Source organism: Patescibacteria group bacterium (assembly GCA_040390045.1).
In the GTDB taxonomy this organism is placed as follows: Bacteria; Patescibacteriota; Minisyncoccia; order Phycocordibacterales; family SIBU01; genus SIBU01.
Genome location: JAZJZC010000003.1, coordinates 1 through 57671, shown reverse-complemented (window position 1 = coordinate 57671; position 57671 = coordinate 1). Strand labels below are relative to the sequence as shown.

The 57671-nt window shown below is 43.1% G+C and carries 49 protein-coding genes (1 of these 49 running past the window's edge); 13 read left to right on the top strand and 36 right to left on the bottom strand.

The window, feature by feature from the left end; all coding sequences use genetic code 11:
• Both V4467_03095 and ruvB read left to right on the top strand, forming a co-directional pair.
• Positions 1-189, top strand: the 3' end of a protein-coding gene (locus tag V4467_03095) for a type II/IV secretion system protein (GenBank protein MES2087956.1). Its footprint begins 1488 nt before the window's first position; 189 of the gene's 1677 nt are visible here — the last part of the coding sequence; its start codon lies off the left edge, out of view; its stop codon occupies positions 187-189.
• A gap of 739 nt (positions 190-928) precedes the next feature.
• Positions 929-2008, top strand: a complete 1080-nt coding sequence (ruvB, locus tag V4467_03090) for a Holliday junction branch migration DNA helicase RuvB (protein ID MES2087955.1) — start codon at positions 929-931, stop codon at positions 2006-2008.
• Positions 2009-2319: 311 nt separating this feature from the next.
• Here the strand turns inward: ruvB and V4467_03085 are convergent, their stop codons facing one another.
• From V4467_03085 to csx15, 6 genes are all read right to left on the bottom strand, one after another.
• Complete coding sequence (locus V4467_03085; GenBank protein ID MES2087954.1) at positions 2320-2631, bottom strand: hypothetical protein; 312 nt, start codon at positions 2629-2631, stop codon at positions 2320-2322.
• The gene (locus V4467_03080; GenBank protein MES2087953.1) at positions 2628-3686 is read right to left on the bottom strand and encodes a hypothetical protein; all 1059 of its coding nucleotides are present in this window, start codon (positions 3684-3686) and stop codon (positions 2628-2630) included. Before V4467_03080 ends, V4467_03085 begins: the two co-directional genes overlap by 4 nt.
• Positions 3687-3950: 264 nt before the next feature.
• Positions 3951-4640, bottom strand: coding sequence for a hypothetical protein (locus tag V4467_03075; GenBank protein ID MES2087952.1), 690 nt, complete (start codon positions 4638-4640; stop codon positions 3951-3953).
• A 350-nt stretch (positions 4641-4990) separates the two neighbouring features.
• On the bottom strand, positions 4991-5458 hold the full coding sequence (locus V4467_03070; GenBank protein ID MES2087951.1) for a hypothetical protein: 468 nt from the start codon (positions 5456-5458) through the stop codon (positions 4991-4993).
• Positions 5459-5588: 130 nt separating this feature from the next.
• Positions 5589-6035 (bottom strand): nucleoside-diphosphate kinase, encoded by a 447-nt coding sequence (locus V4467_03065; protein ID MES2087950.1) that lies wholly within the window; start codon positions 6033-6035, stop codon positions 5589-5591.
• 283 nt (positions 6036-6318) lie between these two features.
• Positions 6319-6660: a CRISPR-associated protein Csx15 gene (gene csx15 / locus V4467_03060; GenBank protein MES2087949.1), complete on the bottom strand. Its 342-nt coding sequence runs from the start codon at positions 6658-6660 to the stop codon at positions 6319-6321.
• An 809-nt stretch (positions 6661-7469) separates the two neighbouring features.
• Here csx15 and V4467_03055 point away from each other — a divergent pair.
• Complete coding sequence (locus tag V4467_03055; GenBank protein ID MES2087948.1) at positions 7470-8264, top strand: helix-turn-helix domain-containing protein; 795 nt, start codon at positions 7470-7472, stop codon at positions 8262-8264.
• Here V4467_03055 and V4467_03050 read toward each other — a convergent pair.
• Entirely contained in the window at positions 8224-10749 is a 2526-nt protein-coding gene (locus V4467_03050) for a GNAT family N-acetyltransferase (GenBank protein MES2087947.1), read from the bottom strand. The genes V4467_03055 and V4467_03050 overlap by 41 nt on opposite strands.
• Positions 10750-10849: 100 nt before the next feature.
• On the opposite strand from V4467_03050, the gene V4467_03045 reads away from it, so the two are divergent.
• The 3 genes from V4467_03045 to V4467_03035 are packed head-to-tail and all read left to right on the top strand — an operon-like array spanning position 10850 to position 12506.
• The gene (locus V4467_03045) at positions 10850-11377 is read left to right on the top strand and encodes a YebC/PmpR family DNA-binding transcriptional regulator (protein MES2087946.1); all 528 of its coding nucleotides are present in this window, start codon (positions 10850-10852) and stop codon (positions 11375-11377) included.
• 27 nt (positions 11378-11404) lie between these two features.
• The gene (gene ruvC, locus V4467_03040) at positions 11405-11899 is read left to right on the top strand and encodes a crossover junction endodeoxyribonuclease RuvC (protein MES2087945.1); all 495 of its coding nucleotides are present in this window, start codon (positions 11405-11407) and stop codon (positions 11897-11899) included.
• Positions 11886-12506, top strand: a complete 621-nt coding sequence (locus tag V4467_03035) for a hypothetical protein (protein MES2087944.1) — start codon at positions 11886-11888, stop codon at positions 12504-12506. Before ruvC ends, V4467_03035 begins: the two co-directional genes overlap by 14 nt.
• A 466-nt stretch (positions 12507-12972) precedes the next feature.
• Here the strand turns inward: V4467_03035 and tyrS are convergent, their stop codons facing one another.
• Entirely contained in the window at positions 12973-14175 is a 1203-nt protein-coding gene (gene tyrS, locus V4467_03030; protein ID MES2087943.1) for a tyrosine--tRNA ligase, read from the bottom strand.
• Positions 14176-14241: 66 nt separating this feature from the next.
• Between tyrS and V4467_03025 the strand changes: the two genes are divergently transcribed.
• A complete protein-coding gene (locus V4467_03025; GenBank protein ID MES2087942.1) occupies positions 14242-16773 on the top strand; it encodes a PBP1A family penicillin-binding protein in 2532 nt (843 codons plus the stop codon).
• Here the strand turns inward: V4467_03025 and V4467_03020 are convergent.
• From V4467_03020 to dnaA, 4 genes are all read right to left on the bottom strand, one after another.
• On the bottom strand, positions 16757-17014 hold the full coding sequence (locus V4467_03020) for a hypothetical protein (GenBank protein MES2087941.1): 258 nt from the start codon (positions 17012-17014) through the stop codon (positions 16757-16759). The genes V4467_03025 and V4467_03020 overlap by 17 nt on opposite strands.
• Before the next feature lie 48 nt (positions 17015-17062).
• Positions 17063-17464 carry a hypothetical protein gene (locus tag V4467_03015; protein MES2087940.1) on the bottom strand — a complete coding sequence of 134 codons (402 nt, stop codon included), beginning with the start codon at positions 17462-17464 and terminating at the stop codon, positions 17063-17065.
• Between the two features lie 130 nt (positions 17465-17594).
• Positions 17595-18695, bottom strand: a complete 1101-nt coding sequence (gene dnaN, locus V4467_03010) for a DNA polymerase III subunit beta (protein ID MES2087939.1) — start codon at positions 18693-18695, stop codon at positions 17595-17597.
• A gap of 213 nt (positions 18696-18908) precedes the next feature.
• Positions 18909-20255 carry a chromosomal replication initiator protein DnaA gene (gene dnaA, locus V4467_03005; GenBank protein MES2087938.1) on the bottom strand — a complete coding sequence of 449 codons (1347 nt, stop codon included), beginning with the start codon at positions 20253-20255 and terminating at the stop codon, positions 18909-18911.
• Positions 20256-20457: 202 nt separating this feature from the next.
• On the opposite strand from dnaA, the gene rpmH reads away from it, so the two are divergent.
• From rpmH to V4467_02985, 4 genes are all read left to right on the top strand, one after another.
• The gene (gene rpmH, locus V4467_03000; GenBank protein ID MES2087937.1) at positions 20458-20592 is read left to right on the top strand and encodes a 50S ribosomal protein L34; all 135 of its coding nucleotides are present in this window, start codon (positions 20458-20460) and stop codon (positions 20590-20592) included.
• An 82-nt stretch (positions 20593-20674) separates the two neighbouring features.
• On the top strand, positions 20675-21013 hold the full coding sequence (gene rnpA, locus V4467_02995) for a ribonuclease P protein component (protein MES2087936.1): 339 nt from the start codon (positions 20675-20677) through the stop codon (positions 21011-21013).
• 58 nt (positions 21014-21071) lie between these two features.
• On the top strand, positions 21072-21821 hold the full coding sequence (locus V4467_02990) for a YidC/Oxa1 family membrane protein insertase (protein MES2087935.1): 750 nt from the start codon (positions 21072-21074) through the stop codon (positions 21819-21821).
• Positions 21822-21911: 90 nt separating this feature from the next.
• Positions 21912-22367 carry a R3H domain-containing nucleic acid-binding protein gene (locus V4467_02985; GenBank protein MES2087934.1) on the top strand — a complete coding sequence of 152 codons (456 nt, stop codon included), beginning with the start codon at positions 21912-21914 and terminating at the stop codon, positions 22365-22367.
• Between the two features lie 141 nt (positions 22368-22508).
• Here V4467_02985 and V4467_02980 read toward each other — a convergent pair whose 3' ends face one another.
• The 13 genes from V4467_02980 to V4467_02920 form a co-directional block, all read right to left on the bottom strand.
• On the bottom strand, positions 22509-23774 hold the full coding sequence (locus V4467_02980; GenBank protein MES2087933.1) for a hypothetical protein: 1266 nt from the start codon (positions 23772-23774) through the stop codon (positions 22509-22511).
• Between the two features lie 2 nt (positions 23775-23776).
• Positions 23777-24763, bottom strand: coding sequence for a hypothetical protein (locus tag V4467_02975; protein MES2087932.1), 987 nt, complete (start codon positions 24761-24763; stop codon positions 23777-23779).
• A 6-nt stretch (positions 24764-24769) separates the two neighbouring features.
• Positions 24770-25786 (bottom strand): hypothetical protein, encoded by a 1017-nt coding sequence (locus tag V4467_02970; protein ID MES2087931.1) that lies wholly within the window; start codon positions 25784-25786, stop codon positions 24770-24772.
• Positions 25787-25830: 44 nt separating this feature from the next.
• A complete protein-coding gene (locus tag V4467_02965) occupies positions 25831-26847 on the bottom strand; it encodes a hypothetical protein (GenBank protein ID MES2087930.1) in 1017 nt (338 codons plus the stop codon).
• Positions 26848-26926: 79 nt separating this feature from the next.
• Positions 26927-28744 (bottom strand): DUF87 domain-containing protein, encoded by a 1818-nt coding sequence (locus V4467_02960; protein ID MES2087929.1) that lies wholly within the window; start codon positions 28742-28744, stop codon positions 26927-26929.
• Positions 28745-28752: 8 nt separating this feature from the next.
• The gene (locus V4467_02955) at positions 28753-29403 is read right to left on the bottom strand and encodes a hypothetical protein (protein MES2087928.1); all 651 of its coding nucleotides are present in this window, start codon (positions 29401-29403) and stop codon (positions 28753-28755) included.
• Between the two features lie 60 nt (positions 29404-29463).
• Positions 29464-29898 carry a GxxExxY protein gene (locus tag V4467_02950; GenBank protein MES2087927.1) on the bottom strand — a complete coding sequence of 145 codons (435 nt, stop codon included), beginning with the start codon at positions 29896-29898 and terminating at the stop codon, positions 29464-29466.
• Between the two features lie 18 nt (positions 29899-29916).
• Positions 29917-30342: a PrgI family protein gene (locus V4467_02945; protein ID MES2087926.1), complete on the bottom strand. Its 426-nt coding sequence runs from the start codon at positions 30340-30342 to the stop codon at positions 29917-29919.
• 10 nt (positions 30343-30352) lie between these two features.
• Positions 30353-30709, bottom strand: a complete 357-nt coding sequence (locus V4467_02940) for a four helix bundle protein (protein MES2087925.1) — start codon at positions 30707-30709, stop codon at positions 30353-30355.
• Positions 30710-30745: 36 nt separating this feature from the next.
• On the bottom strand, positions 30746-32320 hold the full coding sequence (locus V4467_02935) for a hypothetical protein (GenBank protein ID MES2087924.1): 1575 nt from the start codon (positions 32318-32320) through the stop codon (positions 30746-30748).
• 52 nt (positions 32321-32372) lie between these two features.
• A complete protein-coding gene (locus V4467_02930) occupies positions 32373-35621 on the bottom strand; it encodes a hypothetical protein (protein MES2087923.1) in 3249 nt (1082 codons plus the stop codon).
• 15 nt (positions 35622-35636) lie between these two features.
• Positions 35637-38120 carry a hypothetical protein gene (locus V4467_02925; GenBank protein ID MES2087922.1) on the bottom strand — a complete coding sequence of 828 codons (2484 nt, stop codon included), beginning with the start codon at positions 38118-38120 and terminating at the stop codon, positions 35637-35639.
• An 83-nt stretch (positions 38121-38203) separates the two neighbouring features.
• Positions 38204-39175: a hypothetical protein gene (locus V4467_02920; protein ID MES2087921.1), complete on the bottom strand. Its 972-nt coding sequence runs from the start codon at positions 39173-39175 to the stop codon at positions 38204-38206.
• A gap of 104 nt (positions 39176-39279) precedes the next feature.
• Here V4467_02920 and V4467_02915 point away from each other — a divergent pair, with 104 nt between their 5' ends.
• Entirely contained in the window at positions 39280-40344 is a 1065-nt protein-coding gene (locus V4467_02915) for a peptidoglycan-binding domain-containing protein (protein MES2087920.1), read from the top strand.
• A 4-nt stretch (positions 40345-40348) separates the two neighbouring features.
• Here V4467_02915 and rsmA read toward each other — a convergent pair whose 3' ends face one another.
• Positions 40349-41119: a 16S rRNA (adenine(1518)-N(6)/adenine(1519)-N(6))-dimethyltransferase RsmA gene (gene rsmA / locus V4467_02910; protein MES2087919.1), complete on the bottom strand. Its 771-nt coding sequence runs from the start codon at positions 41117-41119 to the stop codon at positions 40349-40351.
• Between the two features lie 120 nt (positions 41120-41239).
• Positions 41240-43216, bottom strand: a complete 1977-nt coding sequence (locus V4467_02905) for a UvrD-helicase domain-containing protein (GenBank protein ID MES2087918.1) — start codon at positions 43214-43216, stop codon at positions 41240-41242.
• A gap of 339 nt (positions 43217-43555) precedes the next feature.
• On the opposite strand from V4467_02905, the gene V4467_02900 reads away from it, so the two are divergent.
• Positions 43556-44572, top strand: coding sequence for a M23 family metallopeptidase (locus V4467_02900; GenBank protein MES2087917.1), 1017 nt, complete (start codon positions 43556-43558; stop codon positions 44570-44572).
• 103 nt (positions 44573-44675) lie between these two features.
• Here V4467_02900 and V4467_02895 read toward each other — a convergent pair whose 3' ends face one another.
• From V4467_02895 to V4467_02855, 9 genes are all read right to left on the bottom strand, one after another.
• Positions 44676-46223: a YifB family Mg chelatase-like AAA ATPase gene (locus V4467_02895; GenBank protein MES2087916.1), complete on the bottom strand. Its 1548-nt coding sequence runs from the start codon at positions 46221-46223 to the stop codon at positions 44676-44678.
• A 121-nt stretch (positions 46224-46344) separates the two neighbouring features.
• Positions 46345-46707, bottom strand: a complete 363-nt coding sequence (locus V4467_02890) for a TraR/DksA C4-type zinc finger protein (protein MES2087915.1) — start codon at positions 46705-46707, stop codon at positions 46345-46347.
• A 114-nt stretch (positions 46708-46821) separates the two neighbouring features.
• On the bottom strand, positions 46822-48543 hold the full coding sequence (locus V4467_02885) for an ATP-binding protein (protein MES2087914.1): 1722 nt from the start codon (positions 48541-48543) through the stop codon (positions 46822-46824).
• 247 nt (positions 48544-48790) lie between these two features.
• The gene (locus V4467_02880) at positions 48791-50299 is read right to left on the bottom strand and encodes a HAMP domain-containing sensor histidine kinase (GenBank protein MES2087913.1); all 1509 of its coding nucleotides are present in this window, start codon (positions 50297-50299) and stop codon (positions 48791-48793) included.
• Positions 50300-50344: 45 nt separating this feature from the next.
• Positions 50345-52201: an aldehyde dehydrogenase family protein gene (locus V4467_02875; protein ID MES2087912.1), complete on the bottom strand. Its 1857-nt coding sequence runs from the start codon at positions 52199-52201 to the stop codon at positions 50345-50347.
• A gap of 14 nt (positions 52202-52215) precedes the next feature.
• The gene (locus tag V4467_02870; GenBank protein ID MES2087911.1) at positions 52216-52566 is read right to left on the bottom strand and encodes a hypothetical protein; all 351 of its coding nucleotides are present in this window, start codon (positions 52564-52566) and stop codon (positions 52216-52218) included.
• 6 nt (positions 52567-52572) lie between these two features.
• The gene (locus V4467_02865) at positions 52573-54072 is read right to left on the bottom strand and encodes a peptidoglycan-binding domain-containing protein (GenBank protein ID MES2087910.1); all 1500 of its coding nucleotides are present in this window, start codon (positions 54070-54072) and stop codon (positions 52573-52575) included.
• A gap of 144 nt (positions 54073-54216) precedes the next feature.
• A complete protein-coding gene (locus V4467_02860; GenBank protein ID MES2087909.1) occupies positions 54217-55116 on the bottom strand; it encodes a hypothetical protein in 900 nt (299 codons plus the stop codon).
• A 176-nt stretch (positions 55117-55292) separates the two neighbouring features.
• Positions 55293-57410 (bottom strand): polyribonucleotide nucleotidyltransferase, encoded by a 2118-nt coding sequence (locus V4467_02855; protein ID MES2087908.1) that lies wholly within the window; start codon positions 57408-57410, stop codon positions 55293-55295.
• Positions 57411-57671: the final 261 nt, after the last annotated feature.

The window sequence follows — 57671 nt, the reverse complement described above, 5'->3', positions numbered from 1 at the left end:
TACGAAGCGATTTTGATGGACGAAGCTATTGAAACAGTCATTCGTGAAAGTCCTTCGGAACGCGAAATCCAAAAAGCTGCCCTGCCTCAAAAAATTCCAACAATGAAACAAGATGGGATCATTAAAATACTGGCGGGAATAACTTCAATTACTGAGCTTGCACGCGTCGTGGACCTAGAAAAAGAGTAAAAAGGCGCTCGGGTAGTTTTGGAAAATACGTGCTTCGACGAAATGAAAATCATAGTCGCCTCATAACGAAAAACTCATAGGTCGCCTTGCTCCTGCGGCCAACTTCGTTTTTCTATCCAGCTCCCTGATTTTCATATCGCCTTTCGCAATATATTTTCCAAAACCACCCTCGCTGGAATACCCAGAATTTCAGAAAATTCTGGGTAGGAAAACGGAAAGTCCCCCGCAACTTCCGAAGTTGCGGGGGACTTTCTTTGAACGGGTCTTGCTTTTTTGTTTTTTCCTGTTGAAAAGTGTGAAAACGATTGCCTTTAGAATTTTCGGGCGGTACTATAGGACTAGAAATGTGGACTTGGGATTTTGGATGCAGTTCGAGAAGCAGCGAGGCTTGCGACTAAAACGTATTCTCATACGTTGCAGGAGCAAACGGAGCTGGCGACAAAGAAATGCGCCAAAATCATAAGTCCTACCTTCCAAAACATAAATCTCTAAGCAATACTTTTAATATGCGTACTAAAAGTTAAATATATCCCCAAGGATAGCACCAGCAAACCACCGAAGTGATAACCAGAACGTCCTCAAAAAAATATTAGTGAAGCCCGGAGGCCTAATTGCTTAGAGATTTATACGTTGGAAGGAAAATATTTCGATCCTTTGTTTACAACAAAAAATACGCGGAGCCGCGTACGTCATTACCTCTATCAACTAACTGACAAGAATTTAGCACACAAACGTTTTTATGTCAAGAAGTTCCGTAAATAAACTTACACAACCTGGCTCGCAGGAAGAGGAAAATAGCCCTAACAATAAGGGTAAAAAGGAAGTTTTAGTGGAAGAAGAAATCTTTCTTGATCAGGCTCTAAGACCGAGTTTGTGGGAAGATTACATTGGGCAAAAAAATATCAAGGAAAACTTGAGGATTTTGCTCACTGCTGCCGCCGAACGGAAGCATCCGCCGGAACATTTGCTCTTTTATGGACCCCCGGGGCTCGGAAAAACCACCCTCGCTCACCTAATCGCTAAAGAAATCGGTGCTCAAATCAAAATTACTTCGGGACCTGCCATTGAAAAGGTGGGCGATCTTGCCTCGGTACTCACCAACCTCGCTCCAGGCGACATTTTGTTCATCGATGAAATTCATCGACTCAATAAAGCTATCGAAGAAGTCCTCTACCCTGCCATGGAGTCGGGTCAGCTCGACATTATTATCGGCAAAGGTCCTTCAGCTCGAACCATTCAGCTTGAACTACCGCCGTTTACCCTCATTGCCGCAACTACACGCATCGCACTTCTCTCTTCACCATTACGTTCACGCTTTGGTGGTGGCGTTTTCCGTTTGGAATTTTATTCAAACGAAGAGATCGAAGAAATCGTGCGCCGGTCTGCCAAAATTTTAGGAGTTGAGGTAGAAAAATTGGCTGGAGCAGAAATTGCCAAACGCAGCCGCTTCACGCCGCGAACCGCCAACTATCTTTTGAAGCGGGCGAGAGATTTTGCGCAAGTGAATAAAGGAAAATTATCTAAAGACATTGTGGACAAAGCACTGGCCCTTCTCGGCATTGACGAACTCGGTCTCGGGCATTCTGATCGCTCTCTTTTAAATACCCTTATCGAAAAATTTGATGGTGGACCAGTGGGACTTAATACCCTCGCCGCCGCGCTCTCCGAAGAACAAGCCACTATCGAGGAAGTCAACGAACCCTACCTGCTTCAGCTCGGCCTTATCGAGCGAACTCCACGCGGCCGGACTGCCACAGCGAAAGCTTACGGACACCTTAAAATTAAAAATAAATCTTCGGCTCAGGAAAAACTTTTGTAAAACAAAACCGCCCCGATCTACATCGGGGCGGTTTTGTTTTGTGTGCGAAGAGAGAAACACACGCTTCGTGAACCCCTTGGGGTACACATCCCACTCTGCAATTTATTCGGGCTTGTGACCGGCATCAATCTCGTAATTTAACCCGCCCAAATGTACCTTTAAAATAATTGGTTACATTTGATACGGACAAGAATATTAGAATGATGGCTGCATTAGAAGTGGAGAATTTTTAACCCTGAAATTTTGCAAGACTCTCCGTGAACTTGCAAACTTGTCGGACAATTAAGGGAGGTCCGCGCTCCGTGATTTGGTCAGACCCGCTGACCGACCCAACGCTTCGCGGCATCAAGTGCCGTTTCAGCGTTGGGAAAAAACTCCCCAGAACCTTTTTCGTTCTGGTAAAGTTCGAGAGGTGATATGGCGTTTTCGAGCGCCTTCATCACCTCTTGTTCTGAGATTCTCTGGCGCATCGGGTGCTTCCCGCGATCAAAAAACCTCTCGTAGCCCCCTTCCGCGCCTTTGATTCCCAGTATCTGGAATGTCCGATCACCGACCTTCCATTCCAGAGCACTGTGATTTCCCTCCACCCAAACGCGGAGGAGGACTAAATCTTGAAGATTCATTTATTTCTGTATTTCTGCGTTTGAAGTTTACCCGCGAGACGAGCGCGATGAAGCGCTTGTCTTTGTTGTTTTGGCGTCAGTCCTTGCCATTCGGCAAAAGAGACACCGATCAAACGGCAAACTTTTTCAGTTTCTACCTGTTGTTTTGCTGTGACTTCCGCCTCGATTTTTGCCTCAGTAATTCGAAGCTGTTCAGATTTCAGCTCGGCCATAATCCGAGCTTCTTCGGCCGCCAGTTTGGTAGCCGCGATTTTCGCGTGGACTAACTCCGCGAGATTTTCTGGCACAGGGCCAGTAGTACCGGCGAGCTCCTCGGCAGCAAGAATATAATTCTCACCCCGAGTTGGGTTGCAACCACACTCAACACAGACAACGACACCGTCAATTTGCCCAGCCTTCGTGGCGGCACAGATGATCTCGGATCGTCGTTCGCTCTCGGCAGTACGCCGAGCATTTTCGGCACGCTCCCATTGCTTGGGGGTCATCCCATGTTCGGTCATGCAAGCTACGGCTCGCTTAAGAAACGAAGCTGTGTGCGGGGACATTTCCGTATTGAACGGCATCATCTCCGACACAAGTCCACACCAGTGAGCTGCGCCGTTGGTGGTATTAAGTCGAGGTCCAGCGAGCCGAACTGACTTTGGTCCGGATTCCCACGCAAACATGGCTGTCCGCCGCGGAGATGCAAGATCGATGATCCAGCATGTCCCCGCTTTGTTCTTACGAATTTCCCCTTTCTCTCCATCTAGGCAGAGCAGGGTCGAATTCGCGTGTGACTTCCAACCGCCTGACGAGGCGATAACGCTCTGAGCTTTTTTAGGCTCGAGAGTTGAAATGCCAAGGATGAGAACACCCTTGACCCCGAGGCCACTAAAAAAGACCTTGTCAGTCTCGGCGGCCGTTTGAGCTCGACAAAGAGCCTCGTGCCTGAATCCCTCTCTGTACGCAGAGTCCTGCGAAACTTTTGAGAGGTGTACGATTTCTTCCATTTTTTCATCGGCGGCTTTTTTGTACTTTGCCGCCAACTCAACCATTGTTTGATTTGGTGTATTCACATTTTTTAATTTTTTTCTGTCATCAGGTTCAGAATACAAAATTCAAAATTTAAATTTTATATTCTGAACCTGATTAGATATTTTTTAAAAAATGGCCACCTCTACGGACGCACGAAATAAATTCGCGAGCCCGATAAAGTCCAACACCACCGACCAAGGCAGTGCTGGAAAATTGTTTTTTTAATGAACGCCGCAACGTTCACGTGTTAACCCTTTCCCACTTTGCGGGTGCAACGCGTTTTGTAATTAAAACGCGCAAAATTTTCAGACGACGGCCGGCGATTGCACCGAACGCTTTTTGGCTGCCTTGATGGCCGCCACAATTGCCTCCGAGCACCAACAACTCTCGGAATGGGTGTAGGCAAGGAGTAACCTTGCAGAAAGATTTGGAGAAGTTCTAACTTCCCCACCTCCCTCCATGTTAACCATAGAAGAGAGCGCTTCCTCCAGTTGCTCCTCCGACAGTCCTGCGACTGTCAGCTCATCGCGAGTGACCGTGAGATCTTCGGGAAGCTCCGCAACCTCCTGCTTTTTGCGGCAAATCGGGCAGGTCCGCTGGAGGCTAATCACCGGCAGTGAGTGCCGAGTGACATCGTCCGCCACCAAAATCCACTCGGTGAGAGTGGACCCGCTATAGACGTTCTCCCAATGAAAACCCTGAGTGGCTGGAGGCGGATGATATATCTTTCGGCCGCTGATGACAGCGACCGGGTTCACCACCGCGTATCCCCCGATGCGGCCAGACCAGTTGCAGGTGCTCTGCAACTGGTTTTCTTTGCTGGAGTGGATTCCCTTCTCCCCCTCCACCGAAGTAGCGGAGGAGATGGAACCAACACCACCCGTCGCGATGTGGAGAAGGGGAATCTTCGAAATGTCGACCGCTTTCAGTGTGTCTCCCGTGAGGCGGTTGTCGAGGTAGAGCTTTCGAGTTGTTGCACCGCATGCGCACGTCATCTCGAACAGTTTTGCCTCGGCCACCGTTGGCTCCGCGGGGATATTTTTATCCCCAGTCCAGAGTTTCCCCGGCGACCCAATCCCCTTTTGCACTTTATAGAACTGATTCATTTTTCGCCCTCCTTTCAAAAGGCATTTTCCACAGATGGTTACGCCTGCGGAGCGCGGTTCGAGATTGCTCTCTACGGATTTACAAAATTAATTGCAAGCCCGATCGAGAGGAGAAACTTTTAACCAAAAGTTTCTCCAAAAACCCGAGCACCAAAAGATATTGGTGCTCGATAAACCCTTGCGACAATTTATCCCGGAGGATTAGGAAGTCACTCTTCCCTTGTAACCTTCAACTTATTTTATTCAGTCTCAAGGAAACCCGCTGCCAAGCGGGCAGACTTGCTGAGATGTTCACGGACAGAGTCGAGAAGTCTCGCCGGCGAGACTTCTTCGTGGAATTGTTCCCACAGCCTAAAGAACTCTTCCGATTCGGCCGGCTCATGTTGCCGGTCGTGCTGTCCTCTGACAGTGACGAGCGCCCTCTTCGTTAGGGTCATCGCCGTCTCCACATGGAGAAGCGGCGCGGGGATGCACAAGCCTTCTCCGTCGGAATGACGGAGAACGAACAGGTCGTAATACGCCTCGTTGACATACAACCCGTCTGAATCTTCAGTCTCAAGTTCCACCCTGAGACTCTGCGCTCCCTCTTTGCCCTTGAATAGGACATCGAGGAGAACGCAAAACACCGCATTGGGCAGGGCATAATTTTGCCCTGCCTCAATTGTTTTCGCCCTATCTGCCAAGGCGAAAAGTTTTTTTATATCCATACTTCCTTTCTAGCGCAACACTGCGCTGAATGGTTTCTTGATTGACCAACGATACTTCCGTACATACGGTTACCGCGAGCCAAATAAAGAGGAGAAGCAAAACCCTTTGCTTCTCCTTTGAAAACCCAAATTATTTTTTTGGAAACCACAGAGCGATTTCTCGCTCGGCGGCCTCCGGAGAGTCCGAGGCGTGGATAAAATTGTCCACGCCAGAAGTGACGAGCTCTATCGCTCGCCACCCGTCTTTTTTATCCTGGAACTTGGCCAGGACGAGCGCCCGAATTTGTCCGGGTGCTGCCTTCCGCGGGTCGGATGGTCCGACAATTCCACGCAAGCGTGCGGTGACGTCGGGCCCCTCGAGGACCAGCGCCATCACTGTCTGACCGTGGTAGTAACCCACGATCTTGCCGAACCACGCCTTTGTGGAGTGTTCGGCGTAATGGGCGGCTATCCGCTCACTTGAAACCGGAACCAATTGCCTTTCAACAATAGTGCCAATCGACTTCAAAGCCCGGAGGATTTCCAGAAGTGAATTCTGGAGCCCCAAAGGTTTTATCAATACAAGTGTTCTTTCCATAAACAGAAGCGCGAAATATTTGCGCCACCATTTCTGGAAAGAACATCTCTGATACCTAAAAGTTCACAAAATAATTTTATGAACTTGATAAGTAGGAGAAGTTTTAACCAAAACTTCTCCAGATAAATTTAACCCTCATGACTATTGTCGACAGTCATCCTGACGGAAGTTCTGCTCCTTCACGACTCTCCATTTTTCCAAGAAAACGGGGACAAACTTTTTACCTCGATTTACACGACCGGATTTTGTCGCAACCAGATTGCTCTGGGATTTTTGTCCGCAACTAGCGAGCGGTCCGTGCGGACTCCCGCACGGAGTTCAAGTCCACCCGGGCCTCGTCGGGCCAAGTGAACCCCTTCTCCCCGCGGACGGCCCACCGGATCGAGGGCCAGTTGCCGAACTGGCCATGCCATTCGGCCAACAAAACGGCCACGGCACTGCCAAGGCCGGGGAGAATTATCTCCGCCTTGGCCCCTTTGAGGAGCTCATCCCGGCCAGGGAGGGCCAAAATGAGTTCCCGAACCGTCTCGGCCAAGGTAGCTGCCTCGAAAGGCAGGTTGGCTCCCACCAAAGGAGCAACGTCGAATCCGGCCACCGGGTGGCCGGAGAAGTTAATTTTAATCATGGTGAATTCACTCATCTCAAAATGAAAATGTTGATACTATCTCCACTTTCCACATCCTGCCTTTTTTCGGCATTTCAGATATGTCTCTAAGAATTTTTCGACAAGCTAGCGGGGGTCTAGACTGTCCCCGCTTGCTTGTCGAACGTGAACGCCACAAAAGGAATTGCATTTGCATTCCCTCTTACCCCACCAACCTCAAGTAAAAACTTTTAATGAGTGGGGCGAAGAGGAACAACATTGCAAAACACATTTCTTGTTTCGCGTTTTCCTGATTCGCTATTTATTTTTCAAACATCTTCCTTACTCTTTCCTTTCACTTCCGCACAACTCTCTTTTTGTGCGGCTTCTTGGCGTAAGGACATTTTGACGCATAAAGCGGGTTAGACTTTTTGCGCCATCGATGTCCTGGCGATTACTCGCCGAACTCCGTGCGATAAGTTTGTCTTAAAGACATAGCTCCTTCATCTAGTAGGGTTTCGAAGCCTGACTATATGTAGAACACTCATCATTCGAAACAAGATATTCAAAAGGCTGTTTCTCTCCCCTTCCTCTCTTCTTTCTACGCTTAGTCCGCTGTGGCGGAAGGCCGTAGTACCTTTCTTTCGAACTAGAGGCGGGGAACAATCTTTTAGCTATCTCCTCAATGACCTAAACTCTCTGCGCAAAATAGTAACAGTTTTAATTTGTTCTGTCAATTAACTATGGCAAATACGGCTATTTAGCTGTAACAGCTTGTTAAATATGGCTTATCCACATATCAATATTGTCATATACTTGTGACAAAAACATATAAATGCTATACTTGTGGCATGGAAAACATTCAATACGAAAAATTTTTAGGAGAACTCGGGCTCAATAAAGAGCAGTCCTTGGTGTATGAATCCTTACTAAAAAACGGCCTTATGCCAGCCCGAGTGGTAGCGCAAAAATCGGGGGTAAAAAGAAGCCTTGCGTACAAAATACTAGAACAGTTGATAGTCTTTGGTTTGGTAGAAAAAAGGGATAACGTTGGAAAGATCACACTCTTCTTCCCTACCCACCCAGGAAAGCTCCGCGATCTTCTGCAAAAACGCGAAGAAGCTATAAAAACCGCAGAGGCGAGTCTTGGCGGAATCATGGGAAAAATGGTTTCTGATTTTAATCTGCTATCGGGAAAACCTAACGTGCAATTTTATGAGGGGATGGATGGTATGAAAAAAGTGTTGGAAGATTCGCTCACCGCTCAATCAGAAATTTATGCCTACTCGGATATTATTTCTATTGAAAAATATATTTCGGAAATAAACAAAGACTACGTCGCCAAGCGAAGAAAATTTAATACCAAGAAAAAAGGGTTGATCTTTGATTCACCGGAAGCACGGAAACTGTTACAAAACTACAATCCGGACATTACTGAAAATAAATTTATTGCCTTCCCTACCGCACCATCGCATACCATCATGCAAATTTATGACAACAAAGTCTCGTACATCACTCTGACCGAAAACCAAAAAATCGGAGTCATCATTGAAGACTCTCGCATTGCAGCACTCCACCGAAATCTTTTCGAGTACCAGTGGAAAATTATTCCTGATGAGAAAACCGTAGCGGCTTCTCGGGAGTAGAAAAGTTATCTAAAGTATCCTGAGTGGTTTTTTCAAACACAAGGTATGCACTCGCATTTTGTTTACTCTGCTTATCTCGAATGTAACGAGTAAGAACAAATTGTGAAGCGCCGTCTGTGGCTTGTTCTTCGAGGAGAGAAAAGTCCTTGGAAGAAAGTTGCCCCAATGGAACTTTGCGGCAAACAAAGTCGGAAGTGGTTTCGCAGGTTTCCATAATCTGCTGCTCTGTGAGGTCTTTTGAACGAAACAAATTTTCCTTGGTATCGTGGCGAATAATATTCATGGAATACACTTCATCCACCTGTTCTGTTTTAGTACCGACAAAACCTCGCTCGATATAGTTTGATGCGATTGGCAAAGTAGCGGTGCAACTAGCCTTGACGATTGCCTCTTTCGCCCGTACGTCGAGAGACTGTCGCATTAAGGCTTCACCGATACCGGAACCAGCGTACTTGGGATTTAAGTTGAAGGCTCCAAAATAAAGCGTGTCTTGCGGCGTTATTTCAAGACGATAAAAACCTTCGATAACTCCCCCATATCGTAAGACATAAAATTGGTTGTCGGGCTCATTCAATACACGGTCAAACCCTTCAATGAGTTTTTTCTGGAATATGGGAGTTTTGGCATAATTTATACGATACAATTCTTTCATCCGCTCTCGATCAGCAGGAGAAAATGTTTCTGGAGAAACCCCTTGCTCAAAGGTGACATCGCCTTTAATTTCAGCCAGATTTAATTTTTCTCCCCGCATCGACAGCTCTTTAAACCCCACAGCGAAAAGCGCGGCGTTTCCACGCAATAGCTCAAGCTCTCTTTCTAGATTAGGGATAGACAATGCTTGCCCAGCTTGACCGGAGGCTTTGACCTGCGCCGAGAACGAAACCAGCATGTCTCTTCCCTTTTTTAAGAGACTTTCTCGAGCGGCTGAAACAAGTTCTGGGGTGACTTGAGACTTGGGAAAATTTTCACGTAAAGCAGTTTCTGCTTCTGTGGTTGCATCGACCAATTCTCCATACTTAGCAAAAATCTTTTCTGCTTCGGCTTTCGGTAATTTTTCTCCGAGTGCAATGATGTCGTCACCAAATTCCGGACCGTATTCAAGAGAAAGGAAGGTTTTGAGACCAGCTGAGCCGAACTCTTTTACAAATTTTTGAAGTTTTTGCACATTCTCAATATCTCGGGTTTCTAAAAACTCCAAAAACATCCGCTGAGTCCACAAATCTGATTGCGACAAATCAAAACCGAAATCATCTTCGATTTTTTTTCGCATATGGAGCTTGCTCAGGTTTTTGTAGTGATACAATTTTTCTTCAGTCAATTCCCCTGCTGGATATAGTTGACGCATAAAATCATCGTAAGAAATTGGCTGGGAAGTGTTTTCTTTTTCTCCTAGGGTGTGCCGGTACTGTTGGTTTCTTGTATAAAAGTCTCCGACTACAACTGGATGTAAATCCGTGTTGGTAATTCTAGAGATGTCATAATAAAAAGTCCTCCCACTTGCCTTCAAGTGTTTATCGAAATCCCAGATGTTTTGGAATAATGGCAGACCATTGGACGGACCTCTCCTGTTGGGGCCTGGGTTGGATCTATTGAATGAATTTATTTCATCATAAATATATTCATCGCTCGGATCATTTTGTGAAATATACTGGCGCTCTTTTTCTTCTATTGAAACCTCACCTTGCTCGCGATACACATCTTCAACTATGCCGTTGCTATATTGAGCATAGTATCCGGGAGAAATGGGAAGGACGGGATGAGCTAGCGGGTAACCTCTATTGATGCCTAATTTCAAAGCGTTTCTATATGACTCCCCAACATGAGAAAACGTATATATCGTTTGATCACTTGCACCGCCAGCTATCCCTGGAAGTGCACCTTTCTTTTTTGAACCTGCTTGTCGCCACGTCTCTAAAATATCCTGAACGTGTTTTTGAATGAGATAATTGCGACAATTTGGAAGTTCCCGCTCAGCCAAATAACAAAAATCTAGAAAAAACCCTCTTCTAGAGTGAAGCTGCTTCGCGCTGTTAAGTTTTTGCCTAAGGGGTGGGTCCTGAACGGTGACGGCCTGTTGGTGGACAAAATCTAGAAACTTGTGAAATGCGAGATTGGCCTCAGGATTAGTGCCTCGAATGTTTTCTTGAATGTACCGCACTGCATCACCAGAAAAAAGATCGGGGTTCATTTCTAAATTCCAAGCTAGTTTTTCATTTACAAAAACAAGTCCCCGTTCTTGCTCAATTTCCCCCAAAAGTTCAAGCGTTGCGAAACTTATTTCATGTTCATCTTGAACCTTCTCAGCCAACGCGACTTCAACCGCCGCGAGCCTATTCTGATCACCAGCAATCCATGCTCGAACGGCCTGCGCAGAATTTTTTTCTCTATTTTTTAAAAGTAAAGCATTCTCTAAAAGGCCAACTGGTACTTCTTCGTGCGCCTTTTTGTCGAGATCACCTTGTCCCAAAAGTATTCGTTCAGACATCCCACCATTATAGAAAATCGTGAGCAAAAAGCCATGAATTGGTTTTTTCTATTTTTTCTCCTATACTACTCACTACGAACTACTAACTAACAACTTCCCCATGTCCGGACATAATAAATGGTCACAAATTAAGAGACAAAAAGGTGTAACCGATGCTCAAAAGAGCAAGACGTTTAGCAAGTACGCCAGGTTAATTACTGCCGAAAGTAAGAAAGCTAAAGGTAACCGAGACGCACCGGGGTTACGAGCCACAATTGAAAAAGCCCGAGCGGAAAATATGCCGAATGAAAATATCGAGCGAGCTATCAAAAAAGCTACGGATAGTTCGGCGATAATGGATTCAATTACCTATGAAGCCTATGGCCCTGGAGGATCGGCGCTCATCATTGAAGCGCTGACCGACAATCGCAACAAAGCTGCCCAAGAAATTAAATTCATCCTTTCCAAACATGGTTTTGAATTGGCTGGCATGGGAAGCGCGACCTGGGCTTTTGCCAAAGAAGGTATGAGTTGGAAACCAACAACCACAATTCCACTTGAAGAATCGGACTTACAACTTTTAGGAAAACTGGTTGAAGAACTCGAAGATAACGACGAAGTGCAGGAAGTCTTCACTAATGCTGAGTAAAAAGTGTAACGCGCAGCATTTTCAATTATGAAAATTTTAGCAGTCGATCCAGGGTACGAAAAAATGGGGGTGGCAGTGGTTGAAAAAATAAATGGAAAAGAAATTCTGATTTTTTCAGAGTGTTTTAAAACCAAACGAAGTGATGCCGTAGAAGTTCGCCTGTGTAATCTTGGAAAAGAAATTGAAAAAATAATTGAAAAATACAAACCGAAAGCTTTGGCTATTGAGAAATTGTTTTTTGCTGACAATCAAAAAACGGCTATGCGTGTCTCTGAAGCTCGGGGGGTGATTATCTATGAATGCACGCGAGGAGATTTGTCTATAAAAGAATACACCCCACTTGAAGTAAAGGTGGCGGTGACTGGCTACGGCAGAAGTGACAAGGCTCAAGTGAAATTTATGGTGGAAAAACTTTTAGTTGTTGGAAAAAAGATCAAAGAGGATGATGAATATGACGCAATCGCCCTGGGACTTACCTACTTTGCGAGGGAAAAAACAAAAATAACTAATGGAAAATTTTAATTTTAAGTTGTTACTATCTTTGCTCACTGGAATTCTAACCATAGTTGGATTTGTTCCTTATGTTCGGGATATTTTTCTTAGAAAAACAAAGCCTCATTTGTACACGTGGTTAATTTGGGTTATTACTCAAATTACTGCAACAGTAGCTTTTCTAAAAGGTGGAGGAGGAAATTATGGAACTTTTAGTCTCATCGTTGGAAATATCCTAGTAGTTTTAGTTTTTTTATTAGCTTTTAAATATGGTACCAAAAACATCACCAAAAGCGACACGTTCGTACTCATCTCTGCCTTAGCGGCCGTAGTAGTGTGGTGGTGGCTAAGAAACCCTTGGCTTTCGGTACTAATGATTTCAATAATTGATGGACTTGGTTACCTGCCAACATTCAGAAAATCCTTTGAAGAACCGTGGAGCGAGACTCTCTCTTACTGGGGAATAATGACCGCAACCAGCATGCTAGCACTAGCAATGAGTAATAAATATAATTTTCTAACTTCCGCATACCTGACAACTCTTGTTGTGGCCAATACCACCGTGTGGAATATTTGTTTCTTCAGAAGAAAAACTATAGCAAAACCACAGACACCTCTGCCTACCGATGTTTCTTAACATCGGTATCTTAGCGAGGGCAGTTTTGGAAATGCATTGCGAAAGGCGACACGGAAATCAAGGAGTTGAGTAGAAAAACGAAGTTGGCCGCAGAAGCGAAGCGACTTATGAGTTTTTCGTTACGAAACGACTATGATTTCCGTGTTGCCGAAGCACGCATTTTCCCAAAACTGCCCGAGCGCCATTTATCCACAGCTTGCGTAGATTTGCAAAAAAATTTATATCTGATAAAACTATGGCACGAGCGATTGTTTCATCGAAAATAAATTTGCTCGAGAGAAAACAATCGATAGAAATTAGTAGTTAATTTTAAACTATGGAAAGCGAAGACGACAACAAGCCACTTGATCCAAATTTAATGGATGATGTAGAAGAAGCTTCTCCGGACATTGATACTGAGGAAGCAGACCTAATCTAAGGTCAAAAGAAAAACTCCCCGCCCAGGGGAGTTTTTCTTTTGACCTTTTTAAATTAAAACTTTTAGAAATCGATGCTTACCGATTTTGAAAACCGCAGATTTTTCAATTTTAAAATTAAAATCAGAAATTTTAGAGATTGCCCCATCAGACGCAATCTCACCAACAGCATTTTCTCCAACAAGTCGGCGCCATTCAGATTTGGAAGCGATCACTCCAGCGGTCAACAGAGAGTCTGAAAGAAAACTGCCAGCCTGAGCTTTAAATTCTGGAACATCGGTCGGTAATTCTCCTCGGCTAAAAGTTTTTTGAAAACTTTCGCGCGCTTGTGCGGCTTTTTTTTCGCCATGATAAATAGCGGCAATCTGTTCTGCTAACATAAGTTTAGCTTCCTTGGGATTTTGGCCAGCGTCGAGTTTAATTTTTATTTCTGCAATTTTGGAAGTGGCAACCTTGGTGCACAATTCAAACGCCGGCAAAATCATGCCGTCAGGCCAACTCATGACCTTGCCGAACATTTCTTCTGGACTTTCATCGAGCGTTACCATGTTACCCTCGCTTTTTCCCATTTTTTTGCCCGTTGGATCAACGAGCAACTTCATGGAAATAACAGAATTTTCCTTGTTTTTCATTTTCCGCATCAGGGTTCTACCGGCGAGCATGTTGAAGGTCTGATCATTACCGCCAATTTGAATATCAACATCCATGGTCACCGCGTCGTATGCCTGGAACAGTGGGTACAAAAATTCGTGGAGGTAAATTTCTTTTCCTTGTTTTATGCGCTCTTGGAACATGTCGCGTTCAAGCACTTGAGCTACCGTAAAATGAGAAGTTAACGCAATGAGGTCAACTGGTTTTAATTTATTACTCCACTTTTCATTATCCAAAAATCTGATGTTGGCTTTTTTCAAATCTAAAATCTTGCCGATCATTTTTTTGTAGGCAAGAGTATTTTTTTTAACCTGTTCAGCGGTTAGTTGCTGGCGCGCCTCCCCTTTCCCCGTCGGATCGCCAATCTGGGCCGTAAACCCGCCGTATAGAATGATTATTTTATGCCCTAAGTCTTGAAATTCGCGTAGTTTAAGTAGATTGACCGCATGACCAATGTGAAGCGCAGGGCCGGTTGGATCAATACCGAAGTAGATCGAGAGTTTTTCTCCCTTCAAAAGCCGGTCACGTAAAAATTCTTTGGTTGGGTAAACCTTTTCCACTCCTCGGGTCAAAAGCTCTTCAATTTTTTCTTGATTTTCCATGGCGTTTATTTTAACACAACCTCCCTCTAAAAATCCCCTCGCGCTCGTGGTATTATGTAAACCTGCATGCGAAGAAAAAAAATAAAATTACGCAAACATCACGTCAAAGAAATCATCCTTGCCTCCCTAGTATTCGGACTTTTTGTTGGGGGTGGACTATTTTTTTGGGTTTCGACCTTCAAAATTCCCGACCTCTCTTCGTTTAACGAACGGAAGGTGAGCGAATCGACAAAAATTTACGACCGGACCGGCGAGGTTCTTTTGTATGATTTAAATCAAGGTATCAAGCGAAGCGTGGTGCCCGACAGCGAAATTTCTTTGAATATTAAAAATGCCACGGTGGCCATCGAGGATAGCGAATTTTACGAACACAATGGTATTAAGCCCTTGTCTTTCTTGCGCGCGGTGTGGGTTAACCTCAAAGACGGAAAACTTTCCCAAGGAGGTTCAACCATAACCCAACAGGTCGTCAAAAATTCTCTGCTCACTACTGAAAAAACCATTTCCAGAAAACTAAAAGAGTGGGTTTTGGCGGTTAAACTTGAGCGAGTGCTTTCGAAAACTGAAATTTTGGATATTTATTTAAATGAAGTTCCCTACGGTGGAACCGTGTACGGAATTGAGGAAGCGAGCGAAACTTATTTTGGCAAAAAAGCTGCCGATCTTAGCATCGCTGAAGCGGCGTACCTCGCGTCGCTTCCAAATGCTCCGACTTTTTACTCACCGTACGGCAACAATACGCAACGATTGGAAGATCGAAAAAATTTGGTTTTATCAAAAATGTTGGAAAAAAATTTCATCAATGAAGATGAGTACGCCAAAGCCAAACTTGAGAAGGTCACCTGGAAAGAGCAGGAAAGTATTGGCATAAAGGCGCCGCACTTTGTGATGTATGTCAGACAGTACCTTGAAGAAACCTACGGTAGAGACATGGTTGAACAGGGTGGGCTCAAAGTTATCACTACACTCGACTACAACCTAGAAAAAACTGCTGAGGAACTTGCTAAAAAATATGCACTAGAGAATAAGAAAAAATTTAACGCAGAAAATCTTTCTCTGGTTGCCATCGACCCTAAAACTGGGCAAATTTTAACCATGGTCGGTTCGCGCGACTACTTTGACAAAGATATTGATGGTAACTTTAACGTCGCCCTCGCTCACCGTCAGCCAGGTTCATCCTTTAAACCGATTGTGTATTCGGAAGCCTTCAACAAAGGCTACACTCCAGACACCGCAGTCTTTGATATACCAACTGAATTTGACACTGAGTGTAATCCTGACGGTACGCCAATACTGGCGGGTAATGAGGATAAGTGTTACATGCCAGTAAACTTTGACGGTAAATATTTAGGTCCAATTAGTTTCCGTGATGCGCTGGCACAATCAAGAAATATTCCCGCTATCCAAGTCCTTTATCTTGCTGGACTTAAAGATTCACTACACTTGGCGAAAGATATGGGTATCGAAAGTCTGACCAACGTCGGGCAATACGGACTCACCTTGGTTTTGGGAGGTGGAGAGGTTTCGCTCCTTGATATGACAAGCGCGTATTCGGTCTTCGCTGACAACGGCACTCGAAACCCATATGCCAGTATTTTAAAAGTTGAAGATAAATCGGGAACAGTTTTAGAAGAATTTGAACCTCACCCCGTTCAAGTGTTACCTGAACAAACCGCGCTACTTATGAATGACGTTTTAAGTGACAATGCGGCGCGTGCGCCAGAATTCGGTGAGCATTCGGCACTCTACATTGAGAGCCGGCCTGTAGCAGTCAAAACGGGTACTACAAATGATTACAAAGACGCATGGATACTTGGGTACACCCCAAACCTTGTGATCGGTGCGTGGGCAGGTAACAACAATAACAGCCCGATGGAGAAAAAAATTGCCGGTTTCATTGTGGCGCCATTTTGGAACGCGGTAACGCAAGCGGCATTAAAAAATTACCCAGTAGAAACATTCAAAAAACCCGCACCAATCGACAAGACCACCCTAAAGCCCGCGCTTGCTGGCTTCTGGCAAGGAAATCAATCGTACTTCGTCAACAAACCGACAGGCGAACTAGCGACGGAATTTACTCCGCCAGAAATGAAGGAAGAACGGGTGGTTAAAAATTTGCATTCAATTTTGTATTGGGTGGATAAAAATAATCCAACCGGTCCTGCACCTACGAACCCCGGAGACGACCCTCAATTTAAATCGTGGGAATACGCAGTCCAAAAATGGGGAGCGGAAAATGGATTCCAGAATGAAAATAGTTCAGTTATTCCACTCGGCAGTGACTCAATGCATGCACCTGGATTAGCGCCACAAATTTACGTCTCAAGCCCCAGCGCTGGAGTTTCGTACCCTAAAAATCAACCAATTGCAGTTAGTGTAAACATTTTAGGAAGATTCCCGATATCAAAAGTTGATTATTTCATTAACGGCAACTTTGTTGGGTCAGCGGCGCGCGCGCCGTGGAGTTTTGTGTTCACTCCATCATCGATTGAAAATCTGAAACCGGAAAATGAATTGCGCGTTGTTGCCTACGACACTGAGCTTAATCGAGGAGAAACTAAAATAACCTTTAGCGTTAACACTAGCGTAGGCCAGTAATCTTGACCGAGCCCAAAACTTTTGAGAGTTCGTCGATAACGAGCTGTTTTTTCATATACAACTCGCTCTTCAAAACCGGGTGAGCTTTGACGTAGATAACGCCGTCTCTCAAAGACACATCGTCTTTGTTGAGTTTAATATTCAGAACTTTTTCGACTTGTTCTGCAAACAATCTTTTAGTGAGAATATCTCCGAGCCCGAGCGTTTTGAATTTTTCTAAGAAGAAGGAAATTTTTTCCATAGAAATGGAACACTAAATATACAGATGATAATTTAATGTACTAATTTTTTAAGATTGAACAGGTTTTTTTACCAATCTTGCGAGACGCTTCCATGTTTTCTCCGCTGTAACTGCTTCCTGATCTTCTTGTGATTTAGATCGGTTCTTTTGTAATATGGTAGGTATTTCACGCGTCGAATTATGGGCACGCGCATGTCCCATTGCCTCAGCAACTAGTTCATCAACGTCTCCATTTGCGGCCTTCTCTAACCTGGACGCTTCTTTTAAAAGATCTTGCTTCCCCCACTCTCCCAGAGATACTATGTTTTGACGAACAAGTTGAGCTCTATACTTACAAATTTCTTTGAATTTTTCGACAGTTTGAAGATTTCCAGACCCCATTGTTTGATCAAAATCTTCAACGACTCTTTGCAATTCAACTCCTTCCGGATTCTTTTCTAGCTTTTCCATAAATAGTAAATTATTTTAAGATTTTATTAAGATTAAGTCTAAGTATTGGGTTACAAATAATGGGTGTTAACTCTGCTCTTTTTTGTTGGTAGTTATTAGTGGTGTTAGTTTGATTAGTAGCTTGCTATATTTATTTATTCATCGGCATCACGAGATAGGTAAAACTCTTATCAGAGACGCCCCGGATGACCACAGGACGGCTTGGACCAGCAAACGAGAGGGAAAGGCTGTCTGAGTCGATTGATTGCAAGCAGTCGTTGATATAACGAAAATTAAAGTTAGCTTCGGCAGGGTCGCCGGAAAGCGCGGCGTCGAGTTTGGTGCTGTTTTCTCCCAAAGAAACGTTTTTGGTGGTCAGTTGAAATTTTTTGGCTTCTGGATCAAGCGCTACATTCACCTGATTAAAGGAGTCAGAAAAAATCGTACTGACTTTGAGCGACTGGACGAGATCCTCTTTCAAAAGCACCGCTTCGGTTTTAAATTCCTTAGGAATAATTTGATGGTAATCAGGAAAACTACCATCGATAACTCGAGAAGTGAGGTAGGTTCCGTTAAACACGAAGGCGATTTGATGTTTGCTGAATCGAATTTCCATACTGCCTTCTGCTTTTTCTAAAGTTCGAATAATTTCAGAAATATTTTTAAATGGAATCAAGACTTTTTCAAAATCTTTAGTAATTTTAGTTTTCACTTTTTTTTCAGCGAGTCGGAATGAGTCAGTGGCCACAAAAATTAAGCTTCCGTCCTCCGAATAAATACAAACACTTGAAAGTTCTGGTTTGATACTGGAAACCGACGAGCTGTACCAAACAGCCTTCAAGCCTTTTACGAAGTCTGCCGCTGGCATTTCGCAGTATTGAGTTTTTTCCAACATGGGTATGGTTGGAAAATCTTCAGTTGGCATGCATTTGATAGTACTTTTACTTTTGTTGGTGGTAATCGTAAGGTTTAATTCAGTATTTTCAAATTTAACACTTTTTTCATTTGGAATACTGGCAATAGTGGAGTTCAACACAGCAGCTGGAACAGCAAGAACGCCTTCGGCGTCGATTTTTGCAGGTACTACAGCTTCAAACCCTAAATCAAGATTGGTGGAGCGAATCGTGAGCTGACCTTTTTTAGCTTCAAGAAGAACACAGGAAAGAACAGGGAGATTTAAATTTCTTCCAGCAATTTTTTCAGCTTGTTGTAACACTTGCTGCAATTTGTTTTGTGCACACTCTATTTTCATATGTCTATATTAAATATATTACTACTACTAACCTTGGGGATAACATTGTTTTGGCGGCTTGTGTTGCTGGGTAAGGGTTTTTATTGAATTCTTAAAAGTATAAGGTGTGCGAAACTGACTTGTGGTTGTGAAGAATTTTTTCGTTTTAATTTTTTCATAAACTTTTCCCCAGACTGTTCCCGACTTTTCCCCTTCTTATCCCCCTAAAAATTTTTAAAGCAGTGTTCGGATCTGATCAATCTCTTGAATTAAGGCCGGATTTGATTTTAACTCCTCTTTTATTTTCTCACAGGAGTGAATGACGGTTGTGTGATCGCGTCCACCGAGCTTCTGCCCGATTAAAGGATAAGAAATTCGAAAATCTTCTCGTAAAATGTACATAACTAACTGACGCGGCTTCACCACTTCCTTCCTGCGGGTTTTTTCGTAGATGTCTGATTCTTCAATATTAAAAAAGCTGGCCACGGCTTTGGTTACTTCTTTTACAGAAATAGCCTTTTTAGGTTTCGAGCTATTTTTTATGAGATTTCTCACTTCACTTAAGCCAAGTTCCTTACCTTTCAGTTGTGATTGACAGACCAAAACATTTAGCATTCCCTCAAGCTCGCGAATGTTTCCCTCGATAGCAGTGGCTAGGTGTTCTAAAACGTCGTCAGCGATATGAACGGATGATAGAAGAGCTTTCGTTTTAAGAATAGCTAAACGCGATTCCCTATCAGGCGTCGGAATGTCAATAATCATGCCGGCGGAAAAACGAGATTTTAAACGGTCCTCAAGGTTTGGTATAAAGTTTGGGTGTTTATCAGAAGAAAATATAATTTGTTTGTTGTTTTCGTGGAGATTATTAAACAAATGGAAAAGTTCCTCTTGAGTTTTTTCTTTATTTGAGAAAAATTGAATGTCGTCCATGATAAGGACGTCATATTTTCGGTATTTTTCCTTAAAAAGATTTACTTTGTTTACTTGAACGGCGTTTACGTAATCAATTGCAAATTTTTCTGAGGTGACATAAAAAATTTTTTTGCCGGCGTTTTGGTTTTTTATGAAATTTCCTACCGCTTGGATGAGGTGAGTTTTTCCGTGGCCGGTGTTGCCGTAGATAAACAAAGGGTTGTAGGCGCTACCAGGTTTTTTAGCAACCGCCTGAGCCGCTGCGTGCGCAAGTTCGTTGAAAGGTCCAACAACAAAGGATTCGAAGGTGTATTTTGGGTTTAAGTTGTTATCTTTGTCGATGTAAAAATCTTGAAGTGGTAATTGTGCAGCGGGGCTTGCACTCGGGCTTCTCACCGGCTCAACCTCTCTTCGTTTGCCATCATCTTTGGCTATAACGTACTCAAGAGCTCGAACATTTTCCGCCAGGGTCCGTAGGGACTTCAAAACAGTCTTATGGTATTTGTTAAAAAGCCAGTCTTTTGCGAAAGCGTTAGGCACAGAAATAAACACTACCCCCTCCTCCTGTTTTAGGATGCGAGTGTCTTTAAACCACGTATTAAAGTTGGCTTTAGAAACAGCCAATTCAATTTCTAGCAAAACATTGTTCCAAAGCTGTTCGTTTTCCATTATTTTTAAAAGTTTTTAGTGGGTTCATTATATACCTAATTAATTTTTGGGTAGCTTGTGGAAAGGGCCCGGATATGTTTATAATGTGTGCATAAGATGTTAATAACACGCAACACGTAACATACAGCATGGAGCATAAGAAAAACAGAGTGTGTTTTCTTCAGGTGTTCCATGTTCTGTGATACATGTTCTATGAACCCATATGTCATTCACCTACAAACCAAAAAAGAAAAAGAGAGCTAGAACTCACGGTTTTTTGGCTCGCCAAAGAAAGCACGGAGGTAAAAAGGTTTTGAGTAGCCGACGACAGAAGGGCCGCAAAAAGCTCTCGGTTTAAGGAAATACGAAATACAAATCAGTACAAAGGTACAAATGAGAGAATTTGTATATTCGTATCCATTAGTATTTTGTATTTAACTATGATTCCTTCTAATAGAAAAGTGGGCACTCGCCTCTTCAAGGATATTTTAGAAAAAGGCAAAAGCTTTCACTCGGAGAGCTTTTCATTGCGAACGGTGTCCTTAGGTAGCCAGCCAGCTCGGTTTTCAGTGGTTGTTTCTAAAAAAATCGAGAAACGTGCAGTTCAAAGAAATTTTATGAAAAGGAGAATGTATGCTCTGATACGCCCGTACCTTTCCAAAGCAAAGTCAGGATTGCAAGCAGTTTTCTTTTTAAAGAAGAAGATTGCGAAGGATCCTATAGAAAAATTAAAAACCGAGATTGAGGCTGTTTTTAAAAAAGCAGCAATCACAGGTTAAGTACTAGGCAGGTCTCTTTTGTTGGCGCGCGGGTCCAAAATACGCTATAGTATTCAAAATGATAACTCATATTTTCACCCTCATTGTCTACCAACCTTTATACAACGGCTTGGTTTTTCTTATGGATATTTTGCCGTGGGCTGACGCTGGCATCGCGGTGGTTATTTTGACCTTTCTCGTCAAGCTCGCCCTCTTCCCTCTTTCCCAAAAAGCCACGGTTACTCAGATAAAGATGAAAACCTTGGAAGGAGAAATCGCACGTCTCAAAGAGTTGCATAAAGATGATCGCGAGGCTCATACTCGAGCGACGCTTGCTTTGTACAAAGAAAAAAACGTTAATCCCTTTACGACTTTCTTTTTGACTATTATCCAAATTCCGATAATTTTAACCTTATACTATATTTTTTATAAAGGTGGTTTGCCAGCCATTCGCACTGAACTGCTCTACCCGTTTGTTTCGAGCCCGCTGGTTAATATGCATTTTTTGGGCATTATCGATATTACCAAAGGCAGCCTGATTTTAGCTATTTTAGTTTCCGCTAGCCAGTATTTTCAAGTCCGCTTTGCTATGCCGGCAGTGCCTAAATTGAAAACCCCCTCCGGAGCTTCTATGAAAGACGACTTCGCTCGAACTCTCAATTTACAAATGCGATACTTTCTCCCTGTGTTTGTAGGATTTATTTCTTATAGCATTTCGGGTGCGGTATCTTTGTATTGGATTACCAGCAACCTCTTTGCTATCGGTCAGGAGCTATATGTTCGCCGAAATATGGCAAAAATGACACCCGAAGAACAAGTAAAAGCCTAAAATTGTCCACAATTCTCAGTATTTTTTGAAAAATTGCCCATTCTTGGGTGTTTTTTTAAAAATATATAGTATAGTAATACCATCATGGAAATGGATATAGAAGCAGTCTTAAAAGAGTTTTTAACCTTTATGAATGTGGGTTTTGAGAAAATTGAGCGTATCGAAAACTCACAATCAAAGCACGTTCGTTTTTTAATACACACAAAAGATTCTTCGGTTTTAATTGGGCCACAAGGAGAGCATCTCGGTGCGCTTAATTACATTATTCGTAGGGTTATTTCAAAAAAAACTTCCCCGACGGGAACTCCTGTAAAGTTTGTAGTTGATGTTAATGGCTATCAAGATAAAGCGCTCGAACACCTGAAAGCTAAAGTAAAAATTATGTCTGATCGAGCACGATCGTTTAAGGTTGATGTCGAACTTGACCCGATGTCTTCTTACGAACGAATGCAGGTTCACTCATTTCTCGATGGTCAAAAAGATATTAAAACTGAGTCTCGTGGCGAAGGGGCGCAACGGCGCGTTGTGATTAAATATGTCGCCTAGTCGATACGAAAATACGAATGGTGAGTACGAACATACGAAAAAATACGAAAACTTTCTACCACCGCTACGGTTTTCGTATAATTTCGTATTTTCGTTTGTCCGTATTTCGTATCGGAGGGTAAAAGGTATTTTCGTATCGAGTTATTGTTGTAACCGCAAACTCCACAAATGAAAATCTTTTTTATTAGTAAATAGCAGGTAATCCTCTTTTGGACTTAGAGATAGGTTTACGCCGTCAATTTGTTCTTTAGTAAGGTTTGTGGGATCAGCTATCAGTTCTCCAGTTCCTGTGGTGCTGTCTATTCTCCAGATCTCATCTGAAAAGAGTACCAGGCCTTTGTACCAGTCATCCGGAAAGTTGCCGGGTGGAACATACGTTGGTACTGCACAGTAGAAGATGTCGGAATTATTGCTTGACCAAACACACTTTTCTGCCAAGGTCGCAACGGGAGTTTCTAATGTTGTACCCGTTTTAAGATTGTAGATTTTTAATGAGAGCGCTCCATCAGCGCTTTCTGAGTACAAGATGATGTTCCCAGTCGGGCTGACTTTGGAGGTCAGTCCTTTAATACCAGTGATCGCCCGTGAGAGGCCGCCGGTTTTGGTATTCAGAAGAAATAAGTAGCCTGGAACTCCAGCAGATGGCTTGGTGTTGAGGGAAATGATATTTGGTGATGTCCAGTCAACGAGCCATTCCTTTAGAAGGGAGTCAAAAATTTGGGTTTTTTTGCTGCCATCGAAATCGGCGATGATGCCGGTGCTACCAGATGACGTCGGTAGTAAATAGAAGATTTTGTTTTGGTCTGGATTTTTAACCATGGCTCTAATATTTTCTGAAAGAAAATATCCTGTAAGCGCGCCATCGGGATTGTCGGCCGATTTCGGCAACAGAAAGCCGCTGTAGGATTTGATCGAATCAACTTCATCTGAAGTAGTGTACCGAGTGATCACCTGTGAACCTGTTTTGTTCCAGAGCGCCTCTTGGATTTTTGGTATGGTGGTATTGGAAAGTCGAATTTCAAGATTGTTTTCTGGGCTGACCTGGTAGACATTTCCCGTCCCCTTTTCAATAAAATTTACTAGTACAACCGGAGAGGTGGTGGCGATAACAACAGCCCCAGCACTTGGACGAATAGATAGTTGTTTAAGAACCGGCATCGGCAGAGAGTTAGATTGATTCTGGTTTCCGCTAATTGTAGTACTTGCTGAAGTATTGTTACCCCCGTTGTTTCCACTGTTTGAGCCCCCGACGTTACTCGAAGGAAAAATACTTGTAACCGGTGTGTTTGTTGCGGGGATGATGTCGTTGCCCGTACCACGATTAAAGTAAAAATAAAAAGCCAAAAAGCCACCAGCGATGAGCAGGACAAGAAAAACGATTATGGCAATGGCGGTTTTTTTGGACATAGTTATGGTCGCGGTGGATTATATGCACTAGTAATCTGGGTCTTTGATGTGGCAGCGTAGGCCTTAATTTCATCAAGCCATGCAGTGTACTTTGCGGCGAGTTCAGGGTTATTGATTGTTCTTGCCGTCTCTATTTCCCGGTTTAATTTCGCCGTTGCAGTATTGACACTTAGGTCGATGGCATCTAGGTGATCTTCAAGTTCGGCTGGCGCTGCACCACCTATCCATCGGGCATAAATTCCTCCCACAGAATTTTGTGCTTGGGCGCCCTCGCTGATAGCCGATGTTGTTTTCAGTAAAATTCCATTTTTTGCGCTACCATAGTCACGGATTGCCTGAGCGTCAGTTTGGTTGATGACAATTTTTTGTTGCAACTCATTAAATTGAGCGATGTGGGAGTTGTCCCCTGCAGCGATCTCTTTCAAAATAGCTTCTCTTTGGGCTCGGTACACACCAACCGCTTCGTCAAGTTTCGTTGCCTCGTCACGTGTCGCTTGTCGGTTTTTGTTGATCTCTGAAGCGGCCCTGTCTAGGGCCGCACTTTCAGCTGAGATGAGATCTGGTGGCCTACCCACATCTGAGGCGGGCCTTGTGCCGCTTAAGGTTAAATTAAGACTTACCAAGTCTGGGTTGATCGTGTAGAGAATAATATACGAGGCAAGGGCCAAGAGAAGCCCCCCAACTGCGCGCTCTATTCGTACCTTTCCCTCCTCTTTTCCTGTCATGGCGTCAGTTGATAGATACTGGAATCCTCCAATCACAATCATTAGGAAGGCTAAAACTCCCGCCATAACAATACCAGCTCTGAATATTCCCGTAAGGTACGTTGAAAGTGTTGTGCCACCAGTAGCGTTGCTTACGGTTCCGGGAATCTCCGCAAGGGGTACGTAATCAAGAGAGTACGAGATAAGGGGAGCCAAGAAAAAAAATAGTATTAAAATTGACAGAGCGCTTTGAACCGAAAAGATTTTTTTGAGTGTAGTAAACATTGTGCTTTAAAAAACGCCTCCAGAGACTGATTGACCAAAATTAATAGAAAGCCCACTATGTACAAACTGAAGAATTTTGGTCAAGTGGCTAACTTGGACACCAATAAGCGCATTACCTGCGGCACCTCCGGATTGTTTGAAAGAAAGACTGCTGGTGTCACTGCTGTTTACCTGCTGGTCGTTTTGGGTCCATTCGTATTTCAAGGTTCCGTCTTCGCGGTTTTTAGCACTTAAAAAGAAAGGAATGCTTGCGATACGAATTTCTTGATTTTGAAGATCCAAACTTCCTGTGAGCGCTTTATTATATAACACTCCCAATGTTGGGCTATCCTCATACAAAATTATCTGGGAGCTAGACGGAGTTATGGTAATTGAATTTTTTGCGACGTATTTTTTATCAAGTGTCGCGGCCTCTACACTAACTGTTGTGGCGTTTATTGGTATGGTGCCATCTAAAAACATGAAATTTCTGCCATAGCCTGAAACTTTAGAAACAGCATCGCCGTTAATTGACCATGTGTAAACGAGGGTTTTTGGATTTATAGCCACACCATTCTCGTTTGAAATACTTGGCATCGCCACAATTTTAACAGACCCTTCAAAAGGATAGCTTGCCTTACCTTCAAAAAAAGGTGGTGTGTAGGACTGAGCTTCCCACATAAGGTCGAGGCTCGCGGGGTTGATATTTAAAACCGATTGTAGAAATTCACCCTCTGGAGTTTTGATGGTGACTAAAATATTTGAGAAACTTCCAAGCCCGCCGGTTTTAAAAAGAAAACTTTTTTCACCGATGGCTTTTTTTTGCAAAACACCATTTACAAACCAAGACACCTCGGAACGGTCGAGGTCTGTGGTGTAACTTTGGATGGTAACGGTGACAAACTGTCGAGGCTTCGGATTCGCCGGGTCGCTATTTATAATGATACCTCCAGACTGATTGTCGAGGCTTTGAAGTTGGGCATGCGCTGTGCTCACTGAGACAAACATCATTGCCAATAAAAATATGAAGTTGAGATATTTCATAAGTGATTACATTTTACCACAAGTTTTACTGATACTAGTACCGCTTATTCAGCAAGTGAAGTTTCATCGTCTTTAATTTTACTATTATCTTTCCTTCCCTCTTTTCTTTGTTTGTACGACATGGTTAAATCAGTGACATTTTGAAGTGCACCAAGCTCTCTTTCTTTTTTCCTTCTTTCCCCATAAGCGGCACTGCCGCGGAGGTCGAGATTGTTTCGATTGCCACCAATTTCACCAGGTTTTCCTGTTTGTCCACCACCCAAAAGCGATTCCCGAGACCCTTTCTCAGATTCCCTCTTCTTTTTTTTACTGGTTTCTTCCTCTTCTTCTGGTGTTTTGTTTTCTTTCGATTGTTCGTCAGACTGTCTTCCCATCTCGTCATTCTCTTCATCCGAAAGGTCATGGTTTTCGTCACCCGTTCCACTATCTTCCTCTAAGTGTTCAGTTTCGGGCTCGGTTTGATTGTCACGAGCGTCACTTTCTTGTCCCATTTCGTCCGCATAGGCATCTGACATTTCCAAACCCTCCTCGGCACCATGAACGGTTTCTGCCACTCCAGTTACTCCCTCTGCTGCCTCCTCGGCTACAGCTCCACCTTCAGCTGCGACATCAGCAGCTACTACTCCCTCTGCTGCAAGAGACGCGCCGCCAGTTTCCGGAGCAAGGGCTACTGCCGCCACCGCTACTCCCACTGCCGCCACCGCCTGCACTTGCTTCTCAGCTTTTACTGAAAAGTAAATAAAGGCCCCGTCAGCAGTCCAAAACGGGAAAGCGTCAATGCTCGGTATCTCCTCAAAGAAAAAGGTCAATATAATACTACCAATTTTTTTGGTTTCCATCGTAATCCCGCGTAAATATAGGTATGTAGACCAACCAAGGGCAACCCCGATATCAATGAATCGATTTAGAACTGTTCCTAGGTTCCCAATAAAAGGAATTCCTATCCAGTCGAGTGCAAATTGGACCAGATCAACAATCAAAAGAACCCCAAGCACCATCCCCCACTCAGTGCCGGAAATTTTGTCTTTTTGAGAAATTTTTTCTGGTTCTTTTTCAGCCATAGATTAAAAAATGAAACATGGAGCACGCAACATGAATCATGGATACAAAGCTATTCTGTTACATGTTCCATGCTATGTGTTACGTGGTCTGTCCTGCCTCAAGCTCCTTCTTCGCCTTTTTGATGGCGAGTAATTGTGATGGATCCGAAGTGATAATCTGATCTTCGGTGTATGAAGCAATCACTTTTATAGCCACGTGTTTTAGTCCAACAAAGAAAATTCCCTCTCCAACATCGGATTCGAGTAATAAATATTTTTCTTCATCAGTTAAGCTGAACACTTTTTGAATTTTATCGATTGAGGACGGCGACTGCTTGAGAAGCATTTGGATCGACGAGTTGGTAATAATCGGCAAGCCGTAAGGGGATTTCAAAAAGTCGTCCACGTCTTGTGTGATGGTGGAAAGGCCGAGGAAATATTTTCGTCCTCGCTTGGCGAGCCCAAGGAGAAATGATGCCGTGTCTTCTGATTTCATCATCCACCACGCCTCGTCGATGACAAGCAAACGTTTGCGTAAATTTTTGCGGATTGCATTCCAGATATAGTGCATGACGATATACATGGCGACTGGTTTCAATTCGTCTTCCATATCGCGAAGAGAGAAGACAATAAATTTACTATCGATGTCGATGTTTGAAGGTCTATTGATAAAACCAGCCCAAGTGCCACGAGTATATTTACTCAAACGTTGCACCAAAGACTCCGCGCCTTCCATACCGGCAAGCACCAGTTCAAAATCTGAAAGCAGAGGCGGCTCGATATTTTTAAAATCCGAGTCAGGCGTGATGTCTTTAAGAGCATAGGTTTCGCTAATGGCGCGGTCAATCAAAGCGTCTTCTTCGGCAGAAAGACCGCCGAGCATAATTCTGAAAAGACCAACTAGGTTGATGATGTTTGAGCGAAGGACATCCGTGGCCGATTCATCTTCTCGCGGGATCGGTAGATCAAACGGGTTGATGTGATGATTTGAGTTGAGCGAAATCGTAAAGTACTTCCCTCCCGTGGCTTCCGCCATGTATTCATATTCGCGTTCAGGGTCGATGACAATGACCTCAGTATCAAACATCAAGGTTCTCAAAATTTCCAATTTAGTGTTGTAACTTTTTCCGGAACCAGATTTGGCGAACGTAATTGAGTTATAGTTTTCCAAACTGAAACGATCAAAAAGGACCAGTGATGAGTTGTGGCGGTTAATGCCATAGAGAATTCCTTTGTCTGACGTAAGATCGAAAGACGTAAACGGAAACAACGAAGAAAGCGGAGACGAATTTAGCTTTGAATGGATCATGAGTTCATCTTGAGCCATAGGAATAACACTTCGAAATGCCTGTTCCTGTTGGAAGAGCGCCGGTTTTAAATAAATTAATTTTGATTCGAGTAGGGATTTTATTTCCGATTCGATTTTGTCGAGTTCAGCATCGCTGTCGGCGTAAATGGAAATATAGAGACCGACATCAAACAATTTTTCTTGAGCTTGCATCAAGTTATCACGGAGACTTTCGAGATCGTGATATGCCGTATCAAGCATTGGGTCGCGGACAAGCCCTTTTTTCTCTCTCGTAGCAATTTGGCTTTGCACCTCGGCTACCTTTTTCTGGAATTGTCGCAAGACTACCGCTGTGTCAATCGGATGAATGAAGATTGAAATATCAAACACTTTGTCGAGGTTGATAATCGGTGAAAACCAACCAGCTGATAGAAATCGTGGGTAGGAAATCACAAAAAAAGTTCTGACAATTTTTTCTCCCAGGTTCAGCGTCCGTGGGCTGACCTTGAGCGCCGACGGTGCGATGATATCTTTCAATTCCAACACACCGGCAGCATAAATTTCTTGTGGCAAAATTGACGCAATGTCGGGAAGTTTTTCTTTTTTCTTAAAAATATCAAATAGTCCCATGGTATTTATTAATTGATTTGGATTGGTTTGTCGGTATCTCCCGGATTAAAAATTTTGTAATACAACTCAACCACCTCCTCAGTTCCCAGTTCTACTGCTCTGATACCGCAACGCATCAGTCCCTGCTCCACCACTGAAATTCTTTGAAGCAGCTGGCTTCGGCTTTCTTCAAAGTTGTCCTGTTTTTGTTGAATTTTTTCTTCAGCTTGCTTGCGAGTGAGCAGTTTTCCGGCAAAATCCATTACTCCTTTTTTCATTTGCAAGGGTGCGGCGGCAAATGGGACAACCACAAAAAAGGTTTTGGTCATGATGCTCGTGTTTTCTGTAAAGGTTTTAATGAACTCAATATATTCGCGGGTTTGAATTTTCATCAAGTCAGCAGTTTGATTTTTATAGCGATCTTCCAAAAGGGCGATGTATGGTCTGATGTCGAGTTTCCTCGATTCAATAAAAAGTTGAATTGAAAAATCAAGCGAGTTTAAAAAGTTTTGGAACTGCAAAATAATGGCATTTTGATTGTCTTCTGACTTCAAGGCAAAGTTTAAGGAGGACGTCATAAGAATTGCTCTGAAAGAGCCGTCTTTTAGAACGACGATGCCATCACGCACTTCTTTTATAGGAACAAAATCTTGGGTTGCTTTGGTTGAGGAAGATGCCATACGAAAATACGAATTATTAATGCCAATATACGAAATTATACAAAAACTTTTTGCGCAATCTTACTGACTTTCCTTCTCGTTCTTATATTGTAACTTTTTTACGGTATCTATGCGAACAATACGGACAGGCTTAATATTTTTTTCTCTGAAGTTGACTAATAAACCCAAGCGCATTTGTGTTTCTTGCAAGTAGTGTTGGGTTTGGCGAAAATCATCTGGAGTTAACATCCGCTTAGATTTTAATTCCAATATTATTTTTCTATCAACTAGAAAATCAAGTATGTTGCCACTATCAGAAATCGCCAGTTCCCTTTCATAAGGAATGTTTCGAAGCTTGAGTTTTAGCTCGATTGCATCAGCATATTGTTTTTCTCTCCCGTACAAACCGAGTTCTTTGTGTACATCAAAAAAAATACCAACCAAATCATACGATAATTCCGGATACAATACACTTGGTGAGGTTGTTTTCGTATTTTTTCGTATATTCGTTTCCATTTCGTATTTTCGTATCGACTAACGCTCCATACTCTCTTTGGCACCGAGCGAGGTATTTTCGTTAATATCAAGACTCCACGTTAAGTCTTTCAGTTTACTGTCGGAAAGTTTGGGTACATACAAAAGTGTGTCGGGTGCAGTTTCAGTTTTGTGTGTCGGTTTTCTGTCGGTTTTTTTCCAGATGTATAGTTTGTTGGTGACCATATATTTGAAAGCTGACTCAAGGATGAGTATAAAAGAGCGATTGTTGACTTTGTACATCGCTAAGGCTACAGAAAAGGCTATCACCGGTATCATGAGTGGTATGGCGATATAGAGTTTGAAGTATGAATAGAAAATAAAACACAATCCCCCACCTCCAGCCAGGTAGATAAATTGTTTGATGGTCAAGGGACCAAAAATTTTATCTTCAACTTCAATGAATTGTGGAACTTGGAATCTCATAAAGAAGGGTTTAGGGTTTAGGGTTTAGTTTGCGAATCATCGTTATGAGCATTTTCTGTATTTCTTCTAACAAATTTTCAGCTATTGAAAAATTAGTTTTGTAAATTGACTTTGAAATTATTAGCTGTGTTTCAAGCTCGGCCGCTGAACCATCAGCTATGCTCAAAAATTGTATGTACTCCTTCACGTTTTTTCGTTTATAACCTTCAGCAATGTTGGAAGGGATTGAAACCGCGGACCTTCTCATCTGACTAGTCAGCCCGTATGTTTCAGTTTTCGGAAAGCTTTCCGTTAACTTGTAGATCTCTTTAACAAGCTCAATACCTTTTTGCCAAACAATTAATTCTTTGAATGAACTTAATGTCATTGGTTTAATTATACCCTAAACCCTACCCCCTATCCCCTACTGCAAGGGTTCTCTGTACGGATCTGCAGAATAAGAACTTCCTGTTTTCTTTGCCGCGGTGACATCAGAAAGTTTCTGGTCAACGATGTTTGATGTTGGAGAGGTCACGATAGGCTTAGGGGTTTCTTGAGGTTTTGGTGCTGGAGGTTCAAATTGAAATTCCTGGCGCGGTGGTTGCGCGGGCGGTGCTGGAGGTGGAACAATTGGCGCGGGTATTTGAGGTTTAATTTCTACTGGTCTGCTCTCAACTTTTGGTACTGGCACTGAGACAGGCGTCATTTTTACTGTCGAAGGATTTTCGATTTCTCTAAGGATTTTTTCACGATCAAGGATTTCGCCGCCCTCTTGTTGAACAGCGATATTTTCAGTCTGAGCTTCACTTGTTTGGGCTAAGTCAATCGGGTTGTACGGATGAGGTTCTGGTTCGGTCGCTGGTGCAATTGATTTTGTCGCTACGGCAGATTGTGCGAGGTTTGCATACGAAGGCTCTTCCCCGTTCACTTGCTTTAACGCCTCGCGAATTTTCAGGAAAATTTCAGTGTTGATTTCTTGAGCGATAGGTCGAGTTTTTTCTTCGCCAATGCCGAGACGGCGGTTGAGTCGAGGAAGAAATTGATTGGGGTGCGTCATACCAAGAATTACCAAGCCGGTTTCTTCGGCTACCACTCCGAGTTTGTCGACATGAAGGCCGTATTTTATGCCAATGTCGAGCACTTTTTTAGCCGAGTCCATCGAGCGGAGCGCGGTTTTAAGTGCGAATGGCAGTTTATCAAATCTTGATTGCAAATCTTTTTCATCCAATTTACCGGCGAGCATTTTCAAGAATGATTCGGTTTGATTTTCCGACATCATTTCGGTCGGTGTTTCCATAAGTGGCGTGCGAGGTTTTATCGGTGCGGCCGAAGTGTTCGCAGAAGCCCCGACTGATCCACTTGGAGCACTCGAAAATTTCGAAAGTCCGGGAGAAGGAGCTCCTGAGAAAGGTTTGAGGTTAAGTACGGGTGCTACTGATTTTAGGTTTGGGAAGCGGTTTGGTTTTGGAGCAGTTGGCGCTTGAGTCTGAGGCATTTTATTTAACATGACCGTACGAGGCGGAGTCGGTAGTTGAGAATCGATCGATTGTTGTGAAGATCCTAAAGGTTGTGCGACCGCAGACTCTTCATCTTCTTTACTCTTTCCTTCTTCAAATGAAACGTTTACGTCAGGTAAATTTTTAGCAACAGCAGGAGTCATGAGAATCGGCAAGGCTTTCAATCCCAACGCCGGCAAGAGCTTCACAAAAATTTTCTCGTTGATAGTTGCTACAATTTCCCCCGCTTTTGCTAGGTTATCCTCATCATCCGCCAATTTTTCTTTCAACCCTTCCTCAAATTTTTCCACCGGTCTTTCTTTTGTGATCACTTGGCGAACCAGTTCACATACCTCACCAATTTCTCCCATGGTTAAATTAAAACCGTCCCCGGTATCACCAATAATAAAAAGTATAGAATAATCTTTAAACAGTTCTTGAGTTGCTTGAGGTAATTTACTCAAGATTTTTTCTAATTTTTGTTCTTGGTCTATGTAACTCATGGTGTTGTAATTTTCTTTGTCTCTGCTCTTAGAAATTTAACTACTCACTAGGTTATGGTGTAGCTTTTGGTAATCCCATCCTATTAAATCTACCCTCTAATCCTTCAGCAATAGCCGCTGCACGTTGTGCAGGATCTGTCCAATCAGTGAATTCAACCACATTTTTACTATCCGCTCGGAAAGCCTTTTCCAACCTCTCTCTCATTCGCTGGAATTCAGCATTTTCCATTTTCTGTCCAATATCCCATCCTTCCTTAGTTTGAATTAGTTTCCTGATGAGCTGTTGAGTCTCAACCGTCATCATTCTCTCTCCTTCCTCATTCTCTTTTAGAGCTTGAAAGGCTCCCTCCAAAAGGATTTTTACATCCACAGGATCCTTTTTAGCTGTTTCTCTAAGAACCTCGGCTCCCATAAGACGAATATTTTCGTACAATTTACGCAATCCTCCAGGGGTGTTTGCCGATTCAACAGCCGCTCTCCCGGCCAAAAAGTCTCGGGCTCGAGCTTCCCACAAATTATCTTTAACGGTAAGTTCAAAATTGCCTGTTCGCAACGCTTCGGCGCGCTCGTCATCCGTATTGCGGTACATAAATTCTCCGGTGATAGGATCTTTTTGTTCACGTAATACAGTGAGTAATTTAACCCAATCAGCATCTTTTATAGACCGAATATCAACACGGAATTGGTCTGTAAATCCCGAAGTTTTGTTGGGGTCGCGTATATTCTGGACGGTGCCCCATTTCATAATTTTACCAATAGCAGGTACAGCACGGAGAAGATTTCCCTCCTTTTCGTTTTTTCCCTCTCTTTTGAGTCGGTCCTTGGTACTTTGCGAAAGATGAGAGCTAAAGTTGACGATATTTAGGAGTTCAAATCCCTTATCTGACATGTATCGACGAGTTTTTGCATACACAGCGCGGAACGCATCGGTTTGTTTATATTCCGGAATTTCAAAAGTATCCCCAGAAGCATTTCCGTCTGCATCTAGAGTGGTTCCTTTGGCGATAACCCTTCCCTTGTTGTCTGTAATTACTTTTCCTGTGGCAGAATCAATTGCAAATTTACCTTCTCGAACTTCTTGCTCGTAGGCAGCTAATTTTTGATCAAACGCTTCGAGTTCATCAGAAGCTTTTTCACCATCTTCTTTCAGTTGATTAAAATAGATTTCAAGAAATTCATCCTTGTCTTCTTTTGTCCAACCGCCATCAGTAGATTTTATTAGTTCGTCAACCTGTCTTTCTGTCGAATAAGGTAGAACAGTTTTTATGACTTCTTCTTGGAGATGGACAAGACCTGTGGAGGGAAGCCGTGTTACGGCTGATTGAACCGCATCGAGCAGTATTTTTTTATTCTCATCCCTTTCCTTTTTTTGCAGATCTGCTACCCACTCATCTTCTGTCATTTCTCTCAGGCCCCCCTTTCCGTCAGGTTTGTCTGGAAGAACGGCTGGCCTGAAAAGAAATTTACCAGACGCATCTTTTGCTAACAGCTCACCCTTTGTTTTTGTTGCCTTCGGGTTTTTTATTTCACTTTGTAGCACAAGAGCGGCTCTCTTGACGTCGTTTGCACGTTCCACATCTTGTGCTTCATCACGCAAATGTTCGCTCTCCTCATAGGACTCGCCTACTGATTTTTCGCCACCAAATTTGGCTTTAGTTCCGAATAAGGCGCCGCCAGTTGTTTTCTCCCTAATAAAACTTCCCAGTTCGGTTGTACCAAAAGCGCTCCTTCCAAATTTTCTATCCCACTCGTTCATATCCATTTTCTTTTGAGCAAAATCGCCCTTAGCGGATACTTTTGCCGCATGTTCTCGTAAAGATTTTGCTGTGTCCTTGAAACCTAAAACATTCGCTACTCTACCCCCAATACCGCCCACGGCCCCAGAATAGGTTGACGAAACTGCGGTAATATACTTCCCTCTCGCCACACTTCTTCCGATAAACCCTCCCGCTGTTTTTCCAGCCTCAACAGCAAATTCGATTCCACCCGCTTCCATTTTTTTGGCGACGAGAATCGAACCAAGCATGAGTCCAATGAGTAGAATGAAGTTAAAGACAAAGGCGAAGCCGGCAGCGGAACCGGTATCAGATGCGCCATAAAATATAAGAGCAGAAGCTGACATAACTGACGCTCCAGTGTCTCTATTGTTGACCGAGACCACACTTGTAAATGCCGGAGATTGAATAGTTTTTATTACTACATAGGTTATCGCGAGGTAAATCGGCGCGAAAATTGACTGGCCAATCAATTTCTCTTTCCACTGGTCAGCATATTTTTCCGTTGAAGGTAGGACGAAAGCCAGGAAAGCCAACGGTGAGAGAATCATAACCATCATTAAATTGATCAGACGGACGATAAATAAGATTGCTGCCACAAAAAAGATGTACGAGGCAATCATCATGACCGCAATTCCAAAACCGCCAATGAGGATGACTTTAAAGGCGTCTATTATTCCACCACTATAGTCTGCCGCTAAACCAGCAATTCCTCCCGCCTGCCCTCCAGGAGTTTGAGGTTGGAAGAGAGTTTGAATTTTCAAGCCTTCCATAAAAGCTCCAGAAAGACTTGTGGTTGGAGGTGTACCCGTGGAAGTGCCAGTAACGATGAGGTTGTAGAAATGAATCGCGACGATGTTTGAAGCATCAATGACAGTTTTTGTTATAAAAAGACTGAAGTTCATTAAAAGCGCCACGATGACGAGGTGCACAATAATTTCCTTGGTTTTTCCCGAGATCAGTCCAAGAATCGTACCGATTGCTACCCACAAGAGAATAAATATGAAGAAAATGTTGGCGAGATCGCGGAAAATTCTCCACCCAATATCAACCACAGGAACATGGTTTAACAGATCAGCAAGGTTGATGGTGTAATAGACCGACATGTCCAAAATTTTTCCAGACAACCAGAGTATCCAGGAGAAAATCCACATGATGATATACATAACACTGGCGGCGCAATTTTCTAGGTGTAAACCTCCAGCTAATCCAGCTGTTGCGGCAAAAACAAAACAGCTCGCGAACTGCATAACCGCTGGTGTAGATTGAGAATTATTTGCACCTCCCACGGTGTTTGATCCCGCGGCAACAGCCCCCTGACTGGTTCCGCTGTCGGCGCGCACGCCATCTCCTGGTTGAAAATCTGGAAGAGTTGGAAGATTTGGTGAAGTTAGGCCACCTGTATCTCCCCCAGTATCAAGAGGAATATCGATGAGTTGGCCAAACACCCTTGAACTCCCCATCGGTGAAAACGACGCGTAGAGTGTGAGGGTGACTATGAAAAATGAAAGTAAAAATTTCCGCATGCTTTTGTGACCAAACTACTCGCTACACTTTATATTAAGCGGCGTTACTTGTGTCCAGGTTTCATCGGCACTTATAGTCGTAATCAATCGGTATTGCGGTAAGCTCGAGTCGTCACAAGCACTGAGCGTCGGCGGTTTTATGCTGTAATTTATAAAGGCCCCATTGTCCGCAGTAATATTTACAGATTGACCACTTTCCATGGCGGAAGCGTTAAAAGGACCCTTTGCCAATCCACTCGCCGGCTGTTGAATGTCAGCAGAGAAACTTTCAAAGACTGATCCGCCGGCGAAGGCTTCGCCCACATATGACCCGTTGAAATATTTTTGAAGCGAGGTTTTGATAGTAATCGTTTTGTCGAGACGAGAAGAGAAACCAACACTGATATTTGTCGGCTGAGATTTGCTTAGCAGGACCATATCTGAAATTGCATTATCGAAAGAAACAGTAGCCGATTGTGGGCGCGATAGCGTAACTTGGGACAGCCAGAGGAAGGTTGGTCTTGATATTGCCAAGGCATTTGCGGAAATCGGATTTTTGAAAGTGATGGTGAAATCATTGTTGGTTCCAGAAAGAGTTGCTACTTCGACCCCGCCGATCCTAATAGAGTACGAACCAAAAGAAGGGTTTGATGGAATTGTAAACTCGAAGACGTTTTGACCAGCGTTTACTTGATTTAGTGAAACAGCTACGCCCGACTGACTGTCTGGGAGTAAGGAGAATCTAATTGTGTGGGCACCAGTAGTTCGTCCGTCTACTATCGACTTAACGGTAATGGTTTCTATCTTCTCAGTTTGATTTAAGGAAGCGGTCCACCAATGCGGCGCGGGGCCACCGTATGTGAGTGCGCCAATTTGGCCGAAGACGTTTTGTGGCCCATACAATATTCCTTCGTCGGAACGATAGACGAAGGACTGATTAAGTTTCGCGGTGTAGAGAGAAATTTCTCGGTTGGCATTATTATTTGCCGGTGGTTTTGCTGGAGTGATAACAGGAGCGGTAACCTCACCTTTTGGAGTTATTTGATCAACAAATTTATCAACCTCTCCGCCGATCGGCGTAGTAATATCGACGAATTGGCAGAAGTTGGCCGTCGCTCGGTAATCAGCAAGAGTCCATGGTACGTCACCAGTAGCAGAAGTTTTTGAAGTCAATTGGTCGCCACCTGTACCGTTCACTTTTACCCACACTCTTGCGTCGTTTGGTTTTGTGCCGTAGACGTTTGCCTTAAATTGCGTACAAAACTCTGTTGGTGTCGGACCGCCCGTAACGGTAGGACAATCACTTGTTTTTGTTGGACAGGCTGTTGTGGCGGCAGTTCTTCCTCCACCAATTGTATTCATGTACAAACCAACTTGAAGACTTTGAGCCTGATTATTTGCATTAGAAACAGTGGCCGGAGTCTGTTTTAGACCAAGATCAACTGCTGACGAATATCCACCAGAAGCGGAGCGAGAGTCGCTTGCGCCGGCCAGTCCCCCAATGCCACCCATAACCTGACTGATCATTTGTCCAACTAGTGCATTTAAAATAGCGTCGATATCTTTAGCCAACCCAATATTTTGGAGCGGTTGGATGAGTGTTGCGTTTAGCTGACCCTCGATGATCGAACCGGGCGTTGTGATTTTTCCAGTTGCTGGATCAACCGAAGAAAGAAAACCTCTGCCAAAATCAAGTTGGGTTTTCAGGGCAAATTGCTGACCGGCAATCTTAGCGTCGATTGACTCCACACCCTTGAGATATGCGCCGTAAGGATTATTTTGCGGGGTCTGAGTAATTTGAAGCCAGTTATCCCAACCATTTTTTCCGAAAACTCCCTTGGTGAAAGCGTTCTGAACATTTTTTTGGATATCTGAGAGTCGACAACCGATCTCTCGAAGATTCGGTCCTTTAGAATATTGTAAATTGAGTGAAAGTCGCACTTGTAAGTCAAACGGTCCGCAGAGAATTGCCCCGATGGGGCCAAGTCCTCGTATGTAGCTACCGATTGCTTGATCGGCAACATCAGACATAAAACCCTGAATGTTGGTGACGTATTGTGGACTGCCTTGGAAACCACCATTGATCCAATTAACTGTTTGAGCGGTAAATTTGGTGAGAAGGGTTCTCGCCATGATAGTGACGATCGGTTCAATAATACAGCGCTTGATGCTCAAGCCTGTGGTTTGGCTGTTAGTTCCAGAATTTATCGTTGCATCAGCCTTGACGAGTGACGTGATGGCGGTGGTTTGGCCTTGAATCATGGCCGCTACCCCAGCGTCACTCGTTGGAACTGAGGTAATTTTGTTGGCGGTTGCTACGCCGCTTGCGCTGGTCATGGCGCCGGTACCTACCGCGGTTGCCGCCACTGTGGTTCCTGTACTTTTAGTTTTGCTGAGCAACATTCCAGCGATACAGTCTGTCACCCCTGCTTTTGCCTGAGTCGGAAACGAAAAGAGCGTCGGTCCCGCGATGAGCGAAACGATGAGGATTGAGAGCGTGGTGTTTTTAAAACTTTTCATATTGAAATGCTCCCGTTTTGTTCACATTCTTATGTGAGAACAAAACGCAGTCCTGTGGATGCCGACTGAATAAGTCCTACTAATTATATCGTATCGAAGAATTGATAACCACTGTCTGTTGATTGAAAAATAATTCCCGCCGAATCAAAATAACTTTTAAACGATCTGATTGCATTTTGAAAACCGTCCGCGTTGTCTGAATAGGCGGTAACTCCCGGCAAGGCTTTGAGTGGATCAGATAAAACATATTCCAAGCCAGTGATGCTCCACGCCATGGCTGTTGTGGCATTTATGAGTAACAAATGATTTTTCAACGCGCTTTTCGGTACAGTTACCTTGATCAAATCATGTTCAATGCGTTTATATTCAGCAATCAAAGGTTCAAGCTTTTTTAATTCCTCGGGGTCGTTCTTTGTTTGGGCTCTATCCACAATGGCAATTTCAAACTCAAGTTTTTGAGGGGGCTTTTTGGTCAGAATGCTGGCAATAGTATTGCCGTAAGCTCTAATTTTTTCAGGAGTTTCTTCTGCATCAACTTTTACATCTTCAGAAGTGTAATTCTTAATTTTTTGAGCGTCAATTTGTTGCTGAATAGTTTGATTCAGAAAATTTTCGTAATCGGCTTCTGTCGGAGGAGTGTCAGATTCCCCAGCTGCAATTATTTTTACAAAAAGTTCTCGAGAGAATTTGTCGGTTTCGGAGAGGTCAGATTCTGTTTCAGGATTTATTTTGGCGGTTATCGTGTCGGTGTCGAGCTTATCATTTGGCCCTGCCTTCAACGGGTCACGCCCAGTTTTAATTTCTTCTCCATCAAGCGCGCCATCACCATCCGAGTCAGGATTTTTCGGATCAGTTTTCCATAGCTGTTCTTCCCAATCTTTTAAACCATCTGAGTCGGTATCAACTGCCAGCATTTTTGATTGAATGGTACTTTCATCGAGTGAGCTGGTATAGGTGGTGGATTTTGAGAATTTAATAAAAACCACAACTAAAAGAGCGACAATAGAAGCTAGTACAACGATGATTACGATAGTTTTTTTGTGTACACTTTTCATTTATATACAAAAGTTCCAGCAGGTTCAGAGTCCCTCCTTTCTTTAGCAGAAAGTATACCAAAAAAATAGCAACATTGCTTTTCCTCCATGATATAATTGTGTATATGATTTCGGTACAACAACAGCAGACAGGTAGCACCCTATTTTTCAAAAGTTTTTTGGTGGCAGTATCCATTTTCGTACTCTCAATTCCAGTTTTGGCCGAGGAAATTTCCACTTCCTCCTTTTATCGAAACCTTTCAGTCGGTTCTCAGGGCGCAGATGTTGTCGCGCTTCAAAAAATGTTAAATACCGATGTTGAAACTCAAGTTTCTGGAAGCGGTATCGCTTCAATCGGTTTTGAAACCGACTATTTTGGTTCAAAAACCTTTGATGCGGTGAAGCGTTTCCAGTGGAAATATCGAGATGAAATTTTATTTCCAAACGGGCTCTCCCAGGCCACTGGTTTTGTGGGAGCCGCAACACGAAAAAAACTTTCTTCATTACAAAATATTTCTACTCAACAAAATCTTCCTGTCGTCACGTCTCCTGTGGTTCCAACTCCTGTACAACCTGAAGTTACTTTTCCAGGAACCCCTGCCACTGAACTCATTACCCCAAACCCCGAAACGCCTTTAGACAAAATTGTTTTCGATGAGTCTGCCCTTTTTGCCGCTCTTGATAGGGTTGGGGCAAAACAGGGGTATACTAAAGATGCGCTCACTTTTGCCAAGGAGCAGGTCAAAAAAGAGATCGATTTAAATCATCCAGAAAAAAAATTTATTGAGGAAGTTCAGAAAAGTGGCGTTGAAATTCACGGCTTAAACACCTCATCAAAAGCTGGCCCCGGCAGTTTCTTGGGTTTCTTTAAAAATATTGTTGGACTTTTCGCTCCCGAAAAGGCTAATGCACTAACGACGGGTCTACCCTTTGGTGCAAGAATCCTATTTATTCTCCCCTGCACTTGTAGCGGTAATTGGCTGATAACCCTAACTCCCTTGCCTCCAGAATACCCTGCGCTTTTAACATATTATATGGGTACCCAGATGTATATGACCTACAGTTTGCCATTTTCGTTAAACGCTGTTGGGGCATATACTCCAGCGTCGACGTGTCTGATGATCGCTTACCCTTCGTGCTATTCACTGCCACAGGAGGGTTTGATTGGTGGAGTGACAGGCAGTAGATAATATTTTAGATATTCTTTGTTAGATAAAGCCAGTCTTTTAAACTCAGTTCTTCTGGCCGAGCTTTTGCCTCGATGCCACAGGCTGAAAGTGTCTCTGCACTTACACCGAGTGTGCCGGTGATCATTTTTCTTTTTTGACCGAAAGCTTTTTTGGCTAGCGCGAAAAGTTTTTTTTCTTGTTCGGGGTTTTCAAAATTGTTTCGGGAAATGTTTTCAATGGCGAGGATTGCTGAGTCGACGTTTGGTGCCGGACGGAAATTCCCTTTTGTTACTGTGGCGATGTATTTCGGTGTGCCGTAGGCTTTAACCCCTAAAGAAAGCAAACTTTCTTTGCCATCTCTGGTCACGATTCTTTCCGCCACTTCTTTTTGAATTAAAATAACAATTTTATTTGGTTGATGTTCGGTTTCTAAAAATTTTCGGATGAAAACACCGGTGATGTAGTAGGGAATGTTGGCCACTAGTTTGTAGTGGGTAGTATGTAGTGGGTAGAGAGAAGAATCAAAATCTAAGATGTCGCCTTCGATGAGGGTCAGGTTGCCCGAGGCAATCTCAACGGCGAATTTTTGCTCAAGAACTGGAATGAGTCGGCGATCTTTTTCAATGGCCAACACTTTTGCTCCAGCTTGTAGAAGAGCTTCAGTTAAAATTCCTGTACCTGGCCCAGCTTCGAGCACCGTCTCCCCTTTTTGTATTTCTCCAGCAAGTACGATGTCGCTGATGGCTTTTTTTGAGTGGAGAAAATTTTGACCTAATGATTTTTTAGCGTAAAGCATACTAATCAACTAATTATACTAATACTACTAATAACTGCGAATAAAATCCCACAACCAAGCATTGGTAGTTATTTGTAGATTCGCATTCATTCGTATATTAGTATCAGCTACCTGGATTTCCTAATCCAGGTAAATTATTTTACCTCCTCCTGCAAATGATTCTTCCTTTTCTGACAATTCTTCATCGATATCAAATACAAATTCCGACGGCACATTGATTTGTTTTGAACCGAAAATCGTTCGGATACTAGCGTATGAAAGATACAATTTTTTCTTAGCTCGCGTCAAAGCGACATAAAACAATCGGCGTTCCTCCTCTTCTTGTCGCTCATCAACCTTGCCGGCACTCATTTTTTTGTGCGGAAATAAATCCTCTTCAAGTCCGGTGATAAACACATATTCAAACTCTAATCCCTTGGCCGCATGCACCGTCATTAGTTTGATGGCATCTCTTCCCTTCATCATTTCATCTTGATCCGATGCTAGCGCCGCCTCCTCAAGAAATTTTAGAATACCATCTTCGGGTTTTTCATAGACATCGTACTTGGTGGCAAAGGTTACAAGCTCCCGGATGTTTTCTAAACGCTCTTCATCGTCGTTTCCACCATTTCTCAATTCTTGCTCGATGCCACTGGCACGGATAATGTGTTTAATGGTTTGTGACGGTTTTTCTTTAGCCGCAACTTCCCTAATCTCCCCTAGGATTTTTCTGAAAGCCGTTACTTTTTTTAGAGTATTGGCCGGCAAGGTATTTTCCTGGCCAGCAAAAATTTTTAAGACGGTCACCTTACCGAGTCCTCGCGGTGGAACATTAATAATTCTTTTGATATCAGAAAGACCTTCTTCATTTAAAGAGGCTTTGAGGTAAGAAATAATATCTTTCACCTCCTTTCTTTCAAAGAAACGAATTCCCAAAACTTGATACGGCAAGCTCAAGCTCAGCATTCCTTCTTCAAGCGCTCGTCCCTGAAAATTGGCTCTATATAAGACTGCAATTTCAGATGGCGAGGTCCCATTTTCAATCAATTGCCGAGATTTGGTAGCTACAAAACGAGCTTCGTCAGTTTCGTCGTAGGCTTCAAAAATTCCCACTTTTTCTCCTTCGCCGTTTTTAGTAAATAGATTTTTGTCTCTCCTCACTTTATTTTTAGCGATGACGCGATTGGCCGCGGTTAAAATAGTCTGGGTTGAACGATAATTTTCCTCGAGCATCACCATCTTGGCGTTTGGGTAATCTTTTTCGAAACCCAAAATATTTTTGATGTCTGCCCCGCGCCAACTGTAAATTGTCTGATCGATGTCCCCCACCACACAAATGTTTTTGGTTTTTTCAGCTAAATATTTAGCAATGAGATACTGAACCTTGTTGGTGTCCTGGTATTCGTCGATGTGAATGTATTGCCAGGTTTTTTGGTAGTGCGATCGCACGGCCTCGTTGTCGCGGAGTAATGTGGCTGTTTTGAGCAACAGGTCATCGAAGTCCAGCGCTTTTTCCTTCGCCAAGTTGGCTTCGTACCGTTTCCAGACTGACAGTGCCACGGTCGGGATGTATTCGTTGCCAATTTTTTCCTGAAATTTTTCGACGGTGATGCCCGAACCTTTTTCTCTGCTGATGAGGTTTTGGATTACCGCCGGGTCAAAGCTTTTTTTATCAACGCCTGCCTCATCCATTGCGTCTTTGATGAATCTCATGGAATCTCCTTTGTCGAGAATGGTGAAATGGAGTGGAATGTTGAGCAGTCGGCAGTTTTCACGCAAAATTTTCACGCCTAGGGCATGGAAGGTGCAGACAAGAGGAAGGTTCGTGGTTTGTGATCGGTAGTTGTTAGAAGAATCGAAACTCGAAACAGGAAAATTGAGACTTTTGTCTTCCGCCAAGAGCTTCATCACTCGCTCGCGCATCTCTTTGGCCGCTTTGTTAGTAAAAGTTACAGCAAGAATATTGGAGGGAGCTACACCTTGAGTGATCAAGTGAAGAATTCTGTGCGTGATGGTCTTGGTTTTGCCAGCTCCCGCTCCGGCAATGATGAGTAATGGCCCTTCGGTCTGAAGTACAGCTTCTTTTTGTTGAGCATTTAGTCCTTCGAGGTTGTTCATTGAGACAATACTATAGCATGAGAGACGAGTTAGGGATGAATGTTGTCTGGAAATTTTGCGGCAAAATTTCCGGGACTAATTTTCTCGTTTTGGCTTACAATTTTTCTAAAATTTTGCTCCCAAACGTTATCCCCAGGGTGTCTTTTTATCAGTTGACTTCGCCCCGCCAGGGTTTATAGTAGTATGCAAGTGCCGATATGGGAGATTTCCTTTTAGTGGCTAATTAGAGCCACTTTTCTGTAAGACCGCCAGATTAATCATAGAAATAGGCTTATTTTGAAAGACTCCCACAAACCTCTCGAGCCAAATTCGAAAAAATGGCTCAGTAGAGGCACAAAATTGCTAATTCAGGCCCTTTTTTATACAAGGCTGTTTAGTATTTTCATCTCTTTAAGTCTCCCAACCTTTGCGTATGCGGGGATTTTTTCTTTTGTTTCAAATTTATTTACTGACACCGCCCAAGCTCAGGTTGCTACGGTGGCAACTTCACAGAACATTTCTTTGCTTCAAGCGACTATCAGTTCCAATCCAACTCTTGCCAAAGGTGGTGGCGACATCGTGGTGGTAAGTGACACTGCGCTCCTTTCGGAAACCGGTCCATCAGGTAGTATGGCGGATATCGACGAGGCTCATTCAGACCAGATCAGCATCTATGTTGTTCGTCCAGGCGACACTCTTTCTCAGATTGCCAAGATGTTCCGCGTTTCAGTCAACACGATTGTTTGGGCTAACGATGTTACTCCAAGCAGTTTAAAAATTGGACAACAGCTTATTATTTTGCCTATTTCTGGTACTCAACACACGATCAAGGCAGGCGACACCCTAAAAAGCATTGCGGCAAAGTATAAGGCGGACATTGAAGAAATTAAGCAGTTCAACAACTTGAAAGATGGAGAAGCTTTGGCTGTTGGTGGCACTTTGATCGTTCCCGATGGTGAAGTGGCAACCGTTAAGAAAGTTACCGGTACCACTCCAACTTCCAAACCAAGAGGCACAGGAGGTCCAAGTTTGGATGGTTATTATGCCTCCCCTCTTGGCGCATACGTAAAAACTCAGGGTATACACGGATACAACGGTGTTGATTTGGGAGATCCCGTTGGCACCCCAATTATGGCTGCCGCTTCTGGAGAGGTCATCATCAGTAAAAATTCAGGTTGGAATGGAGGATATGGCGAGTATGTGGTTATTTCACATCCAAATGGTACTCAAACGTTGTATGCGCACATGTCCAGCGATATTGTTGCTCAGGGGACGCATGTTAATCAAGGTCAGGTTATTGGTTTCGTAGGGAATACGGGAAAATCAACCGGGGCACATCTTCACTTTGAAGTCCGAGGAGCCAAGAACCCGTTTTAAAAATCTTTCTTAAGATTTTTACCCTGAGCGAGTCTTCGAGTCGAATGGGTAAGATTCCTGCAAACCCCGAAAGGGGCTTTTTCTTTGTCTTGATTCCGCCTCACTACGCCAGCTGCTTCGGGCGATATTGGAGCGCTTCAAGTACGTGATTCTCAGCTATTTTTTCGGAGCCGTCGAGATCGGCGATAGTTCGAGCTAGTTTAATGACGCGATGGTAGGCTCGTCCAGAAAGACCGAGTCGCTCAGCCAAAGTGTTTAATATTTTTGTGACACTCTCATCAAGATCAATGATTTTTGAGATGTCTCGCGCCGAAAGGTCGCTATTGGTATCGATGGCTCGGCCATGTGCCTTGAACCGCGCTTCTTGGATTTCTCTAGCTTTAATGACCCTTTCTCTGACTGCCGCTGTACTTTCAGAGCCGGATTTATTCGAAAGAGTCTGGTGAGAAATTCTAGGAACTTCAAGCCAAATATCGATCCGGTCGATAATCGGTCCGGAAATTTTATCTTTGTAACGCTTGAGAATAATCGGAGAGCAGATACAATTTTTTTCCGTTGAGCCATTATTCCCGCACGGGCACGGATTCATGGCGGCAATTAAAATAAATTTTGCCGGAAAATGCACTGTACCGCGCGCTCGAGAAACGCTCATTACCCTTTCTTCCAAAGGTTCACGAAGGGCATCTATGGCGCGACGTTCAAATTCCGCAAATTCGTCGAGAAACAAAACTCCGTGATGCGAAAGGGTCACTTCGCCGGGTTTTGGTGTCGATCCACCACCAACCAGTGAAACGTAGGACGCGGTGTGGTGCGGTGAACGGATCGGCGGCTCGCTCAGCATGTCGCCTTTTAAAATTCCGGCGATAGAATGAATGGCGGTGACATCAAGTATTTTTTCAAAAGAAAGTGGTGGCAAAATATGACAAAAGGCCTTGGCGAGCATGGTTTTGCCGGTGCCTGGTGGCCCAAACATGGCAATGTTGTGTCCTCCTGCCGCGGCAATTTCCAATCCTCTTTTTGCTGTTTCCTGGCCCTTGATGTCTGAAAAATCAACTTCGTAATTTTGAGATTTTTTCGCAATCCGCGTGGTTTCCTGAGGCTGCAAACTTTTTCCTACCCGATCTGGTTCAGCGTCGGTTGCCAAGTGTTCCAGAATTTGCGTTAAGTTGTTGATCCCAAAAACGTTAATTCCTTCGATGAGCGCCGCTTCGCGCGCGTTTTCCTCGGGTACATAAATTTCTTTGAAACCTTCGTCATGTGCCTTTCGAGCCAGCGGCAACACTCCGTGAATTTTTCGTAACTTTCCATCCAAAGACAGTTCACCAAGAAAAATTTTGCCTTCCGGTTCCAGTTTAATTTCTTCCGAAGCAGCAAGGTAGGCCAAAGCTATCGCCAGATCAAAAATCGGCCCTTCTTTTTTCACATCCGCGGGCGCCAGTGAAATTGTCACCTTCTGGTTTTTTTGTTTGGGAGAAGTGAAGCCGGAATTTTTGATGGCGGCGGCAACACGATCACGAGATTCTTCCACACCCTTGTCGGGGAGGCCGACTATGGAAAATGAGTGTAATCCTTTAGATAAATCTATTTCTACTGAAATGATCTGAGCGGAGAGTAGGGTTGTTTGGGCGCTGTAGACCTTGGCGAAAGACATGGGAATGAAATCCGAAATTCGAAGCACGAAATTCGAAACAATATCTAAATTCTAATTTTTAAAATTTTAAACATTTAGATTTTCGGGGTTTGTTTCGGATTTCGGATTTGGTGCTTCGAGTTTATTTGATGTGCTTCAAGCAGGTAGTCGCCGCCGGATTGGCATCAAGTCTTTTGATTTCAATCGGTTCCCCACTCACTTCACAAGTTCCGTATGTTCCAGCTTCGATTCTTTCTAGTGCGCGCTTGATTTCATTAAAACGAATTTCTAGTTGTTTCAAAATTCCTGTGTTTTCTTCGTAGGATTCGATACTGTCAGCGACGTCATTTGAGTCGGATGCAAGCGTGTCCATTTTGTCAGGCATCGCTTCCCAGTCAGCCGGGTTCGAAGGATTTTTTCGGCCTATGGTATTTAATTCTTTCTCGACAACTGCTAATTCTTTTGTTAATAATTCTCGATATTTTTTTGTGTCTATGTTTTCCATATCCCTATGATACCAATAAAGATCGTTCTCTGTCACTCAGACTATTATTGTAACATTAATTGTTATTTCTTAACAACAATTATAGCAAGTAACCGGTTGCTCGTACATATTCTGTTATCCCCTTCTCGCTCCCACCCTTACTTTCATTCCCCCTTCTCCATTACTCTCAACTGAAATTGTTCCTCGATGTGCCTGCACAATAGTTTTGGCAACGAGAAGTCCAACGCCCATGCCGAGCGGATTAACTTTTTTAGCTTCTTTTGAACGGAAGAAGCTTTCCTTGAAGATTCTGGAGCGGTCTTCTTTGGTCAGCAGTATACCGGTGTTACTGATTTCCAACTGCAATTGAGATTTCTTTTCGCTGGTTGAAATGTCGATAGTTCCGCCATCGATATTGTACTTGATGGCGTTGTCGAGAATAATAGAAAGGGAGTCTCTCATTCGGGCAGGATCAACTGAAACGGTTGGCCAAGGATCGTGTTCTCTAAAGTTAACGCTGATTTTACGCTTTATGATTTCAGGGGACATTTCCTGTAGTAATTCTTCCAAAATCTCTTTGAGATTCGTGGGTTCCAGAGAAAGGATTTGAGTGCCAATTTTTAATTGCGAAATATCGAGGAAATTGTTGAGAGTTTTGATCAATTTCTCAGAACTTTTGCCAATGTTGGCAATGACACCAGCGAATTCTCCTGAGATGTTGCCGTAGAGTCCGTTGAGGATTGAATCGGTGTACCAATGAATTTGGGCTAGCGGAGTGCGAAGATGGTGTTGGGTGATGATAATAAAATCGCTTTTGTTTTGATCGAGTTTTTCCAGCTCCCCATGGGCTTTTTTCTCGACTTCCAACGCATGCCGAATGGTGAGGGTTTGGGCGGAGACTTTTTTCTCCAAATTAGTATTCAGGTCTTTGAGTTGTTCGCGTTGCTCTGCTTCGCGCTTAACACCTCGAATTAGAATTGTTCCAAAAATGAAAGCGGGGATAAGGGTAATAGAGGTAATGACCCTAACGTATTCTGTTGGTACAAAAAGAATTGAGGCAATAAGGGCCAAAAGACCTGCAACAAGAGCTTGGGCTCCGAGAAGTTTGGCGTTAAAGGTTTCGAATTGGACTATCATGTACGCCAAAAGTCCTAAAAATAAAAGCATTCCCGGTGTGCCCCAAAGGTTGAATTCATAAATTTTTGTTATCTCACCCAAGAGATTTGAAAGAAAAAATGACGTTAAGAAAATTGCCAGTCCCGAAGAAAGAAAGATAATTTGCCTTTTGAATAGTGATTCTTGCGTTTTGCGATATGCATCAAAACCCATATATATTATGAGAACAATGGCTGCCGGCTCCAGTGCATATATAACATTCCACAATGGTCCAGTAATACCCTCGCAATCAATGATGTTATATAGCGGTATATTGAATTTTGTAGGAACTAAAATAATTGTAATCAAACTCAAAATAAATAATAAAAATTTTCCAGAAAACGGAAGATCCTTTTTGTTAAAAAAGGTATATGAAAAGTATAACGCCATAAGAAAAAATCCAACTTCAAAAACTGCTGTAAGTTGCCACGCAAGCATCATGATCGTATGGTAGGGCGAAATCCATTGAACTAAAATATTTAAAATCCAAAGAACAAAAAATACCGTAAGGCTGAGAAGTGTTCTGCTTTGTATAGACCGCTGACCATTTAGAAAAACGTAAAATCCCAGAAATGTCGCAATAAAAACAATCGGCACATAGGAATAGTATAAAAAAGCCGGTCCCGCTAGTACAAAAAAATTTCCAAGAAAAGCTGTTTGTTGCAGATTACAAACAAAAGAACCCAGTGTGGTTAAAGTCATCGCTGAATTTTAATTACTTCACAAAATTAGTAACTTCAAAGTTTCTCTGTTCCACAGTTTGATAAAAAGTGATTGATACAGAAATAATAAGGCTAATTACCAGTATCAAAAGAAGCATCTGATTTTTTTGACCCATCGTTTTTGTTGTTAACCTACAACAATTGTAACATATCGATCCCGTCTGATCCAGATTATATTGTAGTAACAGTTCTGATATTTACCCTAGGTAAAATTCAGCAAGGTTATATCAAACCATTCTAAACTCCACAAAAAACGTCGAACCTTGCCCAAGGCCTGGAGATTCTACCCAGATCCGCCCACCATGCGCTTCTATCATCTCGCGTGCCACATAAAGCCCGAGTCCAGTTCCAAGAATATTTACCTTCGAAGCATCCTCCGCTCTGCTAAATTTTTGGAACAAATGAGGAATAGTCGTAGCGCGAATACCAACACCAGTATCTTTAATTGTGAGGATTGCCTTCCCAGAAGCTTTATCGGCTGTGAGAGATAAATTTATACTGCCTTTCGGGGTGTACTTGATTGAGTTATCTAAAATATTTCCAACAACTTGTTTAAGTTTACCGCGGTCACCATTAATATTGACTGTATCTGGTGAACATTTGCTGGAAATTGAAAGGCCCTTTTTCTCAATATTGGGTTTAGCTTCTGTGTAAACCTCCTGGACTAAGGCGCATAGGTCAAAAGTTGTAAAATCATATTTCATTTTTCCTTGTTCAATTCTCGATACATTCAAAAAGTCATCAACAACAATAGCCAAGGATTGACTCGAGCGAAAAATAACATCGATTGGTTCATTGAGCTGCGCTGGAACTTCACCATAATCACCCTCTATCATAAGTGAGGCGTAGCCCTTGATCGAAGCCAGTGGACCTCTTATTTGATGTGTTGCTAGAGACACAAACTCTGATTTTAATTGATCCAACTCTTTCAGTCGGTCGTTTACTATTTCCAATGCCAACTCCTGCTTTCTCCAAATGTAAATTAAGACGACTGCCAAAGTTAGAATAATAGAAACTAGAAAAGCAATAAAGGCCAAAAATGGATATAGTGTTTGCCCAGTTACAGCAAAAAAATCGTCCGCCTTGATGTCTGTGCCGAGAATCGCAACAGTATTTCCGTTATCATCCTTAATCGGAGCATAACCAGTGAGGACAGTTCCATATTCGTCAGTATACAAATCTTTTACCGTAATTGGCCCACCATAGGCTTGCTCAGTTTCTGGAATGTCCGCGGCTTCAGGATAGGGCTGTCCTGGCCACTGAAGTTTATCTGGACCATCTGGTTCAATCTTTCCGTCTCTATTTACATCAACATATATTGAGGGGTCACCACTCATATTTGCAAAAGGATTGAGAGAATCAGCATCTGCAACGAACTCCATCTTGTTTGGGTCGTCCTTTGTTTTTCGAAATATGTACATGAAGACAATACTTTCGTTGCTGTATTTTGCCTTCTGCATTTTACTAACGACACGCGCCCACTCTGGTTTTTGCCAATCGTCTTCTACCCGAAGAGCTTCAATATCTTTTGCGTCGATATTGGCAGCTTCTGTAATAGATATCGTTAAGAGACGTTCCCGTAGATTTTCTGTAATAAGAGTTACTGTATGCTGATATAGAAGCCACGATGCTGAAATCGCAATCATCACAGTCGCAAGGGCGAGGAAGCTTGTGATCCAGATCAATCTCCTTGGTTTTTTATTTTTAGTCGGCATATTGGTTTTCTTGAAAGACATGCGGTTATATACTCCTACAGATTATTACACTAAATTGTTATCTTGTTAAATATCAAGTAGCTCGAGTATTTTTTTCGAGTTTGTCTGCCAGAGAAACAGAGAGAGTCGAGGTCCAAATTTTTTACCCAATAAAAGCTCGTAAACATGTTGAAAAAAAACGCGTTGGTAAATTCGATTACTGGTGGTTGAAGTGGTTAGTTCTACCGATAGTCCATAAAGTTCGTTGTGGAATTTTTCGAAAGTTGTTAGGGATTTATTAAGAAGTTTTGTTCGCAAGGCTCGTATCATGTCAATATCCTTTAGGTTTAGCTTCGCAATATACTCTAAGTTTGGTTTTTCGAGCAAGTAATACATTTTTTCAGGATCAGCTTCAACATATCTTAAATCTTTAGTATTCACCTTATACGCCTCCAGATCTATGTACGTTATACCTGTTGTGGCTTTTTGAGTTTGCGTCGGTGTTGAGACTTTCAATCTTAGTAATTTGTCGACATTTTTTTGATGCACTTCAGTAAAGTGACCCAAACTAGATTTGTTGTCTTTAAAGGACTTGTCATTAAAAAATGGTTTAACAATCCATTCATAGATATCTCTTTGTGGAAGTGTTGGTTTGGAAAAAGTTCGTTCGTTTATGCTAAGACTTGAAGCACCTGATCCATATCCTCCGTACGGTTTTGTTCCCCGCTCTTGTCCATGTGCATGTAAGTGAGTGTTATGAAGAACAGACTTTTTATCATGAAGAACTTTCCCTTCAATGGAACGGCCAATTAAATTTTCTATATACTCGCTTTTTCCATACACGGAAATATACATTGCGTTTTGCGCATACTGTGAATCTTCAAAATAACAAGCCAGCTCAGGGTCACTCTCATACTCTTGTACAAAAATTACGGGTGCAAAAATTTCATTGAAGTTTCCCCCTTCTCTGAGTGGCTTGCAAATAATGGTAGGTTCTAAAATAGCTTCACGGGAGCGAATGGTTCCAGGTGTTGACTTATCAATCCACGCCCGTTGCTCAATAAGAAAATTTTCTATTCTAACTAAATCTTGCGGGTCACTTATCGGTCCAATTCTACAGGATCTATCACTGTATCTACCAACTTTTACTGACTGGAGTCTGTTTCGAAGTATGTTGAGAAAAGCAGCCAATACATCTTTATGTACAAGGATAGAGTTGGGGGCAGCACAGTCTTGTCCTTGATTGTAAAGTTGAAGGACAAGAACCGCCTCAACCGCCTTCGAAAGATTAGCACTTTCGGTAACTATTAAGGGGTTATGGCCTGCACCATTTGAAATAAACAAGGTTCGCTTGTCGAAAATTGATCGTAACTGATCTGCGTGGGAAGGTGTGCCAGTAAAAATTACAACATCAGTAACCGGTATGTTTTCTTTGGTGTTTGGATTTACACGTAAAGCAGATCGTTCACGTAAAAAGTCTGAACGCTGTTTGTCGGAAACAATTATGTTCGGAAATAATCCCTGTAGATTAAGGAACCTAAGCAGTTTAGGGAAAAAATGCCGCATGCTGTGAGGGATTCGAAAATGTACCGCACTTGCCATAAATGAGGGTACAACAACAAAGCACATAAGAGCATATAAAGGTTGATTTCTGGGTAAAAACGCGGCAACTTCACCAACACGCAAAACAAAATATTTTTTATTCTCTTTCAGATTTCGTAATAAATCTAGTACACGCGAAGTTTCATCCTCAACGACCTCATAACTTTCATACTCCAATAATATTTGAGCTAGATCCTCAAAATGATCCTCGATGTAATCTGCCAAACGTTTAGACTGGCGTTCAATTCTTGCAAAATTAAGAGGCTCGTATTTTACAAACTTTCTGGATAAAGAGGGGGGAGTTTTTTTATTTTTTAAAACCTCGTGTAACTGCTCTGTCATAAACTTTTTAGTTTTCAGACTCCGGTTTTAAAAGGAAATTGCATCAGGAAGATGCCTACAAGAACGAGCCCTATTCCAAGGTATTGATATGGTGAAATTTTGCTCCACTCATTAAAAAAAATGAGTCCGACTGTAATTGTTGTCACGGTGAGAAGAGAGTCAATTGTAGCTGAGCTTATTGCTACTCCTACCTTTGACACAACCAAACCAAAAGTTATAAAAACAAAAGGAGAAATAAGTATCAGAAGAAGAAGCCATAGTGAAAATTTATTTTCCTTGCTCGCCCAAATCGCACTGGCTGAATTTGCAAAAAGTGCAACAATGACCGCACCAATAATATAAATCCAAAGTTGGAGTTTTTCCATAAAAAATTAATTTGACGTTGCCTTCCCTACACCCGTAAACGTACCCCCGCTTACACTCACCGGAGAGGCGCTGAAAAACGGCGAGCCGCTATCTCCATCTGGTGAGCCGTCGGAAGTGATAAAGACAGAATTACCTGAAGCACCCGTATTGCCTTCAGGAAGAATTGAAACATAAAAACCGAAACTATTTCCCAAAAGAGCGATATCATCTGTCGTGTGAATATCAAATTTAATAGTCCGATTGACCGCGCTTGGTTTGATATTTCCTTGCACGTAGAGCTCGAGCGACTGACCTTTTGGAATAACGATTGGCGGATCAAAAACCGATGTGAACATCCTACCATCTATTTCCGTTGGGTACGAAGTTTCATGTACGACTGTCACGACATGATCGACATCGTTGCTTCCAGAGGTACCTGAATTTTCCCAACCGATCGATGAGAGACTGAGATCTTCTTGTGAATCTGCCGTGATCCGAATTCCAGAAAAGCGGACATTGGTATCATTGATGTAGCGGGTAGTCGCCACTGTAGGATCAAAAGAAGATAGCGAGGTGTAGGCTGTGCCAATGACCAGCGTAGTGTTTACGTTTTGACTAGTGCCCCTGACTGGAAGAGAGCCTACGACTTTTACCGAGGTGTTGATGGCATCAATTTGCAATATCGGTGCCTGACCTTCGTAATTGGTAAGGTCACTTTCCATGTTTCCCGTTATGGTAAAGGTTTGTGAGGTGTGAGCAGGAACAACAAACGGGTCGCCCAAGACAACTTTGTGATTTGAATTCAAGCTTCTTGCCATTCCAATTTGATTGCCGTCTGCATCATTGAGTGCAATTGAATAGAACACACCGTCTTCGCCAGGTCCTGTGCGCTCTACTGTCACGTTATTGACTGTCACGTCTTCACTGCCTGCGGTCAGAGTAAAATTGGTAAATGGCACACCGCCGGCGTTTGCTGGCGCGATGGTGTTAGCAGGTTGAGCTGGTGCAGTGACGGTTAAAATATTTGTTTCGACAGCTATCGTTGTGGCCGTCTTAGAAGAATCCACAGAAGTGAAAGCTCCCGCTACTTGTCCTGTGCAAAGTGCATTGAGTTTAGAGCGAGTCGCCGCGGCTACTGCGCCGGTACCTTTCGAGAGACCGTTGGGTGTCAAAATATCCGCTGAATATTTTTCTTGAAATTTTATGACGGCTTGTTTGGTCAGCGCTCCGAAATATGTCCCCTCTTTGCCGACTGAGCCACTGCCCGTGAGCGCGACGGCTGTTTCTGGATTACGATTTAGAAATTGCTGGAGTTTTAGAACGTCAGTGTTGGAACTTCCCAATTTTAAATTTTCCTTCCAAACGTATGGGCAGGGCGAACTTGAAATATTTGCTGCAAAAGTGGAGATTGGAAAAATGCTAGAAACGAGAATCATCAGAAAAAAGACGCCAGCCGTTTGTACCCGAGTTTTTTGAAATGGGTTGTCGCTCTTCTGAACACTGTGATTGTCGCCGAGTGTTTTCATACCGAAAAGTAATTGTAGCACAAAATCACCTGTCAATGTCACGAAATCCCACTTCAACGGCTTCAATATTTCGACCAATCCTATTGAGGCACTTAAGAAAATTGCCGCCGCGACGGAGTCGCGGCGGCAATTTTCACCTTACTATTATTGAACAAGCTTATTTTTCAAAAGTCTTGAAGTAACCTGCTCAAGCGTATCGGCATTAGTGGTGATAATAATGGTGTTTTTATCCGGAAAAGAGTACAGGAAGTTGATTGCCCCGTTTGCTCCTCGCAACACCCGCGCGTCCCGATTTTTAACCACTGCGTCTTGGAATCCAGAAACCTTTTGCAACAGGGCGGTACTCGTTGTCGCCGTACTTGCTGTGTCAGGATAGATGAAAAATGCACCCAAATCTTCTTTGAGATTCTTTTCCCACGACAACATCCCCGCGTACGCATTTTGATAGTAGCTCGTTTTCAATACAAGAAAAAATTGTTTTTTATTTAACACGTGAATCCCGAACATGTAGTCTGAGTCAAGTGATCGCGTAAGCTCGCTTGGAGCGTGCGATTGTAATTTACTGAGAAATTGTTCAACAGGAAGTGGTTGAGCCGTTTCAGTCTTATCTTCTGTCATCACGATGGATTCAATCGCTGAAAGATTTGAACTGGCCGAGCCTCTTTCCTGTAGTAAGGTTTTTATAATCTGATCTCTCGAGAGACCCGTGACATTTAGATTTTTTTGACTATCCGCCAAAAGCACCGGCCGATAGGTGTTGTTTTCGGTAACCGGTTTATCAGACGATTTGAAAAAGTATAGACTTGAGAGAAGGCCGACGCTCACAAGAAGCAATCCCACAATTCCGACTATGAGAAGAATGTTATGTTTCGGGGCCTCCGGTTCCATGCCAACGTATGGCATCGTGCTTCTTTTATTGCTTTCTGCGATGGCGATTTTCGTCAAGGAACCATTTCCTTCCTGTATCATTTGCTCGACATCACCTTGGAATGTTCTCAAAGCTTTCGGTCCAGAGTTTTTTTCAGATTCGTTAGTTGGAGGCATGGCTACATTGTCGCAAAATTAGAGAGTCTGGGCAAACAAAATTAAATACGAAATTCGAATATCGAAATCCGAAACAATATTTAAGCACTAAATTCAAAATCCTAAACGGCCCGAACTTTACTTTCCCGATTGACTTCTTTCTCGAATTTCGAATTTAGTGCTTCGAATTTATTTCATCAAGCAGCTTTGCGCTTGATGAAATTGGGATCCGCGTCTTTAATCGAAAGTTTAATGCGATCTCGTTCATCAATTTCTTTAACAACCACCGGAACCACATCTCCTTCTTTGAGAACGGAATCAACTCGATCGATGCGGAACGTGGCGATTTCTGAAACATGAACCAAGCCTTCAGCTCCGCCGCCGATTTTCACAAAGGCCCCGAATTCGGCAATTTTAACAACCGTACCCATGAAACGCTCACCTTTTTTGTACTCGTGGGTCATGTCCTCGATAATTTTCTTGGCATTTTCCGCCGTGCCGTTTTTGCCGGTGATAAAGACCGTTCCATCGTCTTCAATATCAATGCCATCAACACCCGTGTTTTCCTTGATTTCGTTAATCGTCTTGCCTCCAGTTCCAATAACCAAACCGATTTGGTCAGGTTTAATTTTGAGAACCAAAATTTTTGGCGCATTCGGAGAAATGTCCGCTCGTGGAATTTTTATTTCAGTTTCAATGGTTTCAAGAATTTGAAATCGAGCGAGTTTAGCTTTTTCAAACGCTTCTTCAAGAATGTGCAGTGGAATGCCTCCCACTTTTACATCCATTTGCACCGCGGTCACACCTTTCTTTGTCCCTGCCACTTTAAAATCCATATCGCCGTGGTGATCTTCTGGTCCTTGGATGTCAGTGAGAACTTTGTACTGTTTCGCGTTTTTCATCATTAACCCCGACGCAATTCCTGCCACTGCTGCCGTGATCGGTACGCCTCCGTCCATGAGTGCCAGGGTTGAACCGCAAACACTACCCATCGAAGTCGAGCCGTTTGAAGCTAGCGCCTCAGACACGAGGCGAATAGTGTAGGGAAAAGTTTCTTTCGAAGGCAAAATTGGAAGCAGGGCTTTTTCCGCAAGAGCACCGTGACCAATCATTCGTCTATTAGTGGAACCAATGCGTCCCGTTTCGCCAGAAGAAAACGGTGGAAAATTGTAATGGTGCATGAAACGCTTTTTTTCCTGCGTATTCATACCTTCTATTATTAAAGAATCTCCCGGGCCGCCGAGCGTCAGTGCTGACAAAATGTGTGTTCCTCCGCGGTAAAAGATACCTGAGCCGTGAAGAATGGGTGAAACGCCCCCAGCTTGAGCAAAGAGCGGTCGCAACTCGTCCATACCTCGCGCATCTGGTCGGCGGTTATTCTCAACAGCCTCGGTGTGAATCAATTCATTTACTTTTTCTTCGAAAATAAAATCACCGAAACTCAGTTTAGCTTCAGGTAATTTTTCTTTGAGCAGGGTCATCCATGTCGATTTCAATTCATAAATACTGGCGTTTCCGGGTTTTCCACTCATCACAAACTCGGGAAGTTTTTTGGTAATTTCAGCTTCAAAGAGTTCGGTTATTTCTTTTGGTATTTCTGGAGCGGAGATTTCTTTTTTGGGTTTGCCAATTTCGGCAATTATTTTTTCTTGGAATTTCTGGAGCTTTTCGATCTCATCAGAGGCTTTTTTGAGGGCGGAAAGCAAAATTTCCTCGCCGATTTCTTTGCCACCAACTTCAATCATGTTGATGTTGCCATCTTTACCACAGGCGACAACATCGCCATCGTAATTTTCTACGTCGCGAATTGCATAGACAGGATTGACTGAGAATTCATTTTTGCCTTTTTCCATACCGATACGAATTGACGAAACTGGTCCATTCCAAGGGATATTAGAAACACCTAACGCAAGCGACGCGCCGAGCACCGCCAAAACATCTGGATCATCTTGATCAACTGAAAGCACCGTAATCACCACTTGTACTTCATGTCGAATGTGTTGGTCAAAAATTGGTCGGATAGTTCGGTCGACAATTCTTCCCGAAAGAATCGCTTCTTCTGAAGGTCGTCCTTCGCGTCGCATAAATCGGCTTCCAGCAATTTTTCCTCCAGCGTAAAATCGTTCCTCAAAATCAACCGTCAGTGGGAAAAAATCACTTCCCTCTTTTGCATTCTTCGACATACAGGCAGTCGCAAGAATAACTGTGTTGCCGTAGCGCAACATCACCGATCCATTTGCCTGTTCGGCAAGGTCGTTAAATTCAGCAGTTAACGTTTTTCCACCAACTTCAATCGAGTATTCTTTTTTCTTCATTGCGTTGAGAGACCTACAAACTTGCCCCGTAGTGAATTCACGGGGACCCCAACTTGTTAGAATTTAACTCTTGGCACTACTCTCGATTATCAAGAGGAATATCAAAAATTGAATTCTACTACTGGGGTTTTAGATTTCGTCCCGAAAGTATTGAGGGACAAAAACTACATATTCGGAGGCCTCAGTTATTTGTAATGGTTTTAGTGTAGCAGAATCGGGATTATTTTCAAAAGTTTTTTTGAAAATAAAATTCCCCGCCGC

Bases quoted from the DNA above. Each gene is read 5' to 3' on its own strand.
- ruvB (MES2087955.1), top strand. From the start codon at position 929: ATGTCAAGAAGTTCCGTAAATAAACTTACACAACCTGGCTCGCAGGAA.
- V4467_03085 (MES2087954.1), bottom strand. From the start codon at position 2,631: ATGAATCTTCAAGATTTAGTCCTCCTCCGCGTTTGGGTGGAGGGAAAT.
- V4467_03075 (MES2087952.1), bottom strand. From the start codon at position 4,640: ATGACGTGCGCATGCGGTGCAACAACTCGAAAGCTCTACCTCGACAAC.
- V4467_03070 (MES2087951.1), bottom strand. From the start codon at position 5,458: ATGGATATAAAAAAACTTTTCGCCTTGGCAGATAGGGCGAAAACAATT.
- V4467_03065 (MES2087950.1), bottom strand. From the start codon at position 6,035: ATGGAAAGAACACTTGTATTGATAAAACCTTTGGGGCTCCAGAATTCA.
- csx15 (MES2087949.1), bottom strand. From the start codon at position 6,660: ATGATTAAAATTAACTTCTCCGGCCACCCGGTGGCCGGATTCGACGTT.
- V4467_03055 (MES2087948.1), top strand. From the start codon at position 7,470: ATGGAAAACATTCAATACGAAAAATTTTTAGGAGAACTCGGGCTCAAT.
- V4467_03050 (MES2087947.1), bottom strand. From the start codon at position 10,749: ATGTCTGAACGAATACTTTTGGGACAAGGTGATCTCGACAAAAAGGCG.
- V4467_03045 (MES2087946.1), top strand. From the start codon at position 10,850: ATGTCCGGACATAATAAATGGTCACAAATTAAGAGACAAAAAGGTGTA.
- ruvC (MES2087945.1), top strand. From the start codon at position 11,405: ATGAAAATTTTAGCAGTCGATCCAGGGTACGAAAAAATGGGGGTGGCA.
- V4467_03035 (MES2087944.1), top strand. From the start codon at position 11,886: ATGGAAAATTTTAATTTTAAGTTGTTACTATCTTTGCTCACTGGAATT.
- tyrS (MES2087943.1), bottom strand. From the start codon at position 14,175: ATGGAAAATCAAGAAAAAATTGAAGAGCTTTTGACCCGAGGAGTGGAA.
- V4467_03025 (MES2087942.1), top strand. From the start codon at position 14,242: ATGCGAAGAAAAAAAATAAAATTACGCAAACATCACGTCAAAGAAATC.
- V4467_03020 (MES2087941.1), bottom strand. From the start codon at position 17,014: ATGGAAAAAATTTCCTTCTTCTTAGAAAAATTCAAAACGCTCGGGCTC.
- V4467_03015 (MES2087940.1), bottom strand. From the start codon at position 17,464: ATGGAAAAGCTAGAAAAGAATCCGGAAGGAGTTGAATTGCAAAGAGTC.
- dnaN (MES2087939.1), bottom strand. From the start codon at position 18,695: ATGAAAATAGAGTGTGCACAAAACAAATTGCAGCAAGTGTTACAACAA.
- dnaA (MES2087938.1), bottom strand. From the start codon at position 20,255: ATGGAAAACGAACAGCTTTGGAACAATGTTTTGCTAGAAATTGAATTG.
- rpmH (MES2087937.1), top strand. From the start codon at position 20,458: ATGTCATTCACCTACAAACCAAAAAAGAAAAAGAGAGCTAGAACTCAC.
- rnpA (MES2087936.1), top strand. From the start codon at position 20,675: ATGATTCCTTCTAATAGAAAAGTGGGCACTCGCCTCTTCAAGGATATT.
- V4467_02990 (MES2087935.1), top strand. From the start codon at position 21,072: ATGATAACTCATATTTTCACCCTCATTGTCTACCAACCTTTATACAAC.
- V4467_02985 (MES2087934.1), top strand. From the start codon at position 21,912: ATGGATATAGAAGCAGTCTTAAAAGAGTTTTTAACCTTTATGAATGTG.
- V4467_02980 (MES2087933.1), bottom strand. From the start codon at position 23,774: ATGTCCAAAAAAACCGCCATTGCCATAATCGTTTTTCTTGTCCTGCTC.
- V4467_02975 (MES2087932.1), bottom strand. From the start codon at position 24,763: ATGTTTACTACACTCAAAAAAATCTTTTCGGTTCAAAGCGCTCTGTCA.
- V4467_02970 (MES2087931.1), bottom strand. From the start codon at position 25,786: ATGAAATATCTCAACTTCATATTTTTATTGGCAATGATGTTTGTCTCA.
- V4467_02965 (MES2087930.1), bottom strand. From the start codon at position 26,847: ATGGCTGAAAAAGAACCAGAAAAAATTTCTCAAAAAGACAAAATTTCC.
- V4467_02960 (MES2087929.1), bottom strand. From the start codon at position 28,744: ATGGGACTATTTGATATTTTTAAGAAAAAAGAAAAACTTCCCGACATT.
- V4467_02955 (MES2087928.1), bottom strand. From the start codon at position 29,403: ATGGCATCTTCCTCAACCAAAGCAACCCAAGATTTTGTTCCTATAAAA.
- V4467_02950 (MES2087927.1), bottom strand. From the start codon at position 29,898: ATGGAAACGAATATACGAAAAAATACGAAAACAACCTCACCAAGTGTA.
- V4467_02945 (MES2087926.1), bottom strand. From the start codon at position 30,342: ATGAGATTCCAAGTTCCACAATTCATTGAAGTTGAAGATAAAATTTTT.
- V4467_02940 (MES2087925.1), bottom strand. From the start codon at position 30,709: ATGACATTAAGTTCATTCAAAGAATTAATTGTTTGGCAAAAAGGTATT.
- V4467_02935 (MES2087924.1), bottom strand. From the start codon at position 32,320: ATGAGTTACATAGACCAAGAACAAAAATTAGAAAAAATCTTGAGTAAA.
- V4467_02930 (MES2087923.1), bottom strand. From the start codon at position 35,621: ATGCGGAAATTTTTACTTTCATTTTTCATAGTCACCCTCACACTCTAC.
- V4467_02925 (MES2087922.1), bottom strand. From the start codon at position 38,120: ATGAAAAGTTTTAAAAACACCACGCTCTCAATCCTCATCGTTTCGCTC.
- V4467_02920 (MES2087921.1), bottom strand. From the start codon at position 39,175: ATGAAAAGTGTACACAAAAAAACTATCGTAATCATCGTTGTACTAGCT.
- V4467_02915 (MES2087920.1), top strand. From the start codon at position 39,280: ATGATTTCGGTACAACAACAGCAGACAGGTAGCACCCTATTTTTCAAA.
- rsmA (MES2087919.1), bottom strand. From the start codon at position 41,119: ATGCTTTACGCTAAAAAATCATTAGGTCAAAATTTTCTCCACTCAAAA.
- V4467_02905 (MES2087918.1), bottom strand. From the start codon at position 43,216: ATGAACAACCTCGAAGGACTAAATGCTCAACAAAAAGAAGCTGTACTT.
- V4467_02895 (MES2087916.1), bottom strand. From the start codon at position 46,223: ATGTCTTTCGCCAAGGTCTACAGCGCCCAAACAACCCTACTCTCCGCT.
- V4467_02890 (MES2087915.1), bottom strand. From the start codon at position 46,707: ATGGAAAACATAGACACAAAAAAATATCGAGAATTATTAACAAAAGAA.
- V4467_02885 (MES2087914.1), bottom strand. From the start codon at position 48,543: ATGACTTTAACCACACTGGGTTCTTTTGTTTGTAATCTGCAACAAACA.
- V4467_02880 (MES2087913.1), bottom strand. From the start codon at position 50,299: ATGTCTTTCAAGAAAACCAATATGCCGACTAAAAATAAAAAACCAAGG.
- V4467_02875 (MES2087912.1), bottom strand. From the start codon at position 52,201: ATGACAGAGCAGTTACACGAGGTTTTAAAAAATAAAAAAACTCCCCCC.
- V4467_02870 (MES2087911.1), bottom strand. From the start codon at position 52,566: ATGGAAAAACTCCAACTTTGGATTTATATTATTGGTGCGGTCATTGTT.
- V4467_02865 (MES2087910.1), bottom strand. From the start codon at position 54,072: ATGAAAACACTCGGCGACAATCACAGTGTTCAGAAGAGCGACAACCCA.
- V4467_02860 (MES2087909.1), bottom strand. From the start codon at position 55,116: ATGCCTCCAACTAACGAATCTGAAAAAAACTCTGGACCGAAAGCTTTG.
- V4467_02855 (MES2087908.1), bottom strand. From the start codon at position 57,410: ATGAAGAAAAAAGAATACTCGATTGAAGTTGGTGGAAAAACGTTAACT.